Raw genomic sequence first — 57,671 nt, 5'->3', positions numbered from 1 at the left:
CGGTCCTTGTCAAACGTTAAGTTCTCATCTGTTAATGCTTTATAATAGATTTTATCAATTGCATCACTCGAATTAGAAATTAACTCTCTCAAAAAGATTTCCTTTTGTGTATAAATGGAATGAATCATCATGTCCAATAATCTTTTCGATTCAGCCTGAAACTGTTTGGTTTCCATCAAAATTGCTCCTTCCAAGGGGGATATTGTCGATTATATCATTATTTTAGCACTCTATCATCAGGAGTGCTAACACATTAATTTAATAACATATTTAATTGATTTCGTCAACTTCTAAACACAGCGAAAAGGAACCCTATCCGGATTCCTTCATCACGTAAAATATTCAATTTTTGCCTCAGGAAAATAGGTGTTAATAAAGCTTCCCAGTGTATCCTTGATATCCTCTTGCTCTTCATTGGTATAAACATACTTGCCAATCCCATACCGGCCCCATTTCCATTTTCGTTTGGATTCATCGAGTTCCAATTTTGTCATCGGATAATTTTTTTGGATGACATTCTTAGCCGGTTTTGTAAAACGATGCTGAATCATTTCAAAGGTTAAATCCTTTTTTGCCTTGTCCGGAAGCTCTCCTTCAAGTTTTTCAAGCATTTCCTTATAGCCTTCTTTCCATCCCTCATGCAGATAGATCGGGGCAATGATGAAACCCAGTGGATAATCCGCCCCTGCTATCTTTTTCGCAGCCTCTATTCTTTCGGGCAGCCTTGAGGTTCCTGGCTCAAAATTTTTAATGATGTAGTCATCATTTATACTAAAGCGGAAGCGGGTCCGTCCGTTATGCTTAGCATCGAGCAAATGATCCACATGGGCAAATTTGGTCACAAAACGAAGTTTTCCATATTCAGATTCTCCAAAAAATTCAATTGCTTTTTTCAAGGTATGTGTTAAATGATCTACTCCAACGATATCAGAGGTACAAGATGCTTCAAATCTAGTGGGTTCGGGTGCCCGTTCCTTCATATAATTTTCCGCTGCCTCAAAAATGTCCTCCAAGTTTACATAAGTACGGATATACGGTTTACTTCCCATCGTTGTTTGCAGATAACAATAATGGCAATGACCCATACACCCGGTTACAAATGGAATCGCGTATTCGGCAGAAGGTTTCGATGTATCAAACTTTAAGGTTTTACGAACACCGACTACTAGAGTCGATTTGGCCATGCGGTACCTTTGAAAATCGTTGTCCCCGGGTAAATTTCTAATTTGATTATGTGATGTGGTTTGTCTAATTTCGATTCCCATACCCTCAAATTTTTCCATTAATTGTTTCCCAAGCGGATATTCAAGTGCTCCAGGTTCCACGTAGACGAGTTGGGGAACAAAAGGCTTAACCATAATAATTCTCCGTTTCTTCCGAGAATCCAAAGGCTTCACGGTAAGCTGTTTCCGCCTCGTCTGCGGTTTGATAAGCGGCCACTTCATCGGTTAAAGGATAATAGGTTTCATATAGAAAAAGCGATAGCTCCTCAGGTGATTCGGGATTTTGAACAACAGCGGCTTCTTGGACATTGGCCACATCCTGTGCGTGCGGGTTTCGGATAATAACATAAACAATTTGTCCAGGTTGAAATGATCCTGAAGCAGACATCTACTCAAATCCTTCCGTTACAATATATTTTATGAGTCTTTATTGATAGAGTTTGCTTTCCACTGTTGAAAAATGCTTTAGGTTAATTGGAAAATCTATAAAGATTACTTCATAATCTAATTCCATGTCTCATAAAATGGACAAGAAAAGCAGTTATGGGGGGATTTAAAAGTGGCAGCAATCAAATTGTATATTAAAATTAATTTCCAACAACGATGAAGAAAAAAATCCTTATCTTATTTTGTTTACTAATTGGAGCCACTATTCAGGGAATGTCTATGTCCCTGTTTTTATTTCCACACTCCATCCCCTCCGGCGGTGCGGCAGGCCTAGCTATTTTGATGAATCACTGGTTTCATTTATCGCTTGGTTTTTCCTTATGGCTTGCTAATATTGTCTTTTTACTATTTGCTTTAAACTATTTCGGTTATACTTGGACATTACGCACCATTCTAGCTGTTGCAACCACTTCAACAACCGTCGGAATCCTGACCACTAAATTTTTACTTCCCCATATCAATATTGTTTTTGATCTGGCAGCAGGAAGTATTTTTTTTGGAATTGGTGTTGGACTACTTATCCGGGCAGGGGCATCAAGCGGAGGAATGGTAATCCCGGCCTTAATGATTGCCAACTACAAGAAATGGAGTCCGGGAAAAGTGATGATGGGGATAAACCTGGTGATTTTTATCTTAACTGCGCTGGTGATTGATTATAAAATCGTCATTTACGCAATTATTTGTCAATTTTTATCGACGAATATTATCGACTATATTTATACGTTAAAGTTGCAAAAAATAAATATTTTTACGGCAAATTGGAGAAAAAAATAAGAAAAACCCTGATTAAAGGATCTTCCTCTCTTTTAAAACATATAGAATTTTGTTTACTGATTCCTCAATCGTATAGCGATCCGTTTCAATTAAGATTTCTGGACGATCGGGACTTTCAAACGGTGACGATATTCCAGTAAAATCAGGAATTTCACCGTTTCGTGCCTTTTTATACAATCCTTTAGGATCCCGATTCTCACAGACTTGGATTGGACATTTTAAAAAAATTTCGATAAATTCCCCGTTCTCAAACATGCTGCGGACAAGCTCCCGATCACAGCGAAAGGGAGAAATAAATGCAGAGGAAACGATATGACCGCTATCTACAAAAAGCTTCGAGACTTCCCCGACTCTGCGAATATTTTCTTTCCGATCCTCTTCACGAAAGCTTAAATCCCGATTCAACCCGTGACGGACATTGTCCCCATCCAATACATAACTTTTAATCCCATGTTGAAACAAGGCATAATCGACCGCATTTGCCAATGTTGATTTTCCTGCACCTGATAATCCGGTAAACCAAAGCACGCAACTTTTATGGCCATTCAACTGATGCCGATCTGATTTTGTTACAGCCGATTGATGCCAAATAATATTTCTCTTCATTCCCCTACACCCTTTATTTTTCTGTATAGACCTGTTTCATTCCTTGGATTAATATTTGTACAACTTCTGGCCGGCTAAACTCTTTTGGCGGCAGCTCCCCGTTTTTTAACATTCCTCTAACCATTGTTCCAGATAATATCACTCGGTGCTCCCGGTCATGAGGGCATGTTTTTTCAGATGCCATGTTTTCGCATTTTCTACAATAAAAACTATGTTCAAAAAAGAGGGGCTTGATTCCTAGTTCATCTTCTGTAAAATGGCTGAATATCTTTTGTGAATCATATGTTCCATAATAGTTACCTACCCCTGCATGGTCTCTGCCAACAATAAAGTGGGTACAGCCAAAATTTTTCCTGACGATGGCATGAAAAATCGCTTCCCTTGGACCAGCATAACGCATAGCTGCCGTGAAAACAGATAAAAAGACTCTGTCTTTCGGATAATAATTTTCAAGTAATACCTGATAGCTTTTCATCCGTATTACTCCCGGTATGTCATCTGACTTCGTTTCTCCTACTAACGGATTTAAGAAAAGACCATCAACGGTTTCTAGTGCGGATTTTTGAATATATTCATGGGCACGGTGAACCGGATTTCGTGTTTGAAACCCAACGACGGTTTTCCAGCCCAAATCTTCAAATGTTTGTCTTGTTTCAATCGGGTCTAGGTAATAATCTTCAAACTGAATTTTAATTGGTCTTTTTGTAAGTATGATCGGACCTCCAATATAGACTTCCGCTCGCTCAAGAAGTTTTTTAACCCCCGGATGAACATTCTCTGTTGTTCGGTAAACCTTGTCTGCCTCTCCTCTTTTATCGGGAAGATAGATTTCCTTTACTTCCATCACACCATAGACAGTACCTTGATGAATTAAATTAATGGTTTCACCAATATTCAATTCCATTGCTTTTAATCGGTCAATCGCAAGTGTGATCGGTAGTGACCAGGGCAGTCCGTTTGAGAGCCTCATATTTTGAACGACAGAGTCATAGTCGGCTTTCACCATAAAACCTTCGAGCGGACTGTAGGCTCCATTAGCAATTAACTCTAGATCACTTAATGCCATTTTATCTAGTTCAACAACATGATTGGATAAATCGATTGGAGTGTTCAGATTGATACGATTTACCAATTTACCGCCGTGCGGTATACTTACAACCACTTATTTTCCCTCCCTAGCTTTTTGACAGATATTTGCGCATATAGATGGTTTATTTGTGAATCATAACAGTTTATTTGTGAATCTTAACGATTTATTTGCGAATCACTGGTTTCGTATCCATCCCATACCCCTACGATGGATGTAGTCCGCATTCTGTTTTCGATGTCCCTGTCCAGCGCCCGGATCGTGAATCACTAGCGTCTGTTACAGGCAAAGTACATGGGAAACAGCCAATACTTGGATAACCTTGATCATGTAGAGGATTATATGGAAGGTTGTAAAGCTGGATATAGGTCAAAACATCTTCCCAAGTCCAATGGATGAGGGGGCAAATCTTGATGTTTTTAAACTTTTCATCCCTATTAATGTACTGAGTTTGGCTTCTTGTAGGAGACTGTTCTCTCCTTAGTCCAGAGATCCATGCTGTTACATCCTTTAACGATTCTTGTAAGGGGAGGACTTTTCTGATGTGGCAGCAAAGATTGGGATTGTCAGTCCAAAGCGCTTCTCCATGTTCTTTGGCTTGTTCTTTTAATGCTAGCTTTGGTTTCACCATATTAATATCCAAAGAAGGGTAGCGTTTTTTTATTTTATCATTTAATTCATAGGTTTCCCGAAAATGAAGTCCAGTATCTAGGAAAATAATTTTCGCTGTTTTATTCACCTTAGAAATTAAATCAATTAACACAATACCTTCCGCTCCAAAACTACAGGCATAAACGATTTCATCCCCATATTCTTGATAGGCCCATTTTAATACATCAAAATAATCTGGCTGAGTATCTAAAAATGCCTCTAGCCTCTTTTCATCCCAATTTTCATATGTTAGAATCTCAGTCATTTTTCACCCCTCCTTTTCATTATGAATAAAAGATAATGTTATACAGGAATTATTTTTTACAGTAATTTTATTCATTTCATCGATATGACCATGTTTAATATAGGAAAGTAGAGCACGAATCCAAGATCCATGACCAAACACTAAAATATTGTGTAAATCATGATATTTATCTAGAAAAAGAACAATCCTTTCTTCAAAACTTTTTAAACTTTCGCCTAAAATGAGTTCACTTGGTTTTTCAATCCATAGACGGTTATTGTGTTCCACCAATTTTTCCTTCGGTAAACCTTCAAATGGACCGAAATCTAGTTCATCGAGCAATCCTTCTACTTCAGGAACATATCCATAAAGCTGTGCAGTTTGATGTGTCCGTTTCAGCGTACTCGCCAAAACGAGGTCAAAGGGTGCAAATTTTTTTAAAAGCAAACGATTTTCAATAATACCTATTTGAAATTCCTCGGTTAGCTGCGAAATTTCAATATCATTTCTTCCCTGGAGCCATGTTTTTTTATTCCATTCCGTTGGCAAATGCCTGATTAGAGTAAGTTGCATTCAATGTCCTCCAAATAAAAGGTTTCACTCCTTAAGCCAAGGCGTTGTGCCTCGAGTATTAACACATCGATAATTTTTACATTTCCTAAGTTAACATTTGGTCCAATTTCCTTAATAAAATACATTTGATGCTTTGAAGAAGGTGCTTCAAAAATGATCTTGTTTGGATCGATATCTTGAAGTAATTCTTGAATTAAGTCAGTTTTTATTGTCCCACATTTTTCATAAATACCAGAGGTCCCTGAATCTCTTCCTTCCGTAATAACATATTTGCAGCCAGCATTTAGTAAAAGATTGATTTCTTCTCTCCATTCGGAAATTGGCATTTCCTTATCGGCATCCTTTGACCCCACCTCGGCAATTACATGAAATTCATCCTTCAATTCAGAGATGATTTGGAGGCGTTCTCGAAGCGGAATCTCTAAGGTACCATTCGATACCTCAATCCATTCAATCCCCAGATTGCGTAAATACGAAAGATATTCAGGAATTTTATTTTGAAAGTAACTTTTTTCAAATAATGTTCCACCGCAATAGGGCTTTACATTGTAATCCTGATAAAGCTGAACCTTCTTATTTATATTAGGCGTTACATAAGCTGAACCAATCCCCAATTTTGCGATATCGATAATATGACTGTAATCAGCTAAAATATTTTTTAATTCTCCCAGTGGGGTTCCAAAATCGACAACCGACGTCAAACCAAAGGTTCGATTACCGGATGTCCTTTTTGGCAAGGAAAGAAAATCCATAGGGAAAACGCCTCCTCTTTTTTTCTAGGATAGATTATTCACTAAATGGGTGAATGTGTAAATAATGGGCTGATTCCCTCGAAATATAGGCATTTGCCATCTGAATAAACATACGTCTCCTTTCAAACAATAAAAAAAGGCTTCAATCTAATAGTTAGGGGTGTACATCCATTGCCTAAAAAAAAAAATAAAGGCATGACAATATTTGCAATAGGTTCAATTCCGCTAATCTTGGTTTTGGGTAATTCGATGTTGATTCCAATTCTTCCAAAAATGAGGTCAGTTCTCGATATTTCACAATTTAAAGTTAGTTTAATTATTTCTGCTTTTTCGATTGCTGCGGCCATCTCTATTCCTGTTCTTGGCTATTTATCAGATCGGTTTTCGCGAAAAGCAATCATTATACCTGCACTTATTTTATATGGAAGTGGAGGGTTACTTGCGGGCGCAGCCGCAGCTTGGTTTTCAAATGCTTATCTCTGGATTATGGCGGGAAGAATCATGCAGGGAATCGGTGCAGCCGGAACTGCTCCAATTGCAATGGCCTTAACAGGGGATTTGTTTAAAGGCAGCGAACAAAGCAAAGTGCTTGGACTAGTAGAAGCCTCGAATGGTTTTGGAAAGGTCATTAGTCCAATCATAGGTTCTCTCTTAGCTCTTCTCTTTTGGTACGCAGCATTTTTTGCCTTTCCGGTTTTTTGTCTCATATCTGTCCTTTTGACCATATTTTTTATTAAAGAAAAGAAAAAGGAAAAAGAGCCTCCTTCTCTTGGCAAGTATGTAAAAGGGCTTATTTCTGTATTTAGGACAGAGGGACGCTGGCTGTTTGCTACCTATTTAACTGGAGCAGTTTGCTTATTTACCTTATTTGGAATTTTATTTTACATTTCTGATATTCTTGAAAAAGATCATCACATCGATGGTGTCTTAAAAGGAGGAATTCTCGCAATCCCACTTTTATTCATGACGATTACTTCTTACATAACAGGCAGTAAAATAGGAAAAAAAATGAAATTAATGAAAACGTTGATTATCTTAGGACTTTTGTTAATGACTTCTTCTTTCGCATCGCTGATTTTTTTTAAAAAACTAATTCCATTCTTTGCTGTTTTAGTGATCAGCAGTATTGGGACAGGACTAGTACTCCCTTGTATTAACAGCTTTATAACTGGGGCGGTTCCGTCTGACCGGAGAGGCTTTGTCACATCCTTATATGGTTCCGTCAGATTTTTAGGTGTTGCAATTGGCCCACCGATTTTTAGTACGTTAATGGCTTGGTCCCGTACAGGAATGTTTCTAATCACCGCCGGATTAACCTTAATCTGTGCATTTCTTTGCATGTTGTTAATTCATGTAGCAAAGAAAGAACCATCAAAAGAAAGCGACACATTGTTTGAAAAATTACAATTTACTTAAAGCGAAAGTGCCTTCCACAGCGCTGGAGCTAAACGATTAAAAAAGGGATGGGATTTAATTGCAAATTTATTTTTCACCTGAAGTAATTACACCCCAATTTCAAGTATTAAATGTGGTTGATTCCGCTAATAAAGCCGTTGGAAATGTGGCCTTTCTCTTTGACGAAAAAAAGCTCTATGTATATGGAATCTTGGAAGAAGAAGGAGTTGCCGCGGACTTTAAGGATTTAGTTACTCCTTATTTAAAAGGATTGGTAAAAGCAAAGCATGGCTTAGACATTTTCTCATGCCTGTATGTTGGTTGTAAAAAAATTAAGTTAAACGAGGAAGAACAAAAATAAACCTATTTACTTATGGGGCTTAACCTGGTTCATACTAGATTAAGCCCCTTTTTATTTTTAACAACAAAGGTTTGTAACAAGGCATTTATCCACTTCATAATTTAGGGATAAATAATAGATTTAAATAATTTGGAGTGTTTGCCTTATGAGTATCGGCATTATAGTGATGGGGCTTTTTATTGGCATTTTGGTCGGACTTACAGGGGTAGGCGGCGCTGCATTACTCACACCAATCCTGGTTTTATTAGGGATTAATCCAGCAATTGCAGTCGGAACGGACCTTGCCTATAATTCTATAACAAAATTCTTCGGATCTGTTCAACATTGGCGGCAAAAGACGATTAACTTTAGACTTGTGAAATACCTCGCAATTGGCAGTATTCCAAGTACAATCATTGCTGTAGGGACTCTTCATCTTTTCGATGCCTTTTTTCATAATCAAGAACTTGTTATTAAACATGCTTTGGGCTATGTGTTAATATTGGTTGCTTTGACCACCCTGATTAAAACCTTTATCAAGGAAAAATTCAATTGGAATCCCTTTCAAATAAAACCCTTGGAGGAAAAACGTGCTTTGACCATTACAATCGGAGCAATACTGGGTTTTATTGTCGGGCTAACTTCGATTGGGTCGGGCTCATTATTTGCCTTGGCGATGCTATATTTGTATAAAATGACTCCTTCTGAATTAGTTGGAACGGATATTGCTCACGCTTTTTTATTGGTCACTGCCGCTGGCCTAATGCATGCAGGGATTGGGAATGTTGATTATTCATTGATGGTTAATCTTTTGCTTGGTTCCATTCCAGGAGTCCTTTTAGGTAGCACCTTATCCTCAAAATTCCCTGCCAAACCATTACGGACGATCATGGCATTGATTATCTTATTTAGCGGATTTAAGTTGATTTAAAATACGGCTGCACCCAGCCATTTTTCCTTTAAACTTCAAAACATTTTTTTGACCTGTCCTTCTTTTGAAGAATACAACATATACTTTTTTAGATATATTTTTTCTTCGGGAGGCAAAAATGTTTATTTTTCTTGAAAAAGCCGTATTAGGAATGGCATTATTAAGAGTTCTTTCAGGCAGCATCGAAATATTTGCCGCCATTTTAATGATCAGATTTAACTCCGTTGAAAAAGCCTTAATGGTGAATAGTTCTCTTGCACTTGTGGGACCCATTATCTTAATTCTTACCACCACCATTGGCGTTTTAGGAATGGTTGGAAATATTTCGCTTTATAAAATTGCATGGATACTCCTAGGGGTTTGTTTTATTTTAATCGGAGCAATGAAAGGCTAAAACAGTACGCAAGATAATCCTGCGTACTTTTTTTACCCTTTTTTACTGCTGGAAGGATGTATCATAACCATTTCATACAGAACTGAAAAAAATTAATTAATGTAGTTCAACAAGTTCACTTCTTCTCGGACGATTTTTTCTGCCATGTAAGAAATAATATAAGAAGATACAAGCAAAAACAACAATCCCGACACTAAAATACAGCCCCCGGTAGCCAATTAAAGGAACGAAAAAGCCGAGGATGAATGGCCCAATCCCAACTCCGCCATCAACAAAAATGAAAAAGGTCGAAGTTGCCAGCCCCATCCGATTTTTTGGCGATACTTTGATGGAAATCGCTTGGGCACTTGACGAGAATGTTGCATATCCAAGACCGACTAAGGCACCAACAACTAATAGCATTATCCCTTGATGAACCTGGCTAAGCAGGATCAAAGCAACTGCGAAGAATAAAAAGGATGGATACATCACAAAGTTTTCACCTTTTTGATCAAACCATTTGCCGGTAAATGGTCTTGAAATCAGAGTGAAAACAGCGTAAACAATAAAGAAGAAACTTCCGACATCTACTAAATTGATTTCTTTTGCAAAGGAAGTTAAGAATGTAAGGATACTTGAGTACCCAAATCCCACCAATGCACCGATAATCGAAATCGGTATGGCTTTTACTTCAAAGAATTGATGAATCGAGAACCCCTTCATTTTTGCCAATTGTTCCTGCGATAGTTCGACTTTTGGAACATTTAAAAAGAATATCGCAACAAAACTCATGACTAGAAAAATAAGACAAACAATAAAATTCATATTAAAACTTGAATGCTGCATAAGGAACATCCCTAAGAAAGGCCCAATCGCTGCAGCAAGCGTTACACTTAATGCATAATAACCAGTGCCTTCGCCACGTCTTGCATTTGGGATAATTTTCGCAACGATCGTTCCCGTTGCTGTGGAAGCAACCCCCATTGCGGCGCCATTCAAGAAACGATTCACAAGAAGAAAAGTAAGACTGTTTACTGCAAAATATAATAATGTGGTAAGTAAGAATAAGATAAAGCCAATGTATAACATCTTTTTCCAGCCGACACGGTCGATTGATCTTCCGGAAAATAATCGTGCAATCAATGTGCCTACTACAAATATTCCAGAAGCAAGCCCTGCTTGACTTGGAGATGCATGAAATTTCTCTGAAGCGAATATGGTGATGGTTACCATTAATAAATAAAATGTAAAGTAAAGAAAAAAGTTTGCTGTTGAGACAATTAAAAAATCCTTTGTCCATAATTTTGGTTTATTCATCTTTTCTACCTTCTTTAAGAATGTTTTTCCTTAATTTTGGGAGTAATTGAAATGCGGCACTTTGTTCCTCTTTCGAAATCCCGCTCATGACACTGTACTCGAGCTCGGTTATTTTCTGTCTTATAATCTGGTAAAGGTCTTCCCCTAAATCTGTGAGTTGGATCACTTTCTCCCGCTTATCTTTTCCTGGGATGACTTTTATGATGAGCTTCTCCTCTAATCGTTTAACAGCCCTTGTGACCGTAGGCTTTTCCACATTATAATAATTGGAAATATCCACGAGCGTTGACTGCTGATTTTTGTATATATACCAAATAACTTGCCACAAGGAATACGATAGCTCAAATTCTCCAAGTGTCTCATTTAATTTGCTTATAAGAGGACGATATACTCTTAAATATTGTTGGAAAAAACCTTGCATTTTGAAAACACCACATTCCTCGCAAAATTAGTTACCTAAGGTAACTATTAAACACTATACTCTTTTAAAAAAAATTGTCAATCGCTGTGACATAAAAAAAGCACCAATACGGTGCCATTATTTAAAATTTGAATATTTTTTAATTGGACCTTTACTTTCCCCCGCTTGATGGTGATGATCCGAATCCATTTTCGAATTCTTGTCCTTCCATTGATCATAAGTCATACCGTAGGAATCTTCATCGTTTAAATATTTAATATAATCGTTCCCATAAGGATACAACATATAATCACCCCCTTGTTATCAATGTATGCGCTTTCATTTAAATGTGAACAAAAAAACGCCACTTCTTTTGTGACGTTTTAAGCTCATTTATTTTTCTGCCAATGCATTTCTCTTTATTGAACTGTTTAACATATTCCCTTTTCTATACGCCATACCCATAGCTGTTAATAGTAATAGTCCCGTTACAACAAATACAATTTGAACAGGAAAAATTCCACCAATAAAACCGCCAATCATTGGACCGACCATCCCGCCAATTTGATTGGCAGTTTGGTTTAATCCAAAGGCTCTTCCCCTGAAATCGTCTGGTGTTGATTTTACGACAAGCCCATTTAATGCTGGAAATACGGCACAGAAAAACACACCATAAACAAAACGAATGACTGAAAATCCCCAAATTTCTCCGAATAGGATTTGTGCCAATGTTCCAACTCCACCGCCCAGCAGTCCTATGACAAGCACTTTTTGGAAGCCAACCTTGTCCGCCCATCTTCCCCAATAGGGAGCAAACAGGGCACTGGCAATCCCCGGAAGGGAAAATACGATACCTGCTAGTAATGAAGCATCTTCAGAAGAGCTCCCTAATTTCACAATATATAATGGGAGAACCGGTTCAATCGTCATGACCGAACAGCTTGTTACAACGGTTAAGGTAAGAACCATCATTAACGTCCGATTGGTCCATGCCACCTTGAAATCATTTATAACGGATCCCTTCTCTTTACTAGGAGTAAGGTTTTCTTCTTTCACCCAGAAAATAATAAGAAATGAGGCAATAAAGACGAAGATTCCGGCACTAGCAAAAGCTAAGCGATTTCCGACGAGATGAGCAATTCCACCTCCAAGTAATGGTCCAAGAATCCCCCCTGAAGCCGTAGCGGTAGAGATTAAAGAAAGGGCATACCCAATTTTTTCATTTGGTGTATTGGTCCCAATTAATGCGATTGAGCCAGGAATAAAGCCACTCAATAATCCCTGCATTATTCTTAATGCTAAGATCTCATAAGGATTCGTTACGAAGGCCATTAATGTATAGATGACAAAAAGAACAAATCCGGCCCGAATAATCATTGGCTTTCTTCCGTACCGGTCTGCTACCCTCCCCCAGAAAGGAGAAGCGATTGCACCGGCAAAAAAGGCCGAACTAAAAAGCAGTCCTGACCACATTTCTGTATGTTGATGAACGCCAATTTGCAGTAGAAAAAGGGGCAAAAAAGGAATGACCATCGAAAAGCTTGCCGATGTAAAGAAACAGCCTATCCAAAGCACCCATAAATTCCGTTTCCACGTTTCCATTCTAATCGCACTCCCACTTTTTCCTTTGAATGACAAAGATGGAATCCACCTTACATCCGATCGGTTTGATATTGCCATCATAACACAGAGCGGTTTTATTTTCATTCCCGAAATATTAGGGTGTGAAAATTAAGGATAAAAGACTAGGATACATTCCCATAAATAGTTTTTTATAGACAATTATCCCTTTAAAAGGTGGATATTAACTATAAATAATATAGCAACTCCTGAAACCTTTTTATCTTGAATTCTTATTACATCTATTGTTAACTTTAATTATATTGATTATGGCTAATGTCTCATTAGATAGATTGTATAGGAGTGATTTTTATGAATTCGTCACAACCGAATATATTAGTATTTGACCCGAACCACGCTGAAGAATATGCGAACTGCGTACGTGGACATGGTTATAAAGCTGTGAAGGCAGCAGCAACTTACGAGGAAGCAGAAATGTTTTTACCCGGTACTGAGATTATCTTAGGCTGGAAGTTCCCTACCCAACTCCTTCGTACACCAAATGCCTTATCTGTCCGTTGGTTTCAGTCGATAGGCGCAGGTGTGAATGATTTAGTGGCCGATTCTTCCATCCCTGATGATATCCTCCTTACCAGAATTGTCGACCAGTTTGGCACATATATTTCTGAATATATTTTTGCCTATCTTCTACATATTGTTAAGGACATTCCGCGAATGAGACAAGCACAAACAGAACGGAATTGGGATTCCTTTATTTCTGACTCCCTTGCCAGAAAAACCATCGGAATAGCTGGACTGGGATCGATTGGAGCTGAAACCGTCCGTAAGGCTAAAGCATTTGACATGAGGGTTCACGGATTAAGTTTTAGCGGGAGGAATGCCGAAACTGTGGACCAACACTTTACTGCAAACCAATGGACGGATTTTGTTAAAGATCTTGATTACCTTGTCCTAACGCTTCCTTTAACAGAAAAAACCTACCATGTTATCAATCGTGAGATCCTTCTCGCGATGAAGCCTGATAGCTGTCTTGTAAATGTGGGCAGAGGTGCACTGATCGCTGAAAATGATTTACAATCTGTTCTTGAGGAAGGGCACCTGAAAGCAGCAATTCTTGACGTTTTTGAAACAGAGCCACTGCCAAAGGATCATCGTTTTTATTCAATGCCAAATGTCTATATCACTTCGCATTTGTCTGGACCTAGCACTATTGAAGGTGTGACTCAATTTTTTGTTGATAATGTAATAAAATATTTAAATGGACAAACTTTACACGGAATAGTGGATCGAAAACGCGGATATTAAAAAGGGTCTCCCCCATAAGATTGGGGCAGACCCTTTGTTTAATTCAAAAATTTAAATGCGGCATGAACAAAGATGTTAACCGCCATTTCCAATGATTCTTCATCGATCGTAAAACGTGGATGGTGATGGGGATGAATAATTCCTTTTTCAGCATTCCCTGCCCCTATATAGAAAAACGCTCCCGGCGCTTTTTGCTGGAAAGCGGAAAAATCTTCTCCGCCCATATCCGGTTTAATTGGCGCGAGAGCCTTATCCCCGAACAGCTCAAGAACAGTTTCCTCTATCCCCCTAGTAACAACTTCATCATTTACAACAGGGCGGTAGCCATAATTGTAAGAAAAATCATAGTCAGCACCGTGTGCCAGCGTAATCCCCTTTATGATTCGTTCCATTAGAGGCGGGATGGATTCGCGCAGTTTAGCATCAAAGCTGCGGACCGTCCCGCCGATTTCTACAGTATTCGGAATCACATTATGAGCGGTTCCCCCCATGATTTTTGTAACCGAAACAACAAGATTATCGAGTGGATCCGTGTTTCTAGAAACAATATGCTGCAGGTTGCCAACTACTTGTGTAGCAATTGCAATCGCATCAACAGTACAATGCGGCTCCGCAGCATGTCCACCGGCCCCTTTTATTGTAATATCAAAGGTATCCGGCGCAGCCTGCATCTTACCATAGACAATCCCAACCTTGCCTACTTCAATTGGGGACCAAAGATGGGTTCCTATTACGAGGTCAACACCATTCATTACCCCTGCTTCCACCATTTCCTCGGCGCCGCCCGGAAACATTTCTTCCCCATGCTGAAAGAGGAAACGAACCTCCCCTTGGATGCGGTCCTTCATACCCGAAAGTATCTTTGCAGTCCCAAGTAAAATCGCCGTGTGTCCATCATGCCCGCAGGCGTGCATCACCCCGGGAATACTAGATGCAAATTCAAATGTGTTTTCCTCTTGAATCGGCAAGGCATCCATATCAGCTCGGATTGCAAGGACCTTACCCGGCTGTGAACCGATGAGGCGAGCCATCACACTTGTCTTTGTCGGTCGGGAAAGCTCCAAGTTCCCAAAGGATTGGAGTGTTTCGTACACAAATTGTGCCGTTTTTTCTTCATGAAATGATAATTCAGGGTTTTGATGGAGATATCTCCTCCACCCGATTACCTCGTATTTTAGTTGGTTTACTTCATTTTTAAAGGTATTAAGCAGCATCTAATGGACCTCCGCATGATGGAAAATTAAATTGGTTAGAAAATTCACAACTATCACTTTCATTATACGTTAACACATGAGAAAACTAAATAGATTCGAGAAGTCAAAAAAACGGTCACCACATGAAGAATGGGTAACCGTTAATTCATCAAAAATCATACTAAATTTTTATTCAGGCTATTTTTCCGAAGTGCCTGTTTATCACGAATTCTGGTTAGTCGTTTCGTTTTTTGCTTTTCATACAAATAGTAGACTATGAAGTATGAGATAATCCCAAGAACAATACCAAAAATGGTCATTCCAATTAAAACATGGACTCCCCCGTGGAGGATACTGATAATGACACTAAAATCGCCATGCAGTAGTTTTTCAAATGAAAATGGTGTACTTTGTCCAATCTGAACCTTCAATGGAAAGACCGCTTTCCCGAGTTTTTTTGCAAAAGGTAACAGGATCACAGGCAGAAAGGTTAGTTTGCCAATAACATTTCCAATGATTGCAGCCGGAAAAGATCCTTTGGCCAGACGGACAATCGGGATAAATAATATATAGATAAGTGACGCAGATGATATCACCAACATTTCCAAACCAAAGCCAATCGCAAAACCTAATGACACTTTTTTGGCCCCGCCAGGAGAACGAAACAGTTTTAAAAAATTCAACCTAAACGCACGTCCGATTCGTTGAAAAAAATTATATTTCTTTTGCCTTATGTTCATATGAAAAACCTCCTTCGTTGCAGGCCAATTTGACAAAAATCACAAAAATAATAACTTTGTATTAATTATAATCAATTTTCGAGTCAGATTGTCATTATTTTTATATTTTTTAGACAGGAAATTTAATACTTCTTTGGGTTTCAACAACAATCGATCTTATTATTCTTGATAAAAAGTTTTTGGAGCACTATTTTTTGAAGAATTATATGAGATGGGAGCTATTTCGGTTGGGGAACGAATCCGCACTAAGATTGAATCTTAATACCGTTCTATTCATTGAACGGTCCTGATTCAAAGTGTTATAAGCGCTACTGCAAAAAAAGCATTAGATGTATTTTTAACAGGCGACCATAAAAACTCAGGAATTTTTATATGAAGCGTCTGGAGCAGAAGCCCTAATAAAAAAGCATAGATCACCGGATTTTTAAAAATTCTTTGATTGCTAAAAAAATTATATACATAATAAACTCCTATTTTAAAAATCAAAAAGCCCCTATGAAGGAGCTCTTTTGAGGAACTTTTAGAATGGTATAATCGTTAAAACGAGAGCAACTAAAATCATGACAACCGTTGAACCGCAAGCCCATTTTAAGAAGGATCGCTGCAGGTCTCCGAAATCCGCACCAACCATCCCAACTAGTAAATAAGTAGAAGGAACGAGTGGGCTTAAGAGATGGACTGGCAATCCTAATAATGAGGCTCGTCCAATCATCGCTGGGTCAATTCCAAAACCGCTTGCCGCTTTTGCCAACAAAGGCAATACTCCGTAGTAAAATGCATCATTTGACATAAAGAAGGTAAATGGCGCACTAATAATGGCTGTGATCAGCGCAAAGTGTGAACCAAGTGCATCAGGAATATGAGAAATCATGCTGTTTGCCATGGCATCAACCATTTTCGTCCCTGTAAGAATTCCTGTAAAAATACCAGCCGCAAAAACCATTGAAACTACAGATAATGCATTATCAGCATAGTGCATAATACGTTCTTTTTGTTCTTTCAAATTCGGATAATTGATTGTGATCGCAATGGCAAAACCAATCATAAACAAAACAGTTGTTGGAAGTACTTCTTGAATTAAAGCATATAAAAGAATAATCGTAAGAAGGTAGTTTACTAGAATTAATTTTGGACGTTTGAGGTATGCATCCTCAGTTGTAGCTGCCATCTGCGCCATTGTGCTATAATCAATGTCCAATACTCCTATCCGTTTACGCTCTTTTCTTCCAAGACAATATGCCATAAACAATACAAACAACACTCCGCCAATCATACTTGGAATGACTGGAGTAAATACATCTCCCATTTCAAGATGTAATGCCGTCATAACCCTGGCAGTAGGACCCCCCCATGGAAGCAGGTTCATAACTCCGGAAGCTGATACTGCAATCCCCGCTAAGACTAATGGTTTCATCCCAATTCGTTTGTACAATGGGAGCATTGCGGAAATGGTAATCATATAAGTGGTTGTTCCATCTCCATCAAGGGAGATTAATAGTGCAAGTACAGCTGTACCAATTGCTATTTTTACTGGGTCACCCTTCACTACTTTTAAGATTTTTTGAATAATTGGATCGAATACTCCTGCATCAATCATAATTCCGAAAAATAGAATGGCAAATAGAATCATAATTCCTGTTGGTGCCACACTCTTGATCCCTTCTAATGCCATAGGACCCATATCCTTTCCGAACCCGCCGATTAAAGCAAAGGCTACTGGAACGACCATGAGGGCAATCATAGCTGAAAGACGTCTTGTCATAATTAAAACCATGAAAATAATAATCATTAAAAATCCTAAAATTGCTAACATTGTCTTCACCCCTTTTGTTTGTAAATTAATAATAATCAAAATTTTATATGGTGAAAACGTTTCCAAAATAATGTTAATATCGTAAATTAAATTGCATTTTGTACATATTGTTCATGCGAGGAGAATTTTTCCAGTATTATTTTTTTAAAAAGGCTTTGATAAAACTGGATTGTTGATTTCCGCTCCAATCAACTTTGTTTAAAAATCATTATTTTTCTTTAACATTCCTAAAAAATGAAGGACTGCTTTTTTGCAATCCTTCTTACACGGGATAATATTTTCTTTCCGGTCTTCCTACAATTCCATAAACCACTTCCGCCTTCACTTCTTTGATAGCGGATAAATATTCTAAATAACGGCGAGCCGTGATCCGTGATGCACCGATTTCCTGTCCGACTTCTTCTGCAGATAGTCCTCCATTTTTGGAACGTATAACTGCTTTCACTTTTCCAAGCGTAATATCATCAATTCCTTTAGGCAATCCAGCACTTTTCCCTGTTCTTTCCTGTTTTCCTTTTCCAAATAAAAGGTCTACATAATTTTGATTCACCTCTTGTTTGGACATTAACAGGGTGTGTTTTTGAACATATTCCAAAATTACCTCATCAAATCGTTCCCGGTTAACCGGTTTGATTAAATAATTCTCTACTCCATAACTTAATGCTTTTTCAAGAAAAACTTTATCGGTTGCAGCTGTAATCATGATAACCCCCATCATAGGGAAACTCTCACGAATGACTGGCAGGAGTTCAGCCCCGAGCATGTCCGGCATGTACACGTCCAAAAGGAGTAAATCAGGCTGTTCTTTTTTTAGTATTTGCAAGGTTTGATCCCCGTTCAAGGCTTTACCAACCACTTCAATTTCCTTGAATTTCTGTAAAAATTTCTCGTGAATATCTGCAATTCGAAAATCGTCTTCCGTAATCACTACCTTGATCTTATTCAAGTTTTCTCCCCCTCTCGCTATCCTTAGGAAGATACACAGTAAAAACAGTTCCACTCCCTGGACTGCTTTGTACCTCAATCATTCCACCCATCTCTATTACAGCCTTTTCTGCATTTGATAGACCAAATCCTCTCGACTCGGTCCCTTCTTTCGTGGTATAACCCTTTTGAAAGAGAAGCGGTATTTCATTTTCATTGATTCCCTTACCATTATCTGAAATTTCAAAGATGATGTCACTACCAATATCCGTTGCGAAGAATTTAACGGTAGAAGATTCTAACCCATATACCGCCTCAAAGGCATTATCGATTAAATTTCCAAGGATGACAATGAGGTTGGAAAGTTTTATATGGTGCGGTAAGTTTTCCAAATAACTATCAGAAGCAATTTCAAACTGAATCTTCTTTTCCGATGCTTTTCCCAGCTTTCCTAAGAGTATAGCCTGGATTTTTGTATCTTTAATCTGGTTAAAAACAACAGAATTTTGAAATTGCAGTGCCTGTGTTTCCAATTGAATCATTTCGATCGCCTGTTGATGTTCGCCGAGCTGAAGCAGACCAAGCAGCACGTATAATTTATTGGTAAATTCATGTGTCTGCGCACGAAGGTCTTCAGAATAACTTTTAACCTCCGATATCGTGTTTAACATTTGCTCAATTTCAGTTTTATCCCGAAATGATGCAACTACGCCAGTTATTTCATATTGATTGAAAAGAGGTGTGCAGTTTACAATCACTGTTCGGTCCTTCCAGACCATTTCTTTATCAATTTGAGGTGTTCCTGTTTCTAAAACTTCATATAAATAGTCTGAAGGAAATAGTCCATCCACCTTCATGAGTCTTACTGAACCATGAATATTTAGGAGTTTTTTGGCCGGTTGATTCATCATCGTGATGAACCCCTTTTGATTGATGGCCAAAATCCCTTCTTTCACCGCATGCAATACTGCGTTTTTTTCTTTATAAAGCCAGGCAATTTCATAGGGTTCAAGCCCCATTGTATCCTTACGTATATTCCGCCCTAGTAAAATGCTGGCAATTAACGATAGGATGAGAGCGAAGAGTGCTACATACAGAACCTTCGTTACGTTATTCATAATTTGCTGATGGATATCCTCCAGTAAAAATCCTACAGAAACAATCCCAATGATTTCACCTTTTTGATTAAATATAGGTGACTTTCCTCTGATAGATGGCCCGAGCGTCCCCTTTGCCGTAGATACATAATATTCTCCCTTTTGAAGGGCTCTTTCGTTATCTCCGCCCCTCATTTTTTTCCCGAGCTTCGATTTTAGCGGGTGGGAATATCGGGTTCCCTCTTTATTTCCTATTACAACAAATTCAGCACCGGTCTCTTTGCGAATTTTTTCAGCTAGCGGCTCAATGGTTTGCGATGGATTTTTTGATTGAAAAGCCTCGATAATAGTCGGAATAAAGGATACCGTTTTTGAAATTTCCAGTGCCATTCTACCCCGGTTTTCTTCGATTTGTTTACTTTCCATGTAGCTGTAAAAAGCCGTCAGCAGCACGATTAATAATAATCCCAGTGACAGTACCAGCCCAAAGATTTTCGTCTGCAGAGATATTTTTATTGTGTTCAGGCAGGATCCCCCCATACAAAAATGCGAATTCTATTCTACATTATAGCGGTATTTTGGGGAGTTTTCCTTTTTGAAAAGTTATTTATACTTATTGTTGTTTCGTAGATTATGTTTTTTATGAACACAATTTCGTTATTTACTGAACATAAAAAGGGATAAATCATATAATAAATAATAGTACCGAGGAATGGAGGAAATTTGAATGCCTTCAGTCATTAATTTAGGAGTATTAAATGTTAACACTCCCCAACAAAACGCCAATGTATCAATCGGTGAATCCATTATTACAGGGATGGATTCCAACAGAAAATTTAATCAAGGTTTTGGTAGTACCTTTGGCTTTTTTAATGTCCTTACACTAAATGTTGCGAATAATTTGGATAACTTGGATGGAATTGATGGAGTAATCTTTGACCAAGATATTAAACCAAATTTTGGTGCAAATATATAAATTTCAAAAGAAAAAAACCTTTCATGAAAGGTTTTTTTCCGCTTTATCAGTTGGAGCTTTATCCATTTTATCACTAGGCTTCTTTTTATTTTGGTCCTCCTGCATAGTAGTTAACGAAGCGCTTGAATGAGATAAATTATTTCGGTCCCCGTGGATGTTTCCTAACCCTTGGCTATGTTTTTTATTGCTTTTAAAATCTTCAATAAAATTATTTCCGATACTAAAACATGACGCCTCACCAATACTCCCGATTTTGATGGTTCCAATATGAACAGATGGAGATAAAAAAGAGGAACCCATCGTTTAATCAGCCTCCCCCTTCTCTTTGGTGTTTGCCCAAAAATTTTCCACCACTATATTTTCCTTACCTGACAACGTTCCAATTACTTCAGTAACTGTCTGATCGCTTCGAAATTTTTTAATCATATTCTTTTCCCCTAAAAATACACCAGCAGAATTTTTCATATTTGCAATGGTTACATGGTCAAAACGAATATTCACCGCTATTCCCCTTTTTCCATTTTTATTAGCCTATTCCGTTCCTGAGCTAATGACACAAACCGCTATTAAAAAAGTGGGTATTTATCACCTAATCTTCATTCAGGTCATACAGTAGAGCAGAAATGAAAAAAATGTGGTGAGAAAATGTTAAAATCTTCACAATTTCAATTTACAGGAAATATTAATGTCCAAACCATGGAGCGGCAGGCAGGCATCTTTATCGCTGAAAAAAATACTGCGATTGGCTGGAATGCGCATGGGAAGGAAAATAAAGTGTTTGGTGATGTTAGCGGGGAATATAATTTTCTCTTGTATAATACCTCTATTTTGAATGATCCGGATTTTATTGATACGCCCATTGATGACCGGGATATCAATTTTTCATTTGAGACTCCTGGTAATGAAAATGAATCGAATATTAGCCTTGATTCTGTTAATGTGACAACGATGCTCAATAATTCCTCCCTATTTGTCGGGAAAGGTCAGATAAATGGAATCGATGCAAATCAAAAACAAAATGTATCACACGGTAATACGTATGGAAATATGAATCATATTACTAAAAATTTAAGTATTAATAATGATCCGGATATGATTGATGCAATTATCGATGATCAAGATATCAAAATCGCCAATACCAATTGGGAATAATTAGAGTTTATTTTGAAAACGATACCCTTTTGGAGTTTTCATTATTTTTTGTTCATCATCGGAAGCAGTTTCTACCATTACTTCCTTTTCGTTTTCTTTCTCTATTTTTTGAATTATGGATTTGGCTAATTCTTCTGAGCCGCTAATATTATTACCAATCAATAATTTCCCGCTTAATTCGTCAATTTCAATTTTCTCAAGCTGAAAATTAATGTTCTCTAAATGATCAATTTGTACATGTTCAAGGTGGATATTTCCACCTTGTTTTTCTTCCTTTAATGTTTCTTGTTGTTGTGTTTCAAGGAGTTCAATAATTCGATCTAGTTTTGTCAGAATATGTGGTAAATGAGGGGATGCCTGTTTTACTTCCTTTTTTTTTCTAAATGAAAAAAATTTAAACATCAACTCCCCCCCCCTACTGAAATGCCCTATGTTAAAACTTATGCGGTAGATAAAGGATTATTAGTAGTTGTTAATTCTGTTACATACTACGATTATACCGTGATAATTCAATTACCATTGCACCCATTCTTTCATTTTCAGGTACAATCACTCGCGTTACTCCTTCTTCTTTTAGCGCCTCCGCGGTCACCTTTCCGACCGCAACAGCAAGAGTATTAGACTGAAAAGCAGTCACAATCTCATCGACTAAGCCCTTCCCTTTTGCAAAATCAAAAAGGGAACGGACTTGATTTGCAGTTGTAAAACAGACAGCATCCAGTTTGTTTGCTAACAACTCATCACAGATTGTTGTAACGGTTTCTGTCTCAGGCGCAATATGTTTATAGGGAAGAAGTTTAGTGACGATTGCCCCCCTATCCTCCAGAAACTTGGTCAATGTGGGCGCTTGTTCGCCATGGAGCTGAACCATTACTTTTTTACCAGAGAAATCAAATCCTTCTAGTGATTGAATTAATCCCCGAGTTGTCCCATCCTGGTCTACGGCTATAGGGTTAACCCCAAGCTCTTTTAATGATGATAATGTTTTATAACCTCTAGAAGCCGCTTTTGCCTGACGAATAATCTGTAAAAACTCATTTTCAACATCCAATTTTTTAGCCAATTCATATAGAGTGTTTGTGCCCATTCCTGTTGTAAAAATCACCCAATCCGCTCCGTCGCGAACAAACCTTTGTAAATCCGGCTCCACTTCTTTTTCCGATAAAAGAACCGTCCCTTGTAATGGCCGTACAAGCGGGATACCGCCTTGTTTTTTAATAAGCGTGCTGATTTCTTCTGTTTTCCTTGATCCAGCTATTGCAATACGCTTCCCCAATAAATCTTTTTCCATCTATATATCCTCTTTTCAACTAGGTATTTAAAGAAATTATATCCACAAAGTCTGCTATTGACCAAGCAATAAATCCGAAGTATAATACAAACATAAGTTTAATTATTAAACAAATGTTTAAATCTTAAACCATCAATGGGAGGCACATACTTTGAAAAAGCGTAAAATTGGAATGGCCTTATCACTTGTACTGGCTACGGGTACCCTATTAGGTGCGTGTGGTAAAAGTAACGAGAACGAAACTGCGAAAGGAAAAAGTTTCTCTGTAGCAATGGTTACGGATATCGGTGGTGTCGATGATAAATCCTTTAACCAGTCTTCTTGGGAAGGTCTTGAAAACTTCGGTAAAAAAAATGGTCTGACAAAAGGTAAAGGTGGTTATGATTACCTTCAATCCCAATCAGATGCAGATTATACGACAAACCTAAATACACTTGTTCGTCAAGGGTTTGACCTCGTATACGGGATTGGTTTCTTAATGCCGAATGCCGTGGAAGAAATTGCCAAACAACAAAAAGATACCGAATTTGCCATCGTCGATGCTGAAGTTAAACAGCCAAACACTGCAAGTATTCTTTTTAAAGAGCAAGAAGCAGGATTCCTTGCTGGTATAGCTGCTGCTAATACTACAAAATCTAACCATATTGGATTTATTGGTGGGATGAAAATACCAGTAACCGAACGATTTGAAGCTGGTTACGTTGCTGGTGTTAAGGCTGCAAATCCAGCTGTAAAAATCGATGTTCAATATGCAGGTGCATTTGACAAAGCCGAAGTTGGCCAAGCGATCGCTGCTAAAATGTATTCTACTGGGGCTGATGTAATCTTTCACGCTGCAGGAGCAACTGGTGTTGGTCTGTTCAAGGAAGCCAATGATCTGAAGAAAAAAGACCCAAACAAACAAATTTGGGTAATTGGAGTGGACCGAGACCAGTCTGACATGGGACAGGAAGTTGTTCTTACATCTGCACTTAAACGTGTTGATGTAGCGGTACAAGACCTTTCTCAGAAGGCCAAAGATGGAAATTTCCCTGGCGGCAAGGTTGTATTATATGGTTTAGCCGAAGATGGTGTTGGTTTAGCACCGATTAATGCAAAAGCTCCTAACAAAGCAAAAATTGATGCAACTGTCAAAGAATGGGTTAAAAAGATTAAATCTGGTGAAGTAAAAGTTCCTGAAACTCTGAAAGAAGCAAATACCTTCAGTACAAAATAATCGTACTGTTTAGGAACGAGGTGAGTTTGGTGCCTGAAAAAATGAATGAGAAAGAACAATTAATTTTGGATTTAATTCGAAAAAACCCTTATGTTTCGCAGCAAGAGCTTGCTGAAACTTTGGGTTTGTCCAGGCCCTCCGTTGCTAATATGATCTCCGGATTAACCAAAAAAGGAAAGATTATAGGCAGGGCCTATATTTTAAGTGAATCACAAGAAGTGATTTGTATCGGTGGTGCAAATATTGACCGAAAATTTCATACGAAAGAGAAAGCTCAGTTAGGCACTTCTAATCCGATTTATGCTACTCAGAATGCAGGCGGGGTTGCTCGGAATATTGCTGAAAACCTTGGACGGCTTGGGATGGGAATCTCCCTTATTTCTGCAAGCGGAACCGATAAAGACTGGTCGTTTATTGAGGATGCATCCTCTTTATACATGAACCTGGAAACGGTTGTACAATTTCCTGAAAAATCTACTGGTTCTTACACGGCTGTCTTAGACCCGAACGGAGAATTAATTATCGCCTTAGCAGATATGGAAGTATACGAATCCATCACACCTGATTTACTACTTAAACAGGATGCTTTATTAAGCCGAGCAAAATGTATTGTAGTTGATTTAAACTGTCCGAAAGAATCGATTCAATTTCTGTGTCAATTTGCAAAAGGCCATAACATACCGATAGCGCTCATACCCGTTTCATCCCCAAAAATGAGCCGCTTACCAAATGATTTAACTGGAGTCACCTGGTTAATTACAAACCGGGATGAATCAGAAATGTATTTTCAAGCTGAAATCAAAAATATTGAAGATTGGAAGAAAGCATTAGAAAATTGGTTGGCACTTGGAATATCCAATGTGATTATTACCAATGGTAAAAAAGGATCGATGATCGGTAATAAAGAGGAAGGAATTTTTCATGTTCCTTCCTTTGAACTAAAGGAAATTATCGATGTTACAGGTGCAGGTGATGCATTCTCTTCTGCTGTCATTCATACATGGCTAGAAGGGAAATCATTACCGGAAATTGCAAAAGCCGGCAATGTGAATGCCGCCAAAACCCTGCAATCCCCTTATACTGTCCGTCAGGATTTATCTGCAGAACAACTACAAAAAGACATGGAGGAATTATCATGAAACAATATATTGAATTATCTGAAGAAGTTCGTACAGCTAAGGAACAAGGAAAACCAATCGTAGCATTAGAATCAACCATTATTTCACACGGTATGCCTTACCCGCAAAATGTTCAAACCGCGCGTGAAGTGGAACAAATTGTCCGTGATAACGGTGCCGTGCCGGCAACCATTGCAATCGTGGATGGAAAGATTAAAATCGGTCTATCCGATGAAGAGTTAGAAATGTTCGGTAAAAGCTCAGATGTAGCAAAAGCATCAAGACGTGATTTGGCCTATTTAATTGCCACAAAAAAACTAGGAGCAACAACTGTTGCTGCAACGATGATTTGTGCGGAGGCAGCGGGAATTAATATCTTTGTTACTGGTGGTATTGGCGGTGTTCACCGTGGTGCCGAAACAACTATGGATATCTCGGCTGACCTCGAAGAACTTGGACAAACAAACGTAGCCGTTATTTGCGCTGGTGCTAAATCTATTCTAGATTTGGGTCTTACAATGGAATATCTTGAAACAAAAGGTGTACCGGTGATTGGCTATCAAACAGATGTCCTTCCTGCCTTCTATACCCGTACAAGTGAATTCCCGCTGAATTTACGCTCAGATGATGTGGAAACCATTGCTTCTACGTTAAAAGTAAAATGGGATTTGAATCTTAAAGGCGGAGCTGTTATTGCCAACCCGATTCCTGAAGAATATGCAATGGATGAAGAAACGATTAATAGTGTAATCGAAACCGCATTAAAAGAAGCTGAAGAAAAACATATTTCCGGTAAAAATGTAACACCATTCATGCTTGGGAAAGTAAAAGAATTAACTGAAGGAAAAAGTTTAGATGCAAACATTGCTCTTGTGAAAAACAATGCTGTTGTCGGAGCTAAAATAGCAGTAAGTTTTAATACAATGAAATAATAGCTTTCGTTTAGCTTGTAGACAAATCTAGGTTCTAGATACGTCTACAAGCTTTTTATATTTTTTATCCCAAAGACTGTTCGAATACTTTTTCTAATTAGAGGGAAAATTTATTAAAGATTCGAATTCACCTAAGGTGATTGTTCGGGACTTTTTTTATTTTCCCCCTAAAAGGACGTGGTGAACATTCAACATAACTCAAATGATTTTTTTAACAAGGAAACGTTAAAGTGGTTGATAATATCTTCGTTAAAAGGAATCTCTCAGGTAATCTTGATTGAAAATGCAGTTTCTGGGTTTATTATTCTAGCTGCGATCACCATTGCATCCTATTCTTTAGGAATTATCGCTCTTTTATCCACTATTATTGGAACGGTAATAGGAAAACTTGGTGGGGCAGATCAAAAGATTATAGGTCAGGGATTGTATGGATATAACTCCGTCCTGACAGGAATGGCCCTTTTCTTGTTTTTAAGCGGAGATGACCGCTGGTTCATTGCTATAGCTGGTTCTGCGATCGCTGCGTTATTTACAGCTGCCATGATTCATATCATGAAGCCAACTGAAATTCCGATTCTAACCTTTCCATTTATTGTCCTAACCTGGTTTTGGCTCCTTACTACCTATCGACTAGTTTCCTTTAAAATAAGCCCTAATCTCACACCACAATCTTTATCCAATTGGACCTTAAATATAAAGGGAGAGACAAATTGGCTTGATGGCGCTGTAAACGGGATCGGGCAAATTTTTTTTCTTGATAATTCCTTTTCCGGAATCCTATTATTTATCGCGGTATTTTGGGCTGGATGGAAATTGGGTCTTTTTGCAATAATAGGAAACCTCGCCGCGCTAATCACATCATATTTTCTCGGAGGAGAACACCATTTGATTTTTATGGGGCTATACGGATACAATGCTATCTTAACCATTATCGCTGTTTCGATTGTTTTTAATGAGAATGGTCGGAAGGGATTACTATATGGAATTATCGCTGCTTGTTTAACCGTACCGATTACGGCAAGTATTGTCACATGGCTTTTGCCGTACGGTCTGCCTGCATTGACCATGCCTTTTGTATTTTGCACATGGCTATTCCTATGTGCAAGGAAAGTTCTTCCCTCATTTTAAAATCGAAGAAAGCATCCCGCAAAATGACGGGATGCTCTCCTTTATGATTCTGTATGTTCACACATTAAATCAAATACCTGTTGTTCTACGGAACTTAAATATTCTTCTTCCACCTTTTGTTTCGGATGTGGATGGTACCAGTGAATTTTGCCATCTTGAACCATCCCCTTATAATCATGTCCTTGGATATTCAATGAAAAATGAGGTTGTTCATGTGCCTGCCCCTCGAATAGATGATTCACCTCGAAATTTTCAAACATACCTGCATCTTCCTCCTTTTTTACAATTAAAGTTTCCCCCAGAAAAAGATCTTGTATCCTTGATTATATCCAAAGTTTAAATAAGCCATCATTCACACCTAAATTATACATGTAGTAAAATCCAAAAACGGTACTTAAAGCGCCTGTTGCCAAAATTAGTCTACTTCCTGCAACCATTTTTTTCATGCTTAAAACAAACGGAATCCCAATTACGGTTGTAAAAATTAACATTCCGATTACGGTTCCTAATCCAAATACTAAAATATACAGCGCCCCCTGCCATACAGAATGAACGGTACTCATGGTAAGGAGGACCATGGCAGCACTGCCGGCAAGTCCGTGCACAAATCCGATAAATAATGATTTAAAATAAGTAGGTTTTTTCACAAAATTATGTACTTCATCATGATGATGAGATTGTTTTCGATTTTTTCGAATTGATAACATTGCAGCGACCCCTAAATAAACAAGCATGATTCCAACTAAAAATTCCAATGTCAGTGACCATTTCTCCGGAATATCATTTTTCATGACAATGAGGATGATTCCTATAATAAAAAGTGTGGCTGTATGTCCAATTCCCCAAAAAACACCGGCCAGAGAGGCCTGCCAAAGCTTTTTACTTTGACTTGCAATCGTTGAAACAGCAATGACATGATCGGGTTCCAATGCATGCCTGATGCCTAAAATAAACCCTAACGTTAAAACAGAAAATAAAGTAACATCCATTTTGTTTCCTCCCCAACTACTTATTTCTCTATAAAAATCCGGCAACCCTTTCGAATTGCCGGATTAAACCCTTAGTATTTTCTAAGAAAACATGGTTTTTTATTAAACCATTCCTGACTGATGATTTGATGAAATTCCGAGAACATTTTTTCAATCACTTGAGTGGAATTTGCTAACACGCGAATGGTAAATCCCGGAACTGAAAGTGAGGATAGTCCAACTTTATAATCATTTGTATTCATTTCAATCACAGAATATAACTGATCGAGTAAAACACTATTCGATTGCTCTCCAATTACAATCATCGAACCCAGGTGAGAAAATCCCTCCATAAATCCAATTCCCCTTAAATTCTGTTGGCCTGGGTTTAATTTTATATGATCATATACAACTAATTCGTCATCCATGTAGATTTCATTTAATAATTGAATGGTTTCGTAACTAAATTGCTCTCCCTCTGGAGACCAACCTGGTGTAATGATATCTGAATAGAGAAGTGTAGCTGTTTTATCCATCCGAATCACGTTTTTTTGTTTGTATTTCGCATGTTGGTAAGCAATCAATGGATCTGGGATATATTCAAGGTAACTGCCTGCCTCAAGTAAAAACTCTGCTTCTTGGTATGCATGGTTTTTCGGGGTTTTATATACCTTGGTCGCCGACTGGGTTGTCATGGTTACGCGTGCATTTTTCTCAAGGGAGATTTTCATTTTATAACGATCCCCATCTAAATAACCGCCGCCAGGGTTCAATAAATAATAACAAGGCTGGCCTGATTCATCATGATAAATAGGGCGCATCACTTTAAACGCACCCTGGAAATATACATTTTTCGAAATCGTTTTTCCCCTTCTGTCTTCAGCATTTAAATGGAGAAGGCCTGTCCAAGCTTCCATCTCATGCCAATCCTTTTAATAATGCATTTTGCTTTAGCCAATCAATGACATTATCCAACCCAGAGTTATCTTTTAAATTGGTAAATGCAAATGGTTTGTCTCCACGAAACACCTTTGTATCAGACTCCATGACATCAAGACTTGCACCAACATGAGGGGCTAAATCCGTTTTATTAATAATAAATAAATCAGATTTAATCATCCCCTGACCGCCTTTTCTTGGAATTTTCTCTCCCTGTGCCACATCAATAATGTAGATGGAGAAATCAACCAATTCCGGGCTGAAGGTTGCAGCTAAATTATCGCCGCCGCTTTCAACAAAAATTAGCTCTACATCCGGGTGTTTTTCTTTTAATTCATTGATCGCTGCAAAATTCATTGAAGCATCTTCACGAATTGCCGTATGGGGACATCCTCCCGTCTCAACACCAATAATCCGATCAGCCGGAAGGACTCCATTTTGCATTAAAAATTTTGCATCCTCTTTTGTATAAATATCATTGGTGACAACTGCCATACTTATTTCATCCTTCAAATGGCGCGTCAATTTCTCAACTAGCATGGTCTTTCCAGCACCAACAGGGCCACCCACACCGATTTTAATTGGATCCATTTAACCTCTTCCTTTCTCTTATAAATTTATCAGCGCAAAATTGGATTTTATCTGCGACTTCGGGTTACTTATCTGCGAAAAAGCAACTTTTATCTGCGTTCCTAAGCGTTTTATTTGCTTTGCTAAGCATTTTATCTGCGTTCCGAAAAAATACACCAATCTATGACATAAAAATTCTTATATTCACTCGTTCGTGCCTCATTTGTGACAACTCAAGCCCAGGCGAGACGATTCCAAATTCTCCTTCATCCAACTGTTCAATCGTTTGGACGGCCTTGGCCAAATCGCTTTGAATATCACGAAGAATGATTTGCCCTGCCGTTTGCCCCAAAGGGATGCCGCGAACAGCATTTTGGACAATCCCTGAAACCACCGAATACAAATAAAATAATACAACCGTTGATTTTGAGACACCCGTATGTTGTGCAACCATTGTAAATACAATGGATGGGTGACCAAAAGATTGTTTTGCTTCAATCCTATTTCTGTAAAGCGATAAAATCGGTATCTCATATAGGGACTGAACAAGATTCAGCATTCGCTCCCCCATTCGCTGCGTGCCCTCCCTCGTTTCACGAGGTAAATTTTGCACGGCCAATAACCGATCAAGCTTCCAGATTTTCTGAACATCCTCTTTTTCCAATGCCTGAAAAACAAGATGGCTTGCCAGCCCATCTGAATAGATGAGCTGTTCATTGATATATACCCGAACCCACTCTAAAAATGTATCCGCATTATGGACAGTATTTTCTTGTATATAGCTTTCAAGCCCGTATGAATGACTAAAGGCACCGGTTGGAAAGTTTGAATCACATAGCTGAAATAGTGATAAAAACTTATGCTCCATGACTATGACCAATATGGCGAAATGCCTGCTTTACCTTTCTCTCTTCTCGTTTATAAGGAATCTCAAGCTCCTGTAAAAGTTCCTCTACAAGGTAATCATATTGAACCATCATTTCGTCATTTTCAAATTGCGCCGGAAGATGGCGATTGCCCAGTTGATGGGCGATTGTCCCCATTTCTTTTAAGCTGCGCGGGCTAATCACCAATAAATCATCCGCAACTACATCAACGACAATCATATTTTTCTCATCTATATATAAGACATCACCAGCACTTAGGTCACGCGGATCTTTTAAACGGATGCCAATTTCCCTGCCATGGTCGGTTATAACCCTTTGAATCCGTTTTACTAGGTGCGCACTTTCCAGGTAAACTTTTTCAATATGACGTCTGATAATCTCTTCCTTTTCCATTTCCTCAATATTGGTTTCTATTCTTTCAATTAACATGCTTTCACCTCAAAATAAGAAATATCGTTGTGCCATCGGTACCTTATCAACCGGATCACATGTAATAAGCTCGCCGTTAACTCTTACCTCATATGTTTGTGGATCAACTGACAACTCAGGTGTTTCCGAATTAAGTTTCATGTCTTTTTTCGTTAATTTCCGAATCCCTTTTACCGGAAGGATCATTTTTTCGAGACCGAGCTTTTCATGAACCTTGCCTTCATAGGCTGCCTGGGATACAAACGTAATCGAGCTTTTGGATAATGCTTTTCCAATCGAAGCATACATTGGACGGCTAATCACTGGCTGTGGCGTTGGGATTGATGCATTTGCATCGCCCATCATTCCATGAACAATAAATCCACTCTTTAGAACCAGTTCAGGTTTAACGCCAAAAAACGCCGGTGACCAAATCACCAGGTCTGCGATCTTTCCTACTTCAATGGAACCTACATAATCAGAAATTCCATGGGTAATCGCAGGATTAATCGTATATTTTGCAATATAACGTTTTGCACGGTTATTATCTGAAAGCTCACGATCACCTTCTAAAAAGCCTCTTTGTTTTTTCATTTTATCGGCAACCTGCCAAGTTCTGATAACAACTTCTCCGACACGCCCCATCGCCTGTGCATCTGAACTGGTCATACTAAAAATCCCCATATCTTGAAGTATATCTTCTGCAGCAATGGTTTCTTTTCGAATCCTTGAATCAGCAAAAGCTATATCCTCGGGTACAGACGGATTTAAATGGTGACAAACCATTAACATATCCAGATGTTCATCAATGGTGTTTACCGTATACGGCAGTGTTGGGTTAGTAGAGGAAGGGAGAACATTCATAAAACTTGCTGATTTGATTAAATCGGGTGCATGCCCTCCTCCAGCCCCTTCCGTATGATACATATGAATTACTCGATCTTTAATAGCAGCCATCGTATTTTCAACGAAACCGCCTTCATTCAAAGTGTCCGCGTGTAACGCAACTTGAACGTCGTATTTGTCTGCTACTCTTAATGCATGATCAATGGCTGAAGCAGTGGCGCCCCAGTCTTCATGAACTTTAAGCCCGATGACACCTGCCCGAACTTGCTCAGCTAATGGTTCCTCTGTTGCAGCCTGTCCCTTCCCAGTCAATCCTACATTAATCGGGAGCCCTTCGACCGCTTCAAGCATCCGATGAATATTCCACTCTCCAGGAGTGACCGTTGTCGCTCTTGAACCCGCAGAAGGACCCGTGCCCCCTCCAATTAAAGTGGTCAGGCCGGCCGTAAGGGCAACCTCTACTTGTGCCGGGTTGATAAAATGCACATGCGTGTCAATTCCCCCAGCTGTTACAATCATTCCTTCACCCGCAATGATCTCTGTGGATGCACCGATGACAATATCCACACCATCCATAACCAAAGGGTTCCCTGCTTTTCCAATTCCTGATATTTTTCCATCACGAATCGCAAGATCGGCCTTGTAAATGCCGGTATAGTCTAAAATCACCGCATTCGTAATCACCAGATCTGGAACACCATCCCCTCGGGTTACGAGAGGATGCTGACCCATTCCGTCGCGGATCACTTTTCCTCCCCCAAAAACTACTTCTTCACCATAGGTCGTATAATCCTTTTCAATTTGAATAATCAAATCTGTATCCGCCAGTCGAATCGAATCACCGGTAGTGGGTCCGTACATTTGCGCATACTGTTTACGAGGCATTTCAAAACTCATTTATCACACCTGCTTTCAACAGATCCATCGGTTTTATTATTAAAGCCATAAACTTTACGCTCTCCGGTAAAACTCACCAATTCTACTTCCTTTTCATCACCTGGTTCGAACCGAACCGCTGCACCGGCTGGAACATTTAAACGTTTTCCAAAGGCTTCCTCCCTATTAAATTTTAGGGATTCATTCACCTCATAAAAATGAAAGTGTGATCCTATTTGGACTGGCCGATCTCCGGTATTCGTTACTTTTATCCTGAAAAGATCTCTTCCCACATTGCAAATTATCGGTTCTTCTTTTAAAAACAACTGACCTGGTTCCATTTCCATTTGCTTATTCCTCCTGCTGATTCTTAGCGAATTGGATCATGTACGGTTACTAATTTTGTTCCATCGGGAAAAGTAGCTTCTACTTGAATATCGTCAATGATATCCGGAATTCCTTCCATCACATCTTCTCTTTTTAATATAGTAGCTCCATATTCCATTAATTCAGCCACTGTTCGACCGTCCCTTGCGCCTTCTAATACTTCATAGGTTATCAATGCTACAGCTTCAGGATAATTTAATTTCAATCCTCTTTCTCTTCTTCTTTTCGCAAGATCTGCTGCGACAACAATCATGAGTTTATCTATCTCACGAGGAACTAATAACATTCGAGCGGCCTCCTTTAAAAATTACGTTGTTTTATTTTTGTTAAAAATAACCACACTTCATAAAATTCTCCAATTCCTTTCCTTTTTAAACGGAAGTTACAATTTTTTATATTTCTAAAAAATGAAAAGAATCGTGACGTAGAAACAGTAAATTAAAAAAATAAAAAAACAGCCTAAGTGCTAAAATAGTACCAAGCTGCTTTTTTATTGATTATTTATTATAACTTAATAGACAAAATTCCTATGTTCCTAGAAATACTATATTAAAAAGCTATCGAGATTGTGTCCCGATAGCTTACCTTCACTCACCAATAATCATCACCGAAGAAACAACACTTGCTGCTTTTTTTTCATTTTGAAATAGGTCTGAGACAACGTAGGCAACCTTTCTTCCCAATCTTTCAACCCTTGCCTCAACCAGAACCTCTCCCTTAAAAATGGGTCTATGAAAGGTCGTATGTAAATCGATAGAAGTAAAGCTTTGTCCAACCGTTAACTTAGATGCAATCGCATAGGCCATCATAATATCTGCCGCTGATGAAACAAAACCGCCCATCGCCACTCCAAGTCCGTTCATAAACTGATCATCGACTTTCCAAATGCCCTGCGCGATTCCATAATTCGCAGAGGTTACTGCAATCTGCAAGGTTAGATCACACGGAGGAGGTGCAGCCCCATCCGTAACAACCTTCATAAGATCGAATTCTTTGTTTATATTTCCCATCCCCCAAACTCCTCTCAAGAACGTTTACATGGTAAAAAGACGCAGGCGCTCTTCCATAACTGCTTGTGCCTCACTCATCATCCCATCTAATAATTCCTGTACAGTTGGAATATCTTCAATAAGCCCAGCAATTTGTCCACTGTTCATGAATCCATTTTCACCGTCACCACGCAGGGCACCTTTCAAATGGAAATCCTCGGATGTCATCTGACGGTATTGTTCTTCTGACAAACCTTGACGTTCTAAATCAATAATTTGTTTTGCATAGCCTGATTTTAGTACTCTCCTGACCTGGCCAACCGAACGGCCCAAAATCACTGTTTCCTGATCATTTGCCTCAATTAATCTATTTTTATATGTAGAATGGAAAGGTGCATCCATTGTTGCAATTAAGCGTGTCCCCATCTGTACCCCTGACGCACCGAGCATTAATGCGGCAGCTAACCCATGTCCATCGCCAATCCCCCCTGCAGCTAAAACGGGTACAGAAACATGTTTGCAGATTTGTGGGATTAGCGTAAACGTGGTCAATTCTAGATTGGAATTAATTCCGGCTGCTTCAAATCCTTCCGCCACCAATACATCGGCCCCTGCCTCTTCTGCCTTTTGTGCATGTTTAACAGCCGCAACAATGACTATCACCTTTATGTTATGTTCATGCAAACGAGCAATATAGGGTGCAGGATTGCCGGCAGACAATGAAACAACAGGTATCTTGTGTTTAATGACAAGTTGAATCATTTCCTCCGTATAGGGACTAACATTGATAGGTATATTGATTGCAAAAGGCTGATCTGTCAGATCCTTCGTTTCCAGAATAATCGATTCAACCTGCGCAGGGTTCATCGTTCCGCATCCAATCGTCCCAAGACCTCCAGCATTCGATACAGCTGCTGTCAGTTGAGCATTACTGATATTCCCCATTCCTCCTTGGATAATTGGATATTTTATCGATAGCAATTCATTTACTGATTTCACACAAATTCTCCTCTCATTAAAAAGAAATTGCACGGTTCCATTTACAACAAAGCAGCTCTTCAAAAAAATGGTTGAAAAGCTGCTTTGTTTGTCACTGAATCATATACGGATGGTGTTTAGCATCATAGGAGTCGTCTTTTTTACATAAATCATTATTTTCCTTAAAAATACTTTCAAAAAAACGACTGGCCGGTTCCGCAAGAAGTTGATAATATTGGTTAAATAATGTTGCTGCAAGGTTTCCATTCCAATTTTCCGGCAATAGTTCTTTTGGAAGTCCTGGATCGATAAACAAAAATTTGCGATATTCATGGACAAGCTTAGTCCGTTCAACGAAACATTGGGCATCGGTCATTTCGCCGCGACTAATAATCTCTTGATTCGCAAAAAATTGCTTGCTGTACGTGATAATAAATTCTTCATATTTCTCAACCACATCTTCTAACGGCCAGCTTTTTTCAACTAGAGTTTTATTATCTCTTGGACCGATATATTCTGAAACGAAAAAGTCTACATATTCGCTGATATCATATTTTTCAATAAGGAGCTTCACTTCTTTTTCCAAGTTATTCGGAGAAATCCAGCAGGCATTTGAAAAGCTGCCAAAGCCGCTCCATAATAACTCTTGACGAAGTTCATCCCGAATCTGTCTCTTCTCTTCGGGAATGGTATACATGAGAACACGCCATTTTCCATCCCATTCACTCGGATGTAGCTTAAAAATACGATTTCCTGCTTCTTCAATTCGGTCTATACCCTGTTTTGTTAGAAAATAATAGCTGCGATTCTCGACCTTTTCAGATTGGATCCACCCTTGTTTCAACATACGGGAAACGGCTACCCGAACCGCCTGCTCATTATGACCGAATTCCTTTAGCAGTCCAATTAGACTGCCAATCCAAATTTTATTCCCATAGTGATGAATATAATCACCGTATATTGTAAAAATCATGGAGCGTGTATTTTCACCCATTCATTTCACCCCCCCCAATTCTTGTATCACATAATTTATACGAGCGTTATAATTTTTATATATTTTTCTCAAAAAAGCAAGCTATTTCCCTGAAAAACGAGGAGCTCTTTTTTCACTAAATGCATTTAAGGCTTCTACGCGATCTTCCGTCGGTATCGTTAGTTCGTATGCTTTTGCTTCAATTTCAAGCCCTGTTTGTAAATCGGTGTTAAGCCCTCTTGTAATCGCATATTTAGCCTGACGGATCGCAACTGGCCCATTTTTCCTTATGTTTGCAGCAAATTCCTCACAAGCATACATTAATTCGTTACGAGAAACTACCTCAAGGACTATACCCAATTCTAGTGCTTCTTTGGCAGACAATTTCTTTGCCGTAAAAATTAATTCTTTTGCCTTTGTTTCGCCAACTAATCGCGGCAATCGCTGGGTTCCCCCTGCTCCTGGGATAATCGCCCAGCTTGTTTCTGTCAATCCCAACGAAATTCCTTCTGCGGCAATGGCAAAGTCACAGGATAGCAGCCATTCGAAGCCACCTCCAAGTGCATAGCCATTAACAGCAGCGATTGTAGGCTGTGGGAGCAATGAAATACTGTTAAACACATCACGTATTGCTTTTACATTCCTTCTTACCTCTGTTTCGGATAAAGTTTTTCTTTCCTTTAAATCTGCGCCCGCACTAAAGGCTTTTTCTCCAGCACCGGTAAAAATAACCACGTGAACATCTGGATTTAGAGAAATAGAATTTACTACTTCTTGAAGCTCGGATAGTGTTGGATAGTTAAAACAATTTAAAACGTCAGGACGATTCACTGTTACATAGCCAATATGATCTTCTATTTTAAATATCACGTTTTCCATAATTAAATTTCTCTCCCTTATTAGACAAAATAGCCCTTACTAGTCAGACTATATAAGGGCTTAAAGATTTAATTTTCAATGTTTTCAATAATAGCGGCAATTCCCTGACCGACACCGATACACATGGTTGCAAGTCCATATTGAACCTTTTGCTTTTTCATTTCGTGGACTAGGGTGGTTAAAATCCGGGCACCACTTGCACCAAGGGGATGGCCAAAAGCAATGGCACCGCCATTAACATTTACTTTATCCGCATCAAGCTCCAATTGTCTCATGCATTCGATAGACTGGGAGGCAAAGGCTTCGTTTAATTCTACTAACCCGATCTCGTCGATTGATAAATTCGCTCTTGTGAGTGCTTTTCTTGAAGCATAGATAGGTCCTAATCCCATTACAGATGGTTCAAGACCCGCAACTGCACCCACCACATATTTTGCAAGCGGTTTTAATCCAAGTTCCTTCGCTTTTTCAGCACTCATTAATAATACGGCAGACGCCCCGTCATTTACACCGGATGCATTTCCTGCTGTGACCGTACCGCCTTCAAAAATCGGCCGAAGTTTTGATAACTTTTCCAAGGAGCTATCTGGGCGTGGATGCTCGTCCTTTGTTACCACTACCTCGTTCCCTTTCCGATCTTTAAAGGTGACGGGCACAATTTCATTCGTAAAACGTTCGTTTTCCATAGCGACTTTGGCTCGTTGCTGGCTTCGGAGTGCAAATTCATCTTGTTCTTCACGTGTGATCGAACAGCGCTGCGCTACATTTTCAGCTGTTTGAGGCATCGATTCTGCCCCGTACATTTCTTCTAATTTTTTATTTGTGAAGCGCCAGCCAATCGTCGTATCCTGAAGTTCCATGGAACCTCTTGGGTAATCAACTTCAGGCTTTCCCATGACATAAGGAGCACGTGTCATGCTCTCCGTACCGCCGGCAATATAGATATCTCCTTCACCCGCAGCGATTGATCTAGCTGCTAGAATTACGGCATCTAAACCTGAACCGCAAAGACGGTTAATCGTTGTGCCACCTACAGTAATCGGCAATCCAGCAAGAAGTGCTGACATTCTGGCAACATTTCGATTGTCTTCCCCTGCTTGATTGGCATTACCAAAAATGACATCTTCAATTTGTTCTGGAGGAAGATTAGGATTTCTTTCAAGAAGAGCCTTGATGACGATTGCGCCTAAATCATCAGGGCGGACACTTTTTAATGCACCTTTATATTTTCCGATCGGCGTTCTAACTGCATCAACAATTACAACTTCTTTCATTTTTTCACCAACTCTTCTTTTTTCGTATAATCATAAACACCTTTGCCCGTTTTGCGACCAAGTCTGCCTGCGGCTACATATTGTTCAAGTAATGGTGCTGGACGGTATTTTTCACCTAATTTTTCATGCAAGTATCTCAAGTTATTTAAACGGGCATCCAATCCAACAAGGTCAACTAATTCAAATGGGCCCATTGGATAGTTCAATCCAAGTTTGATAGCTTTATCAATGTCTTCAGGTGTTCCAAGTCCTTCTTGAAGCATATAAAAAGCTTCATTACCGACAAGACAGCTGATACGGCTTGTGACAAAACCAGGGAATTCATTGATTACAACCGTTTCTTTCCCCATTTGTTCCGCCACTTTTTTAATCGTTTCAGCGGTTTCATCACTCGTTTCAAGACCGCGGACGATTTCTACAAGCGGCATTTTGTGAACCGGATTAAAGAAGTGCATTGCAATCGTTTGATCCGCTCGTTTTCCATATGATGCAATTTCTGTTGGACTCATGGTAGAAGTATTGGTAGCAAATAAGCAATGTTCTGGTGCAAATTGCTCCATTGTTTCAAAAACTTGTTTTTTAATTACTGCTTTTTCAGGGACAGCCTCAATAATCAAGTCAGCAATAGAACATGCCTGCGGCAGATCACTCGCATAGGATAGATTCCCTTTCGCCAAATGTTCCTGTTCAGAAGAAATTTTTCCTCTTTCGCGTCCTTTTGCAATAATGGAATTTAATTCACCTTCGGCACTTTTAAGCGCATTTTCATTCACATCAACCAATGTAACGGAAAATCCACCAAGTGCAGATACATAGGCAATCCCTCTACCCATAACACCAGAACCAACAACAACGATGTTTTTCATCAAAAATCTCTCCTTTGTCTAATTAAAGAAGTACGAATGAGACGTGGAAGTCTCATTCGTACGTGTAGGACATTAAACACCTAATGGATTTATTGGACGACTTCCAAAGTAAGAAACAATGCTCTTTGTTTCGGTATAAAGGTCAAGTGTTTCAATGCAAAGCTCACGGCCGAAACCAGATTGCTTGTAACCGCCAAATGGGGTTCCAGGGAAGGCTGAGAATGGGCAGTTTATCATCACGATTCCTGCTTCAATTTGCTTCGCCACACGAGTTGCACGTGCACCGTCTTTTGACCACACGGCTGATCCTAATCCGAATTCCGTATCGTTTGCAAGTTTAATTGCTTCTTTTTCATCCTTAAATTTCATAACTACTACAACAGGTCCAAAGATTTCTTCCTTTACAACAGTCATGTCGTGGTTAACGTTTGCAATGACAGTCGGCTCATACCAGAATCCACCTTCATAACCCTCGACAACAGCAGGTTTTCCTCCAGCTAAGATTTCTGCTCCCTCTTCAATTGCAGATTTTACATACCCATCGATGACATCCAACTGACCTTGATCGATGATTGCTCCCATATGGGTTCCTTTATCAAATGGATTAGCAAGTACTAATTTCTTCGTTTTTTCAACAAACTTAGTGATGAATTCATCATAAATATCTTCATGTACATATAAACGTGAACGAGCTTCACAGGATTGACCTGAGTTGTAGAAAATTCCGAAAAGGGATCCATCAACGGCAGCATCAATATCCGCGTCTTCAAACACGATGTTAGGAGATTTACCGCCTAATTCAAGCGTAACACGTTTTAGGGTCTCTGATGCTTTTCCCATGATATCTTTTCCGATTGGGGTAGAACCAGTGAAAGCCACTTTATTTACTTTTGGATGTTCAACAAGGTAGTTACCAACCTCTGAGCCTGATCCCGGAATAATGTTAACAACACCAGCTGGTACGCCTGCTTCTAAGCAGATTTCACCTAAAATAATCGCAGTAAGAGGAGTTAAGCTAGCTGGTTTTACAATAACAGAACAACCAACTGCAATCGCCGGAGCGATTTTCCATGCTGCCATCATCAATGGATAGTTCCAAGGAATGATTTGCGCACATACGCCAACAGGCTCTTTTTCAGTAAAATTATGAAATTGGCCAGGCATATTATTAACGACACCGCGATGTCCGACAATAGCCCCTGCATAGAATTCAAAATCTTCAATCGCTTGTGATACTTGACCTTGAGCTGCAGCTAATGATTTCCCAGTATCTAAAATCTCTAATTCTACTATTTCATTAAAACGGGAACGCATAATAGCAGCAATTTTGTTCAACACTTGTGAACGGCGGTTAATTGGGTATTTGCGCCATTTTCCATGATCAAATGCTTCGCGGGCAGCCTGTACTGCTTTTTCTGTGTCATCTTTTGAAGCTTTTGCCACTTCAGCGAGAAGCTCACCAGTAGCAGGATTATAGGTTTTAATGGTTTGGCCAGTTGAGCTTTCTACTTTTTCACCATTAATAATTAGATGATAATAGTCTCTCTTTAATGAAACTGAATCGATAACTTGTTGTGTAGACATCTATAGGTCCTCCTCTTATTTGCCAATAAAGGTTGGTTTTCTTTTTTCCATAAAGGCTTGCACGCCTTCACGAGCATCTTTCGTTAGGCCGGCAATTCTTTGGCCTTGTGCTTCTTCTTCTAAGTAGTCAATAAAGGATTCTTCACCTGCAGCCTTGATCGTGCGTTTAATTAATCCGATTGCTTTTGTTGGCAAAGCTGCAATTCGATCTGCAAATTGCGTTACTTCAGCTTCCCAGTTATCGGAAGAAACCACCTTATTTGCTAGTCCCAATGCAAGCGCTTGATCCGCAGGGATTTTTTCACCTAAAATCGAAATTTCCAATGCTTTTGCTTCTCCTACTAATCTAGTAAGGAAGTAACTATTACCTGAATCTGGGATTAAACCAATGTGAATAAAAGCATTTAAGAAGCTTGCGCGTTCTGAAAGAATACGAAAATCGCAAGCTAATGCAAGGCTAAAACCTGCACCGGCAGCAATCCCGTTGACAGCAGCTATAATCGGTTTCTCACATTGATAAATTTGTTTGATCATCGGCCCGTATTTCTCCCTTAATACCTGCCCATGATCCATATCTTCATCTACTTCTGACAGGTCTTGACCGGAGCAAAAACCACGTCCTTCACCGGTAATCACGATGCAGCGGACCTCTTCAGCTGCAGAAGCTGTTTTAATAGCTTTCGTAATTTCTCTATTCATTTGAGCCACGAACGCATTTAATGTAGTTGGCCGATTTAACTTAATCCATGCCACACCGTTTTCAACAGAATACAAAATCGTTTCGTACATATGGTTATCTCCCTTTAAATTCCGGCTTCCGCTTTTCAATAAAAGCGTTCATGCCTTCTTTTTGATCTTCGGAAGCAAATAATAAATAGAAATTTTTCCTTTCATATTGCATTCCTTCATAAAGAGAATAATCAACCGCTTTATTGACCGCATCTTTAATGAAACGAATGGAAAGCGGTGCTTGGTTTGCGATTTGTCTCGCAGTTTTCATCGTTTCTTCCATTAATAATTCCGGATAGACAACTTGATTAATTAGTCCATGTTGAAGGGCACTTTCTGTTGTAATTCGAGTGCCATTCCATAACCATTCCAACGCTTTCGTTCTGCCGACAATTTTTGTTAAACGCTGGGTGCCACCAGCTCCCGGCATGACCCCAAGGTTCACTTCCGGGAATGAAAATTCCGTACCGCTGGCTGCAATTAATAAATCACAGCTCAGTGCCAACTCAAATCCCCCGCCAAAAACAAAGCCTTTTACCGCACCAATGATAGGCTTTTTGATTAAGGATAGACGGTCCCAATCTGCAAATTGATTTAACAGCTCCAGTCGAACTGGATCATCCCCTGCCATTTCATCAATATCTGCACCTGCTGAAAATGCCCGTCCTTTCCCCGTGATTACGATAACCCGAACTTCCTCATCCCCGTCGAAAGTTTCCATCGCATCAACAATTTCGTGGACCATCGTTCGATTCAATGCATTATATTGAGCCGGTCTGTTGAGCTCAATTAGTGCTACACCATCCTTTTGTGTAGCTTCAATAAATTCATACGCTTTCATTAATCGTCTTCCCCAATTACCAAAGTTACTAACTTACCGGCAAATTTCATTAAGTCTTTACCAGAAGCTTTACCTTCATCAGAACGTAAGCCGTTTTGTAAGTCTTCATGGCTGTCATAGCGCATTTCACACATTAGATAATATGGAGGCTCTCCTCCCATTGGTGATCCTGTAAACTTTGTTACTTTCATTTCACGAAGACCTGGAATTTTTTCTGTAATCGGTACATGTACATTATAATAGTGCTCATCAAATGCAGCCTTGTCTTCCGGTTGTTTATATAAAGCAATTAATTTTGCCATAATCGATTCTCCTCACATTCTCTTTATCTACATCAAAGTTGATATCGGTTTCATTGCTTCAAATGGGTTTTTACAATTTTTACAGTATAAAATACTTCTGCAAGCTGTCGGCCCAAAGATGTTATCCATGGTCACATAGGTAGAACCGCAGAACGGGCAATCAACATGCCACGATCCATCACTGTCCATTAAACGAGGTGGAGGTGCAATTCCGAATGCTTTAAGCCCATTTCTGCCTTTTTCAGATATTCGATCTGACGTCCATGGCGGATGATTGATAAATTCCACCTTAACCTTCTCTACATCCTCAACGGCCTTCACGGCATTTTCGATATTCTTTTGGATAATGCTAAGGGCCGGACATCCTAAAAAGGTAGGCAGGATTTTTATCTCAACCACTCCGTTTTCTGCCATTACTTCCTCTACCATACCCAGGTCAATAATACTCACTGTATCGATTTCAGGATCTTTAACATCATTTAATACATCTAATACCTGCTTTTCCAGTGATTTTATAGACATTTGCATGATTACACCTCTTTTCTATGTTTACATTACCATGATGCAGCTGTATCTAAACGATAAACCTCTGAAAGTGTCTCAATCGCTGAAACTAAATCTTCTGTATGTTCTAAATTACGGCCATTTCTTTCTGGGTTTGCCGGAATTTCAGGAAGACTTACCCCAACAGTTTGAAGCACTTGCTCCAGTTGTTGTTTCCAGCGGTGAATAAGTACATCGCTTTTTTCAATTAAACCTAGTTCAACAATTTTTTCTCCATCCTTGCCAAGTGAAAAGACATCCCCAAAATCACTCATGACTTGTTCAATTGCGATATTCATTCTTTGTTTCGCTTCGTCTGTTGAACTTAGAAGTTGGACGAACCATGTTTTCCAGTGAAGCAAATGATAGTACAATTCCATATTTACTTTAATGGCAACTTTAGCCAGTGGGTCATAAGAACTATTTTTCAATGAATCAATTTTCACTTTCTTTACAGCAGTGTAGAAATAATTCCGAACGACTGCGTAAGCCCAATCGTATTTCGGAACTTCCATGTAATAGCCCTCTCCATTCGGCCTCTCTACTAAAATACTATTTTTTCTTTCATTAGCAGGTCTTAGGTGGGCGAGTGCATCTGCGTTTCCAATACCGATTTCTTCTAATAATTGATAGAACATCGCAGCATGCCCCATACTGTCCTGACTGATAGAGGAAGAAGCAACATCCTCTTCAATATGGGGTGCTAGCCCAAGCCATTCTGATCCTCGATACGAATATAAGAAGTCATCGTCTGCAAGTTGAAATAATAAATCTACCACTGATTCCTTTAGTTCAGGAGTGATGGTTACATTTTGTTCTGTCATTTCTTGTCCCCTCCTGCCCATGAAAGAATTTCTTTTTCATCAAACATTTGTTGTTCATAATGACGCCATTTTTTCTTTAAGTAACCGTAGCCCTTCGTTGTACGGTAATCTTTATTATCTAATCGTTGTAAAGTAAGCTTTTCTTCCTTTGACATACCACGGATATCTTCACGGTTTACGACCCAAATATCTGCAACCGGGTCGCGTCGCATAAAGTTTTCTTGAGCCATTACCATCGCCATTTCAGCATTTGGAGCTAACAAGCTAAATTGGTGCTGAAAGGGTGAAGAAGGTGTCCGCTTACTGAAGACTTCGAATTCCTGATAAAATGTTTTCTTTTGATCCATTTTTTTCTTCCCCTTTCGTTAATTAATCGCTGCAGCTAAGGCATCGCGTACCCATGCGTTGTTTTCATAAGAAACTCTCCGCAAGTTCAAGCGTGCTTGTGAGCGCGGGCCATTGTTTTTAATAATTTGTTTGAATTTATTCCAATCAGGCTGTTGGTAAACCCAAAGCTGCTGCTCTTCGTCAAAATGAAGAGTTGGATCTGGAATCGTTAAACCTAATGATAAAATTCGCGGAATGTATTTTGTAAAGAAACTTTGGCGTAATTCTTCGTTTGTACTTGTGCGGATTCTATATTTAATAGTTACATCCTGTTTACTTGTACCAGTTGTCGTACTACTTGCCGGTCCAAAGAACATCAGAAGCGCTTCCCACCAGTCATTTAATGACTCCTGGATCATTTGTTTTTGTTCGTCTGTTCCTTCTGCAAGCGCCATGATAATCGCTTCCCCATGCTGTGCATGGAATACTTCCTCTGCGCAAATGCGGTGCAATGCTCTTGCATATGGACCGTAAGAAGCACCAAGCATGTTTGTTTGCGTGATAATCGCTGCACCATCAACAAGCCAGCCAATCATTCCAGCGTCAGCCCAAGTGTTTGTTGCCATATGGAAGACATTATGAAATTTTAAATCTCCATTAAATAGATCCTGCATTAAATCGCCGCGATCTTTTCCATAAGGCTTTAATAAGTCTTCTGCCACACGAAGGAGCAGTTGACCATGACCCATTTCATCTTGAACTTTGGCCATAATTCCCAATTTCCTTCTAAGCGATGGCGCTTTTGGCACCCATTCCTTTTCAGGCAGTGCGCCCATAATTTCACTGATTCCGTGCTGTGAAATTAATTTTATTAATGCAATCCGGTATTCTTCCGGCATCCAGTCATCTGCTTCAATTTTGTCGCCCGCTTCAATTCGAGCAATAAATTTTTCTAATTGTGCTTGTTCATTTAAATCTTTTTCAAGGATGCTCACGCTTATACCACCTCTCATTATATAACGTTTATTTAACGTTATTATATTTTATTGTTATATAAAAATCAAGAAAATTCTACTATTTTAATAGTGATTAACTTTCGAATTAACCTACGCTTGCACTCCCTGTATTTAAAGAAGATGCAAGCATAGATTAAGCGATTACAAAATAACTATATATCAACTTAATTGGTTACGGGAGTTCCATTCCGTTTATCTACAATCCTCTTCGCTTTCCCATCGGATCGAGGCAGGCTTCCAGGTTTATTAATAATCGTATCCATTGTGACTAAACAAGTTGATTTCATTTGATGCTGGATTGTACGTTTTATTGCTTGAATGGCTGCATGTCCTAAGTCTTCACCAACTTCTTGATAAAGATGCTTTTCAATTTCCACATGGAGTTCCACACTGTCCAAACTTCCCTTTTTAATCAAGTGAATTTGGTAATTTGGGAAAAGTCCTTCAATTTGTAAAAGTACACGTTCAATCTCGGAAGGGAATACATTAACACCGCGAATAATCAGCATGTCATCCGTCCGTCCTTTTAACCTGGACATACGCGTATGCGTTCTTCCACATTTACATTTTTCACGGGTAATTGAAGCAATGTCTCCTGTTCTGTAACGGATAATTGGCAGCGCTTCCTTAGTCAAACTGGTAAACACAAGCTCTCCGTCTTGACCATCTTCGACTGGTTCTAATGTTTCAGGATTTAAAACTTCCACTAAGAAATGATCATCCGCAATATGTAGACCATTTTGCGCTTCAAAACACTCAATTGCTACACCCGGCCCCATTACTTCACTTAAACCGTAAATATCAATTGCTTTAATATCCAACTTTTTCTCAAGTGTAGTGCGCATTTCTTCAGTCCATGGTTCAGCACCAAAAATGCCATATTCCAAGCTAGTGGCACGCGGATCTAATCCCATATGTTCCATTTGTTCTACAATATTTAAAATATAAGAAGGAGTTCCACATATTCCTCTTGGTTTAAAATCTTCAATAACAGTTATCTGTCTTTCAGTGTTCCCACCAGAAATAGGAACTACTGCCACTCCCAGCTCTTCGGCGCCATGGTGAAGGCCAAGCCCTCCTGTAAATAGTCCATACCCGTAAGCGTTGTGAAAAATATCTGACTTTCTTCCCCCAGCTGTTACGATGGCGCGTGCTACGATCGAAGCCCAATTACTAATATCATTTTTGGTATACCCTACGACTGTCGGTTTACCGCTTGTTCCTGATGAACCATGGATTCGATTTACTTCTTCCATCGGAACAGCAAACAATCCAAATGGATATTGATCACGTAAATCTTTTTTCTTCGTAAAAGGAAGCAATCTTACATCCTCTAATGATTGGATATCATCTGGTGTGATTCCTAATTCATCAAATTTTTCTTTATAAAAAGGTACATTTTCGTAAACCCTTTTTATGGTTTGTTTAAGTCGAAGGAATTGTAACGCTTTCATTTCCGAACGACTCATTGTTTCAACTTCCGGATTGTACATACTATAATCCCCCTTACTTTCATCTTCATCAAATTTTTAGATAACATAATTTATACGCTTATCAAAATTAATGTAACATAGTTATAGATTAATACCATATTAACACCGTGTCAATATTAATAACTGAAAATTTTAATTTTATGTGAAAATATATATTTCACCCTTTAAGTCGGTTAAAAACAGCAATTTTAGTAAAAAAAACCACCCTTTTCACTGAATATTATACCCTGTTTGTTCATTTTTAAATTGATACTACTCTATCAAAATGGTATATTTCAGTTATAACAATAAGCGTTTTAAAAACGTTTTATTTAATAATTAAATATAGGGAGGATTCTATGACTACTTATCTCGAAGAAAAAGCGATTCACGAAAAACATTATGAACAGATTGTAGACCTAATGAAAAATGAACCTTACGGCCAATTCCTTGGCATGAAACTGACAAAACTTGGACTCGGTACAGCAGCCGCTGAATTAACTCCGGATGAAAACATGTTAAATGCCCATGGAACTGTTCATGGAGGAGTTATTTTTTCTCTTGCCGATTATGTATTTGCAGCAGCTAGTAACTCATATGGAAAAACAGCTGTTGGTGTGACAACCAATGTAAATTTCATGTCTGCAGGGAAATTAGGAGAAACACTCACAGCAACTGCTGAGGAAATTAAGAAAAATCATAAACTCGGCTGGTATGCTATTCGTGTTTCTAGTGGCAAGGAGCTAATTGCAACAATGGAAGCAATGGTATATCGTAAAAGCCAGGCTTTTGTTGGAAATGAGGATTAGGGCATTATTGTGATTTGTTTGTGTCCGTTTCTTGGGGGGCTTACTAGATTTTGCCTTCATCGGCCTTATGATGATCTTTTTTTCGCGGGTCCTCGTTAGGTTTGGCCTTCATCCACTCTATGAAGGACATTTTTTCGCGAGTCCTCGCTAGTTTTGGTCTTCATCCACTTTATGAAGGACATTTTTTCGCGGGTCCTCGCTAGTTTTGGTCTTCATCCACTTTATGAAGGACATTTTTTCGCGGGTCCTCGCTAGTTTTGGTCTTCATCTACCTTATGAAGGCCTTTTCTTTGTAGGGCCTCTCTGATTTTGGTCTTCATCCACTCTATGAAGGTCTTTTTTTCAGTGTTCCTCGCTAGTTTTGGCCTTCAGAAAAAAGTTCCTCAACCAATTCCAAAGAAGGAACAGGGAATTCCCGGTTCCTTTGCTTTTCCTTAAAATTCATCATGTGAAGAAAATGGCACATGTAACCTGTTTTCTACTACCCGAAGCCGTTGGTTTACCCGTTGAAGTCGGCGCTGAAGCTGATCAATTTCTCGATCCTGCCGGTCATTTTGCCTTTCTAGTTGATTCAATCTGCGCTCTAGCTGCTGCCATTGCGGCAACTGCAACAACTGCGATAATTGAGGCATTTGTCGATCAGGGTCATAAGGATACTGTTGTACATATGGATTATAGTCGTACTGAACCTGCGGAATCGAGTAATTTCCATAAGGATACATTTAAGCATCGCTCCTTTATAGTTGAATATCCTATTAATATGTAACCAATTTTGATACGAAACGGCGAATGCCTAGAATAATAAAGCTCATTTCATCCATAAAGGAATGATTCTGGCAGTTAAATTGTTTAAAAAAATAAATAGGGACGAAATAAATCGCCCCTGTAATACATAAAAATAATTATTGTTCTATCTTATACAACTTTCTCTTCTTTAATCTTAGTATCCTGGTCTTCCAAGTTTTTAAATTTTAAAAATGAGATCGCAACTAACACTGCTAAAACAACGAGACTAGTAATAATACTGACGCGGTTTTGCACGTTAAACACAAATATCACGGATATAAAGCTTAAAATTACAACGGTAATCGCTGTGATATACGGGAAACCCCACAATTTAAAGCTCGGATTATTCGGATAGGTTTTGCGAAGTTTTAATTGTGCCAAACAAATACTGATCCACACTAATGATACGACAAATCCCGGAACCGCCATTAATAACATAAATACTTTATCCTGCGCAACATAAGCAATCATCGAACCGCCGATTAAAACCACGGCACTAAGCATTAAGCTGTATAATGGCACACCTTTTTTTGTTACATAAGAAAAGGCCTTCGGTGCTTCCCCTTCTACCGCTAAAGAATGCAGCATTCGCGTACATCCATAAATTCCTGAGTTCGCTGCAGATAATACTGCGGTAATTAAAATAAAGTTCATCAGATGCGCGGAACCCTGAAGACCAGTCATCGACAATACCTGGACAAATGGACTTGAGTGATCACTTATTTTATCCCAAGGAATTAAACCACAAATAACTAGTATAGGAAGTGTATAAAACAATATAATGCGCCAAATAAAACTCTTAATCACCTTGGGTAAAATACGATCCGCATCTTTTACTTCAGTAACCGTTAACCCGATCAGTTCTGAACCGCCATAAGAAAACATCACAATTAACAGCGCTGAAAAGATGGACATCCATCCCTTTGGAAAAAATCCGCCATGCTCCGTAAAATTTTGCAGATAGTTCGATTGATTACTTGGAATGAGTCCAAATAAAATACAGGCTCCCAAAATGATAAATACGATAATCATGGTAATTTTAATGCCGGCAAACCAAAATTCAAACTCCCCATAATTTTTCACATTCATCATGTTAATACCAATAACCAATGCAGCACAGCCTAAACTTAATTCCCAAAGTGGAACAGAGGGAAGCCAATATTGTAAGAAACTGCCGGCCACGACAATTTCAATGACACACACAGCCAGCCACATAAAACAATACATCCAGCCAATTACGAAAGAGGCCCGCTTACCAAAGGCTTTCCGAACAAAACCTTTCATATTTGTATTTGGATAGACGATTGCCATTTCTGCTATAGCTCCCATCACAACAAGCAGCAACAGACCTGCGAACACATAGGTAAAGATTACTCCCGGTCCTGCTATTGATACCGTTTCCGCGCTCCCTTTAAAAATCCCGGTCCCGATTGCTCCTCCCATTGCCATTAAACTAATATGGCGTGGCAATAACTTTTTTTGCAGTGATGCAGATTTCAAACATACTCCTCCTTCACTCGATCAAACGATTCAATCCATGCTATCTATCATACCACGTTATAGACGTTTCGTATTTTTAGATTTCTCGGTTTTTATGTTAATTCAATTGGCCATAGCTTTGGATTTTCAATTAATTGCTTAAAACGATTTGTAAAGGCCACGGCCGTAGCACCGTCAGCCACGCGGTGGTCAAACGCCATAGACATCGTCATGATGGAACGAATCGCAATTTCATCATTCTCCACGACAACCGGCATTTTTTTCGTTTTATGAAAGGCAATTAACCCCGTTTCCGGATAATTAATAATCGGTGTTGCCCCGATACTTCCCAATGGACCAACATTACTGATGGTAAAGGTTCCGCCTTTCAAATCCGCTGGTGTCAGCTGATTTTCTTGTGCTTTTTTTGTCAATTCTTTTAGTTTGTCATGAATTTGACGGACCGTTAATTGATCTACATGATGGATGACTGGGACAATTAAACCATCTTCCGTATCTGTAGCAATTCCAATGTTATATTCTTTTTCTAAACGAATCACTTCATTTTCTTCATCAAGTTTTGCATTGAATACAGGGAATTGTTTTAATGCTACGGCAATGGCTTTAATAAAGAAAGCAACTGCCGAAACATGAATCCCCATTTCTTTTAAATCCTTTCTATAACCAAGCAGGTCCGTTAAATCTGCCTCTTCAAAATGTGTCACATGTGGAATGGTATAGAGAGATTGGGTCATTTTCTTTGCTATCTGCTTCCTGCGGCCTCTAAAAGGAATCTCTTCACCTTTTGTTTCCTTTTCATTTCGGACTTCCCATCCACGATTCTCTATGATTGGCTCTGTTCTTTGTTCTTTCGGTTCTGCAGAAATCGCTTTCATTTCCTTGGAAGATTGAATCAAGTCGCGTTTTTTAACAAAATTGTATATATCTTCTACTGTGATTCGCCCGTTTATTCCTGTGCCTGAAATTTCGTTAATATCTACTTGAAACTCGCGAGCAATTTTTCTTGTGTATGGGGCCGCAATGATAAATTGTTTTTCTTCTTTTCCCTTAGCTTGCTTTATTGGCTGTGGTTGTGTTGTAGGTATATCCTTTTCTAGGGGTGCTGTTTCTTCCAGTTTCATTTCCATCAATTCTTCTGCTTCTTTTGTCTCCTCTGCTTCCAGCACAAGAAGTGTAGTACCAACAGATACAGTGGTTCCATAATTGACCACAATTTCTTTTACTTTTCCTGATGCAGGAGATGGAAGCTCAGCCACCATTTTATCTGTTTGTACCTCTACCAGAGGCTGATCAACTTTTACTGTATCGCCAACCTTGACAAAATAGTGAATAATCTCTCCCTCTGTCATTCCTTCCCCAATATCATGAAGTTTTACTTCAACCAATGTTTTCCCCTCCTAAAAATACATAACTTTTTCTATTCCGTTTACTACCCGCTTAGGTGTTGGTAAATAATGTTCCTCAAGCGCAAAAAGTGGAACTGGCACATCAAAACCTGTAACACGTTCAACCGGAGATTTCATATAGAGAAACGATGTATCGTTAATAATGGAAACAATATCATTCCCCACGCCGCCTGTTTGATGGGCTTCATGAACAATTACGGCACGGCCAGTTTTTTGAACAGACTCTGCAATTATGTCTTTATCAATAGGATAAAGGGTTCGCAAATCAATCACATCACAGGTGATCCCTTGTTTTTCTGCCTGTTCTACTGCTTTCATAGCTACCGGCACCATTGCTCCCCATGCGATAACCGTTACGTCTTTCCCCTCTTTAAGCTTTTTCCCTTTACCGATTTCAACGATATATTTGCCTTCTGGAACCTCTTCCCGCTCTGAACGGTAGATTCTCATCGACTCTAAAAATAAGACAGGATCCGGGTCTTCGATGGCAGCAATCAGCAGCCCCTTTGCATCGTATGCCGAGGAAGGACAAACAACTTTAATTCCAGGCATATGCGCAAACAATGCTTCCATACTGTCTGAATGCACCTCAGGAGCACGAATGCCTGCACCATAAGGCGCCCGAATTACCATCGGAACCGAATAGCGCCCCATAGTTCGCATCCGAATCCGTGATACATGTGTCATGATCTGCTCAAACGCAGGATAGATAAACCCTAGGAACTGCATTTCCACTACAGGTTTGAATCCATTGATTGCCATTCCGATAGAAGTACCAATAATGCCCGCTTCACTTAACGGCGTATCCATTACACGCTCTTCCCCGAATTCCTCCTGCAAGCCCTCAGTAGCGCGGAATACCCCTCCGTTTTTTCCAATATCTTCGCCAAGTAAAAGGACATTTTCATCCTCTTTTAACATTATGTACAATCCATCTGTAACCGCTTGAACAAGTGTCAGTTGATTCGTTTTTACGGCAGTTTGTTCTAACGGTCTCTCTAAAGTCATCACCATCACACGTCCCCTCCAATTAATTGAAGATATTGTTCTTTTTGTTTAGCAATCGTCCAAGTTGGCTTTTCAAACACATTATCAAATAAATCATTGATATTTGGTTTTGGAAAACTTTCCATATCTTTTACTGCTTGCTCTACTTCGCTTTCCGTATCCTCTTTAACCTTCAGCGCCCATTCATCATCCCAAAAACCGTTTACCTTCATAAAGCGCTCGACACGAAGAAGAGGATCGCGCTTTTCCCTAATGGTATCGCTTTCTGATTGATTGCGGTATTTCCTTGGATCGTCCGCAGTGGTATGGGCACCGTACCTCCATGTGATCGCTTCAATTAAAGTCGGTCCTCCTCCATTACGTGCACGTTCTATGTACTCTTTTGTCTGGAAATAGACAGCAAATATATCGTTTCCATCCACACGCACACCTGGCATATCGTAAGCAAGTGCTTTTTGGGCAATGGTTTTGGAATTCATTTGTTTTTCGATCGGAACAGAAATGGCAAATCCGTTATTTTGATTAAAGAAGATTACAGGTGCTTGAAATACACTGGCAAAGTTCAATCCTTCATGGAAATCACCCTCTGAAGTGGCTCCGTCTCCAAAATAAGCTATTGCTGCATTCTTCGTTCCCTTTCTTTTTTCTGCCATTGCCGCTCCCGCTGCATGTGGGATTTGGGTGGCAATGGGTACGGCAGGTGGGAAAATCTTGTTACCTTCTTCCGGTACACAACCTTCCACTCGACCGTTCCAATATAATAACGTACGAGCCATGCTAGCACCGAATGTTAAGGTAGCCCCGTGATCCCGGTAGGTAGGGAATACCCAGTCCTCTTTACCTAGCGCCAGAGCACTCCCAACTTGAGAAGCTTCCTGCCCTTCAAATGGGGCATATGTTCCAAGTCTCCCTTGACGCTGCAAACTGATGGCTTTTCGATCAAAAGTTCGGATGCGAACCATATGATAGTAGAATTGTTTGACAAGGTCTTCTGTTAATTGGTCTTTATACTGTTCATTTATTAATTGCCCACTTTCATCGACAATTTGAAAAATGGGAAATTCTTTTGACATTGACATCTAATCACCTCATTAGGAGAATTTTTATTTACAAATATCCCATTTAGGACGTTTTGTATGTGAGAAGAAGCTATTTTGCCTTTGTCGGTCTTCCATTCGTTTTTCACAGAACCGGTTTGCAGCTTGAATCGTTGTGATATTATCCAGCTCTGCTTGCTTGTAAACTTCCAATAATGACGTGTAAATGGAGCTTGTTTTGGCTAGGACACGCTCTTGATTGTAGCCGTAAAGTTCATCTGCTACTTGAATTAACCCACCGGAATTTACAATGTAGTCTGGAGCATATAAAATCCCTTTTCGTTTTAGTGCTTCTCCGTGATTTTCCAATAGAAGCTGATTGTTCGCCGATCCTACGACTGCCTTAACCTTTAACAAGTCTATCGTTTCATCATTTATAATTCCGCCGAAAGCACATGGAACAAATACATCCGCATCAACTGAATACACTTCGTCTCCAGTTACACGAACGGCATTGCCTCCTAATTGTTTTGCATGTTTTTGAATAGCCATGACTGCTTCTTCATTGATATCGCTTACATATAAATCGGCACCAGATTCTAGCAATTGCTCAGCTACTTTGTAACCCACCTTCCCAAGCCCTTGGATGATATATTTTTTATGAGAAAGATTATCTGTACCAAAAACGACTTTATTGGATGCTTTTAAACCGTAAATAACTCCAAGTGCAGTTGGAATAGATGAATCGCCGCCGCCTCCATATGCTTCTGGAATTCCTACGATGCAATTAGTCTCTTTTGCAGCATGGATAAAATCATCCATTGAAGTTCCCATATCTGTCCCTGTATAAAAACGGCCGTTTAAAGAATCAACAAACTGCCCAAAAGCCCTAAATAGTGCAGGGGTTTTATCCCTTGCTGGATCTCCTATGATAACTGCTTTTCCACCTCCAAAATCCACATCTGCGGCAGCGCATTTATAGGTCATCCCTTTAGATAAGCGAAGTACATCCTCCAATGCCTCATCCATCGTTCGATATGGCCGCATCCGGCAGCCTCCTAAAGCAGGGCCAAGGGTTGTATTATGGATAGCGATAATCGCTTTTAACCCTGTCGCCGGATCATTACAAAAAACAATTTGCTGATGCTCATGCATTTTATCAATTACTGTTTCGGTTGTTTCTAAAGATGGTTGGATTGTGTTCATTGTTTTACCCCCATTATCACGGTGATTATAGTAGAAATTGTTTCTAAAAAAAGAGAAAAATTAAAGTCTTTCTCAATGGTTAAAACTTTTCGATACATCCCCTCATATGACAACGTTTACATATTTTGAATCGATGTTATCAAAACTGAAGTTTTACTTATTTAATAATTACAAAGATTATGTTTCTATTAAATAATAAGGTATAATGTAATCGGAAAACATAACAAATCGCATAAGATTCAGATGGTTAGTTTTCTATTTGCATAAATTTTTTGATATTTATCTACATTTTGAAAGGAGAATATTCAATGGATCCATTAGACATTCGTCTTCTTGAACTTCTTCAAATGGATGGACGAATTACCTTAAGTGAATTATCGAAGAAATTATCTCTTAGCCGTCCTAGTATTACCGAGCGTTTAAAGCGACTGCAAGAGCGGGAAATTATTGAGGGATTCAGTGCACGGGTTTGTCCAAAAGCCGTCGGCAGAGATGTAATCGTTTTCATACAAGTCAGCGAAATGAAGATCCTTTCCTATTCAGATTTTGAAAATTTGCTTAGGGACGACCCTGATATCATTGAGTGTCACCGTTTAACCGGATCTGTCAGTTATTTACTTAAGGCTGCAGTGACAGGGATGGACCATCTGAGTAATCTAATTGATCGCCTAACTCCATACGGAAATGTGAATACTTCCATCGTTTTATCATCACCGGTCTCATTCCGATGCATTACCCCAAATTCCATTGCGCAGTCATAATGGAAATAATTTTTCCACAGAGTTTATGTATTTTGCTAGATTGTTAGAAATTTCAACACTTTCATTTTAAAATGGGGAGAATTGTATACCTTTATTCTCCCTTTTCATTCTTTTCTGCCTATTATTTTTTTGAAAACCCTTTCATAATTTACTTGAATTGTCAGAAAAAAACAAATATAATATGATTACTAATACATATATGTTGTTTTTTCATATAAAAAAGAGTGCTCCTTAAATGGAACACTCCCTAATCATTCATTTCATTATTTAGTTTGAACGTTCCGCAAGCCAGCCGCCGATAGTAGGATAAGTAATTTTCGTAGCTTGACTGCCAAATGTAATGGACGTATGACCAACAGGCAGATTCTTATATTCTTTATCCTTACTTGATATTTTTCCCATTAATGCCTCTACCATATGTGGTTGAGCAATAAGGTCACTCTTACCTGCCAGGTTTAGAACATTCGCTTTAATATTCTTTAGGTCGACTTTACGGCCGCGGACAACAAGTTCGCCATTAATCAGTCTGTTCTTCTGATAGAAGTCTCTAATCCACTGGCGATAGGCCTCACCAGGGAAAGGAATGCCATCGTTCAGCCATTTTTGCAGTAGCTTAAAGCTTTTTACAAATCTGTCATTATCTGAACGATCAACAAGACTAATAAAAGGTCCATAAATGTTTGCCATTGGCTTAATCATTTTGTTTCCAAAATCAATCATCTCAGGAGGAATTACTCCTAGAGTATCTACTACTTTATCAATATCGAAATATCGCTCATCAAGCATTGCACCGTAAAGACCAGAATCTGCAAAGTCAAACGGGCTGGTCATAAATACAAGGTTACGGATTGGCAATTCAGGATGCAAGGCCGCAAAAATAGATGTCATGGTACCGCCCATACAATATCCTAAGATGGAGACTTCATCCACTTTTGAAGTTCTCATGACCTTTTTAACAGCACGCGGTATATAATCCATAATGAAATCATCCAATTTCATATTGCGATCTTCATAACCAAATGTTCCCCAATCAATCATGTACACATCAAAACCTTGATTCACTAAATATTCAACTAAACTGCCGCCCTTGGTTAAATCCAAAATATACGGCTTATTGATAAGGGCATACACCATAAGAAGTGGAACTTTATGTTTTTTGGGATGATCAGAAATAAAACGATAAAGCTTTGTTTTATTCTTTGTCCAAATCACTTCCTTTGGCGTTGGACCCACTTCCGGTTCGGCCTCAGTTGTTAACACTTCAGTAGCCCTTTTAACACGGTTCATTACCTGCTTATATTCCTCGGGAACCATTTTGGCATACTCTTCCCATTCTTTTGTAACTAAAATGCTAATGATTGCTCACTCCTTACATCTTTTATTCTGTCTATAAAATATATCTTTAAATCAAACTTTTCATGACAATTACATGTAAAGTCCGCCGTTAATATTTAATTGTTGTCCAGTAATATAGGCACCGTCTTTACATAGGAATACTACACCTCGGCCAATTTCTTGAGGAGTCCCTAAACGTTTTTGTGGGATTTTAGACACAATTCCATCAAGAACTTTCTCAGGAATTGCTTGAACCATTTCAGTACCGATAAATCCTGGGCAAATTGCATTTACCGTTACATTTGATTTCGCTAATTCAAGAGCAAGTGATTTCGTGTAACCAATCAAACCTGCTTTAGCTGCTGCATAGTTGGTTTGACCGAATCCGCCAGCCTGGCCAATAATGGATGAAATATTAATAATGCGGCCACCATCTGATTCAAACAAGTGCTGAAGAGCAGGCGAAGTAGTATTGAAAACACTGTTTAAGTTCACATCGATGACTTTTCTCCAGTCTTCTTCGCTAAGCTTTTTAAACGTACTGTCACGTGTAATTCCTGCATTATTTACAAGAATATCTAACTTACCAAAGTGATCTACCGCTGTTTGAACTAGGCGCGCTGCATCATCGCTGTTGGAAACATCAGCTTGAACGGCAAAAGCTTCTCCGCCAAATTCCTGGATTTCTGCAACCATTTTTTCGGCTAATTCTGGACGGCTCACGTAGTTAAGAACGATTTTCACACCTTGTTTTGCTAATTCCAAT

67 protein-coding genes (2 of these 67 only partly in view) are annotated in these 57,671 nt (G+C 39.1%); 15 read left to right on the top strand and 52 right to left on the bottom strand.

Annotated features, from left to right (window positions below; translation table 11 throughout):
* The 3 genes from htpG to M028_RS0118075 form a co-directional block, all read right to left on the bottom strand.
* Positions 1-176, bottom strand: the beginning of a protein-coding gene (gene htpG, locus M028_RS0118085; RefSeq protein WP_026575117.1) for a molecular chaperone HtpG. The gene continues 1,705 nt to the left of window position 1, outside the view; 176 of the gene's 1,881 nt are visible here — the first part of the coding sequence; it begins with the start codon at positions 174-176; its stop codon lies off the left edge, out of view.
* 153 nt (positions 177-329) lie between these two features.
* Entirely contained in the window at positions 330-1,358 is a 1,029-nt protein-coding gene (gene splB, locus M028_RS0118080; protein WP_026575116.1) for a spore photoproduct lyase, read from the bottom strand.
* Positions 1,351-1,611 (bottom strand): transcriptional regulator SplA domain-containing protein, encoded by a 261-nt coding sequence (locus M028_RS0118075; RefSeq protein ID WP_026575115.1) that lies wholly within the window; start codon positions 1,609-1,611, stop codon positions 1,351-1,353. The genes splB and M028_RS0118075 overlap by 8 nt, the downstream gene beginning before the upstream one ends.
* Positions 1,612-1,826: 215 nt before the next feature.
* On the opposite strand from M028_RS0118075, the gene M028_RS0118070 reads away from it, so the two are divergent.
* A complete protein-coding gene (locus M028_RS0118070; RefSeq protein ID WP_026575114.1) occupies positions 1,827-2,444 on the top strand; it encodes a YitT family protein in 618 nt (205 codons plus the stop codon).
* Between the two features lie 12 nt (positions 2,445-2,456).
* Here the strand turns inward: M028_RS0118070 and cysC are convergent, their stop codons facing one another.
* The 5 genes from cysC to M028_RS0118045 form a co-directional block, all read right to left on the bottom strand.
* A complete protein-coding gene (gene cysC / locus M028_RS0118065) occupies positions 2,457-3,050 on the bottom strand; it encodes an adenylyl-sulfate kinase (RefSeq protein WP_026575113.1) in 594 nt (197 codons plus the stop codon).
* Positions 3,051-3,063: 13 nt separating this feature from the next.
* Positions 3,064-4,212, bottom strand: coding sequence for a sulfate adenylyltransferase (gene sat, locus M028_RS0118060; RefSeq protein WP_026575112.1), 1,149 nt, complete (start codon positions 4,210-4,212; stop codon positions 3,064-3,066).
* A gap of 130 nt (positions 4,213-4,342) precedes the next feature.
* The gene (locus M028_RS0118055) at positions 4,343-5,053 is read right to left on the bottom strand and encodes a phosphoadenylyl-sulfate reductase (RefSeq protein WP_026575111.1); all 711 of its coding nucleotides are present in this window, start codon (positions 5,051-5,053) and stop codon (positions 4,343-4,345) included.
* A gap of 3 nt (positions 5,054-5,056) precedes the next feature.
* Positions 5,057-5,605, bottom strand: coding sequence for a histidine phosphatase family protein (locus M028_RS0118050; protein WP_026575110.1), 549 nt, complete (start codon positions 5,603-5,605; stop codon positions 5,057-5,059).
* Positions 5,590-6,357 (bottom strand): phosphosulfolactate synthase, encoded by a 768-nt coding sequence (locus M028_RS0118045; RefSeq protein ID WP_026575109.1) that lies wholly within the window; start codon positions 6,355-6,357, stop codon positions 5,590-5,592. The genes M028_RS0118050 and M028_RS0118045 overlap by 16 nt, the downstream gene beginning before the upstream one ends.
* A gap of 195 nt (positions 6,358-6,552) precedes the next feature.
* On the opposite strand from M028_RS0118045, the gene M028_RS0118040 reads away from it, so the two are divergent.
* The 4 genes from M028_RS0118040 to M028_RS0118025 all read left to right on the top strand — a co-directional run bounded on the left by M028_RS0118040 (position 6,553) and on the right by M028_RS0118025 (position 9,417).
* Positions 6,553-7,773 carry an MFS transporter gene (locus M028_RS0118040; RefSeq protein ID WP_231510868.1) on the top strand — a complete coding sequence of 407 codons (1,221 nt, stop codon included), beginning with the start codon at positions 6,553-6,555 and terminating at the stop codon, positions 7,771-7,773.
* A 58-nt stretch (positions 7,774-7,831) separates the two neighbouring features.
* Complete coding sequence (locus M028_RS0118035) at positions 7,832-8,113, top strand: hypothetical protein (protein WP_026575107.1); 282 nt, start codon at positions 7,832-7,834, stop codon at positions 8,111-8,113.
* 145 nt (positions 8,114-8,258) lie between these two features.
* Positions 8,259-9,023: a sulfite exporter TauE/SafE family protein gene (locus M028_RS0118030; protein WP_026575106.1), complete on the top strand. Its 765-nt coding sequence runs from the start codon at positions 8,259-8,261 to the stop codon at positions 9,021-9,023.
* Positions 9,024-9,141: 118 nt separating this feature from the next.
* A complete protein-coding gene (locus tag M028_RS0118025) occupies positions 9,142-9,417 on the top strand; it encodes a YqhV family protein (RefSeq protein WP_026575105.1) in 276 nt (91 codons plus the stop codon).
* 96 nt (positions 9,418-9,513) lie between these two features.
* Here M028_RS0118025 and M028_RS0118020 read toward each other — a convergent pair whose 3' ends face one another.
* From M028_RS0118020 to M028_RS30365, 4 genes are all read right to left on the bottom strand, one after another.
* Positions 9,514-10,713, bottom strand: coding sequence for an MFS transporter (locus M028_RS0118020; protein ID WP_026575104.1), 1,200 nt, complete (start codon positions 10,711-10,713; stop codon positions 9,514-9,516).
* Positions 10,706-11,134: a MarR family winged helix-turn-helix transcriptional regulator gene (locus tag M028_RS0118015; protein WP_026575103.1), complete on the bottom strand. Its 429-nt coding sequence runs from the start codon at positions 11,132-11,134 to the stop codon at positions 10,706-10,708. The genes M028_RS0118020 and M028_RS0118015 overlap by 8 nt, the downstream gene beginning before the upstream one ends.
* 117 nt (positions 11,135-11,251) lie before the next feature.
* Entirely contained in the window at positions 11,252-11,419 is a 168-nt protein-coding gene (locus M028_RS32905; RefSeq protein ID WP_155925644.1) for a hypothetical protein, read from the bottom strand.
* An 87-nt stretch (positions 11,420-11,506) separates the two neighbouring features.
* Positions 11,507-12,715: an MFS transporter gene (locus tag M028_RS30365; protein ID WP_035424361.1), complete on the bottom strand. Its 1,209-nt coding sequence runs from the start codon at positions 12,713-12,715 to the stop codon at positions 11,507-11,509.
* 330 nt (positions 12,716-13,045) lie between these two features.
* Here M028_RS30365 and M028_RS0118000 point away from each other — a divergent pair, with 330 nt between their 5' ends.
* Positions 13,046-13,999, top strand: coding sequence for a D-2-hydroxyacid dehydrogenase (locus tag M028_RS0118000; protein ID WP_026575102.1), 954 nt, complete (start codon positions 13,046-13,048; stop codon positions 13,997-13,999).
* Between the two features lie 38 nt (positions 14,000-14,037).
* Here the strand turns inward: M028_RS0118000 and M028_RS0117995 are convergent, their stop codons facing one another.
* The 5 genes from M028_RS0117995 to M028_RS0117970 form a co-directional block, all read right to left on the bottom strand.
* Positions 14,038-15,213, bottom strand: a complete 1,176-nt coding sequence (locus M028_RS0117995) for a M20 family metallopeptidase (protein ID WP_026575101.1) — start codon at positions 15,211-15,213, stop codon at positions 14,038-14,040.
* Positions 15,214-15,368: 155 nt separating this feature from the next.
* Positions 15,369-15,932, bottom strand: a complete 564-nt coding sequence (locus tag M028_RS30360) for a DUF2062 domain-containing protein (protein ID WP_035424195.1) — start codon at positions 15,930-15,932, stop codon at positions 15,369-15,371.
* Between the two features lie 520 nt (positions 15,933-16,452).
* A complete protein-coding gene (locus M028_RS0117980) occupies positions 16,453-17,745 on the bottom strand; it encodes a CitMHS family transporter (protein WP_026575099.1) in 1,293 nt (430 codons plus the stop codon).
* A 262-nt stretch (positions 17,746-18,007) separates the two neighbouring features.
* Complete coding sequence (locus tag M028_RS0117975; protein ID WP_026575098.1) at positions 18,008-18,691, bottom strand: response regulator; 684 nt, start codon at positions 18,689-18,691, stop codon at positions 18,008-18,010.
* A complete protein-coding gene (locus M028_RS0117970) occupies positions 18,684-20,306 on the bottom strand; it encodes an ATP-binding protein (protein WP_035424194.1) in 1,623 nt (540 codons plus the stop codon). Before M028_RS0117970 ends, M028_RS0117975 begins: the two co-directional genes overlap by 8 nt.
* Before the next feature lie 187 nt (positions 20,307-20,493).
* Between M028_RS0117970 and M028_RS0117965 the strand changes: the two genes are divergently transcribed.
* Positions 20,494-20,742, top strand: coding sequence for a hypothetical protein (locus tag M028_RS0117965; RefSeq protein ID WP_026575096.1), 249 nt, complete (start codon positions 20,494-20,496; stop codon positions 20,740-20,742).
* Between the two features lie 21 nt (positions 20,743-20,763).
* Here M028_RS0117965 and M028_RS30355 read toward each other — a convergent pair whose 3' ends face one another.
* Entirely contained in the window at positions 20,764-21,042 is a 279-nt protein-coding gene (locus M028_RS30355) for a hypothetical protein (RefSeq protein ID WP_035424193.1), read from the bottom strand.
* A 3-nt stretch (positions 21,043-21,045) separates the two neighbouring features.
* Positions 21,046-21,243, bottom strand: a complete 198-nt coding sequence (locus M028_RS0117955; protein WP_026575095.1) for a hypothetical protein — start codon at positions 21,241-21,243, stop codon at positions 21,046-21,048.
* Between the two features lie 144 nt (positions 21,244-21,387).
* Here M028_RS0117955 and M028_RS30350 point away from each other — a divergent pair, with 144 nt between their 5' ends.
* Positions 21,388-21,894, top strand: coding sequence for a hypothetical protein (locus tag M028_RS30350; protein WP_035424192.1), 507 nt, complete (start codon positions 21,388-21,390; stop codon positions 21,892-21,894).
* On the opposite strand, the gene M028_RS0117945 is transcribed toward M028_RS30350, so the two are convergent.
* Together M028_RS0117945 and M028_RS0117940 are read right to left on the bottom strand one after the other, a co-directional pair.
* Positions 21,895-22,296 (bottom strand): hypothetical protein, encoded by a 402-nt coding sequence (locus M028_RS0117945; RefSeq protein WP_026575094.1) that lies wholly within the window; start codon positions 22,294-22,296, stop codon positions 21,895-21,897. It abuts the gene before it with no gap.
* 79 nt (positions 22,297-22,375) lie between these two features.
* Positions 22,376-23,185, bottom strand: a complete 810-nt coding sequence (locus tag M028_RS0117940) for a uroporphyrinogen-III synthase (protein ID WP_026575093.1) — start codon at positions 23,183-23,185, stop codon at positions 22,376-22,378.
* Between the two features lie 151 nt (positions 23,186-23,336).
* Between M028_RS0117940 and M028_RS0117935 the strand changes: the two genes are divergently transcribed.
* The 4 genes from M028_RS0117935 (at position 23,337) to M028_RS30345 (ending at position 27,579) form a co-directional block, all read left to right on the top strand.
* On the top strand, positions 23,337-24,401 hold the full coding sequence (locus M028_RS0117935) for a BMP family lipoprotein (RefSeq protein ID WP_026575092.1): 1,065 nt from the start codon (positions 23,337-23,339) through the stop codon (positions 24,399-24,401).
* Between the two features lie 41 nt (positions 24,402-24,442).
* Positions 24,443-25,540, top strand: a complete 1,098-nt coding sequence (locus M028_RS0117930) for a carbohydrate kinase (protein ID WP_026575091.1) — start codon at positions 24,443-24,445, stop codon at positions 25,538-25,540.
* The gene (locus tag M028_RS0117925; protein ID WP_026575090.1) at positions 25,537-26,451 is read left to right on the top strand and encodes a pseudouridine-5'-phosphate glycosidase; all 915 of its coding nucleotides are present in this window, start codon (positions 25,537-25,539) and stop codon (positions 26,449-26,451) included. The genes M028_RS0117930 and M028_RS0117925 overlap by 4 nt, the downstream gene beginning before the upstream one ends.
* A 180-nt stretch (positions 26,452-26,631) precedes the next feature.
* A complete protein-coding gene (locus M028_RS30345; protein WP_231510833.1) occupies positions 26,632-27,579 on the top strand; it encodes an urea transporter in 948 nt (315 codons plus the stop codon).
* A gap of 41 nt (positions 27,580-27,620) precedes the next feature.
* Here the strand turns inward: M028_RS30345 and M028_RS0117915 are convergent, their stop codons facing one another.
* The 24 genes from M028_RS0117915 to paaK all read right to left on the bottom strand — a co-directional run bounded on the left by M028_RS0117915 (position 27,621) and on the right by paaK (position 47,078).
* Entirely contained in the window at positions 27,621-27,839 is a 219-nt protein-coding gene (locus M028_RS0117915; RefSeq protein ID WP_026575089.1) for a DUF5342 family protein, read from the bottom strand.
* Between the two features lie 63 nt (positions 27,840-27,902).
* The gene (locus tag M028_RS0117910) at positions 27,903-28,568 is read right to left on the bottom strand and encodes a HoxN/HupN/NixA family nickel/cobalt transporter (protein ID WP_026575088.1); all 666 of its coding nucleotides are present in this window, start codon (positions 28,566-28,568) and stop codon (positions 27,903-27,905) included.
* 71 nt (positions 28,569-28,639) lie between these two features.
* Entirely contained in the window at positions 28,640-29,464 is an 825-nt protein-coding gene (locus tag M028_RS0117905) for an urease accessory protein UreD (protein ID WP_026575087.1), read from the bottom strand.
* Between the two features lies 1 nt (position 29,465).
* The gene (gene ureG, locus M028_RS0117900) at positions 29,466-30,077 is read right to left on the bottom strand and encodes an urease accessory protein UreG (protein ID WP_026575086.1); all 612 of its coding nucleotides are present in this window, start codon (positions 30,075-30,077) and stop codon (positions 29,466-29,468) included.
* A gap of 160 nt (positions 30,078-30,237) precedes the next feature.
* Positions 30,238-30,924: an urease accessory protein UreF gene (locus M028_RS0117895; RefSeq protein WP_026575085.1), complete on the bottom strand. Its 687-nt coding sequence runs from the start codon at positions 30,922-30,924 to the stop codon at positions 30,238-30,240.
* Positions 30,914-31,372, bottom strand: coding sequence for an urease accessory protein UreE (ureE, locus tag M028_RS0117890; protein WP_026575084.1), 459 nt, complete (start codon positions 31,370-31,372; stop codon positions 30,914-30,916). The genes M028_RS0117895 and ureE overlap by 11 nt, the downstream gene beginning before the upstream one ends.
* Before the next feature lie 9 nt (positions 31,373-31,381).
* The gene (ureC, locus tag M028_RS0117885) at positions 31,382-33,094 is read right to left on the bottom strand and encodes an urease subunit alpha (RefSeq protein WP_026575083.1); all 1,713 of its coding nucleotides are present in this window, start codon (positions 33,092-33,094) and stop codon (positions 31,382-31,384) included.
* The gene (gene ureB / locus M028_RS0117880; RefSeq protein WP_026575082.1) at positions 33,091-33,414 is read right to left on the bottom strand and encodes an urease subunit beta; all 324 of its coding nucleotides are present in this window, start codon (positions 33,412-33,414) and stop codon (positions 33,091-33,093) included. The genes ureC and ureB overlap by 4 nt, the downstream gene beginning before the upstream one ends.
* A 29-nt stretch (positions 33,415-33,443) precedes the next feature.
* Positions 33,444-33,746, bottom strand: a complete 303-nt coding sequence (locus M028_RS0117875) for an urease subunit gamma (protein ID WP_026575081.1) — start codon at positions 33,744-33,746, stop codon at positions 33,444-33,446.
* 301 nt (positions 33,747-34,047) lie between these two features.
* Positions 34,048-34,470: a PaaI family thioesterase gene (locus M028_RS0117870; protein ID WP_026575080.1), complete on the bottom strand. Its 423-nt coding sequence runs from the start codon at positions 34,468-34,470 to the stop codon at positions 34,048-34,050.
* Positions 34,471-34,494: 24 nt separating this feature from the next.
* Positions 34,495-35,448: an NAD(P)H-dependent flavin oxidoreductase gene (locus M028_RS0117865; protein WP_026575079.1), complete on the bottom strand. Its 954-nt coding sequence runs from the start codon at positions 35,446-35,448 to the stop codon at positions 34,495-34,497.
* A gap of 91 nt (positions 35,449-35,539) precedes the next feature.
* On the bottom strand, positions 35,540-36,421 hold the full coding sequence (gene paaX, locus M028_RS0117860; protein ID WP_026575078.1) for a phenylacetic acid degradation operon negative regulatory protein PaaX: 882 nt from the start codon (positions 36,419-36,421) through the stop codon (positions 35,540-35,542).
* A gap of 81 nt (positions 36,422-36,502) precedes the next feature.
* On the bottom strand, positions 36,503-37,279 hold the full coding sequence (locus M028_RS0117855) for an enoyl-CoA hydratase-related protein (protein WP_026575077.1): 777 nt from the start codon (positions 37,277-37,279) through the stop codon (positions 36,503-36,505).
* Between the two features lie 68 nt (positions 37,280-37,347).
* A complete protein-coding gene (locus M028_RS0117850; RefSeq protein WP_026575076.1) occupies positions 37,348-38,553 on the bottom strand; it encodes a thiolase family protein in 1,206 nt (401 codons plus the stop codon).
* Positions 38,550-39,422 (bottom strand): 3-hydroxyacyl-CoA dehydrogenase, encoded by an 873-nt coding sequence (locus M028_RS0117845; RefSeq protein ID WP_026575075.1) that lies wholly within the window; start codon positions 39,420-39,422, stop codon positions 38,550-38,552. The genes M028_RS0117850 and M028_RS0117845 overlap by 4 nt, the downstream gene beginning before the upstream one ends.
* Positions 39,423-39,491: 69 nt before the next feature.
* Complete coding sequence (locus tag M028_RS0117840) at positions 39,492-41,003, bottom strand: aldehyde dehydrogenase family protein (protein WP_026575074.1); 1,512 nt, start codon at positions 41,001-41,003, stop codon at positions 39,492-39,494.
* A 15-nt stretch (positions 41,004-41,018) separates the two neighbouring features.
* Positions 41,019-41,792 (bottom strand): enoyl-CoA hydratase-related protein, encoded by a 774-nt coding sequence (locus M028_RS0117835; protein WP_026575073.1) that lies wholly within the window; start codon positions 41,790-41,792, stop codon positions 41,019-41,021.
* Between the two features lie 4 nt (positions 41,793-41,796).
* Positions 41,797-42,573, bottom strand: a complete 777-nt coding sequence (locus tag M028_RS0117830) for an enoyl-CoA hydratase/isomerase family protein (RefSeq protein WP_026575072.1) — start codon at positions 42,571-42,573, stop codon at positions 41,797-41,799.
* Entirely contained in the window at positions 42,573-42,875 is a 303-nt protein-coding gene (locus tag M028_RS0117825; protein WP_026575071.1) for an EthD family reductase, read from the bottom strand. Before M028_RS0117825 ends, M028_RS0117830 begins: the two co-directional genes overlap by 1 nt.
* Before the next feature lie 27 nt (positions 42,876-42,902).
* The gene (paaD, locus tag M028_RS0117820) at positions 42,903-43,403 is read right to left on the bottom strand and encodes a 1,2-phenylacetyl-CoA epoxidase subunit PaaD (protein WP_026575070.1); all 501 of its coding nucleotides are present in this window, start codon (positions 43,401-43,403) and stop codon (positions 42,903-42,905) included.
* Between the two features lie 26 nt (positions 43,404-43,429).
* On the bottom strand, positions 43,430-44,242 hold the full coding sequence (paaC, locus tag M028_RS0117815; RefSeq protein ID WP_026575069.1) for a 1,2-phenylacetyl-CoA epoxidase subunit PaaC: 813 nt from the start codon (positions 44,240-44,242) through the stop codon (positions 43,430-43,432).
* Positions 44,239-44,589 (bottom strand): 1,2-phenylacetyl-CoA epoxidase subunit PaaB, encoded by a 351-nt coding sequence (paaB, locus tag M028_RS0117810; protein ID WP_026575068.1) that lies wholly within the window; start codon positions 44,587-44,589, stop codon positions 44,239-44,241. The genes paaC and paaB overlap by 4 nt, the downstream gene beginning before the upstream one ends.
* An 18-nt stretch (positions 44,590-44,607) precedes the next feature.
* Positions 44,608-45,564, bottom strand: coding sequence for a 1,2-phenylacetyl-CoA epoxidase subunit PaaA (paaA, locus tag M028_RS0117805; protein ID WP_442852789.1), 957 nt, complete (start codon positions 45,562-45,564; stop codon positions 44,608-44,610).
* Positions 45,565-45,749: 185 nt separating this feature from the next.
* A complete protein-coding gene (paaK, locus tag M028_RS0117800; RefSeq protein WP_026575066.1) occupies positions 45,750-47,078 on the bottom strand; it encodes a phenylacetate--CoA ligase PaaK in 1,329 nt (442 codons plus the stop codon).
* A 338-nt stretch (positions 47,079-47,416) separates the two neighbouring features.
* Between paaK and M028_RS0117795 the strand changes: the two genes are divergently transcribed.
* Together M028_RS0117795 and M028_RS32895 are read left to right on the top strand one after the other, a co-directional pair.
* Positions 47,417-47,866 (top strand): PaaI family thioesterase, encoded by a 450-nt coding sequence (locus M028_RS0117795; RefSeq protein WP_026575065.1) that lies wholly within the window; start codon positions 47,417-47,419, stop codon positions 47,864-47,866.
* Between the two features lie 457 nt (positions 47,867-48,323).
* Entirely contained in the window at positions 48,324-48,632 is a 309-nt protein-coding gene (locus tag M028_RS32895) for a hypothetical protein (protein ID WP_197031429.1), read from the top strand.
* A 149-nt stretch (positions 48,633-48,781) separates the two neighbouring features.
* Here M028_RS32895 and M028_RS30340 read toward each other — a convergent pair whose 3' ends face one another.
* The 5 genes from M028_RS30340 to M028_RS0117765 all read right to left on the bottom strand — a co-directional run bounded on the left by M028_RS30340 (position 48,782) and on the right by M028_RS0117765 (position 54,809).
* Positions 48,782-50,101 carry an amino acid permease gene (locus M028_RS30340; protein ID WP_051591172.1) on the bottom strand — a complete coding sequence of 440 codons (1,320 nt, stop codon included), beginning with the start codon at positions 50,099-50,101 and terminating at the stop codon, positions 48,782-48,784.
* 143 nt (positions 50,102-50,244) lie between these two features.
* Positions 50,245-51,537, bottom strand: a complete 1,293-nt coding sequence (locus tag M028_RS0117780) for a dihydrolipoamide acetyltransferase family protein (protein WP_026575063.1) — start codon at positions 51,535-51,537, stop codon at positions 50,245-50,247.
* Between the two features lie 12 nt (positions 51,538-51,549).
* Entirely contained in the window at positions 51,550-52,566 is a 1,017-nt protein-coding gene (locus M028_RS0117775) for an alpha-ketoacid dehydrogenase subunit beta (protein ID WP_051591171.1), read from the bottom strand.
* Between the two features lie 5 nt (positions 52,567-52,571).
* Positions 52,572-53,639 carry a pyruvate dehydrogenase (acetyl-transferring) E1 component subunit alpha gene (gene pdhA / locus M028_RS0117770; protein ID WP_026575061.1) on the bottom strand — a complete coding sequence of 356 codons (1,068 nt, stop codon included), beginning with the start codon at positions 53,637-53,639 and terminating at the stop codon, positions 52,572-52,574.
* Positions 53,640-53,669: 30 nt separating this feature from the next.
* Complete coding sequence (locus M028_RS0117765; RefSeq protein ID WP_026575060.1) at positions 53,670-54,809, bottom strand: Leu/Phe/Val dehydrogenase; 1,140 nt, start codon at positions 54,807-54,809, stop codon at positions 53,670-53,672.
* 308 nt (positions 54,810-55,117) lie between these two features.
* Here M028_RS0117765 and M028_RS0117760 point away from each other — a divergent pair, with 308 nt between their 5' ends.
* Positions 55,118-55,570, top strand: a complete 453-nt coding sequence (locus M028_RS0117760) for an Lrp/AsnC family transcriptional regulator (protein ID WP_026575059.1) — start codon at positions 55,118-55,120, stop codon at positions 55,568-55,570.
* A gap of 267 nt (positions 55,571-55,837) precedes the next feature.
* Here M028_RS0117760 and phaC read toward each other — a convergent pair whose 3' ends face one another.
* Positions 55,838-56,926: a class III poly(R)-hydroxyalkanoic acid synthase subunit PhaC gene (phaC, locus tag M028_RS0117755; protein WP_026575058.1), complete on the bottom strand. Its 1,089-nt coding sequence runs from the start codon at positions 56,924-56,926 to the stop codon at positions 55,838-55,840.
* 69 nt (positions 56,927-56,995) lie between these two features.
* Positions 56,996-57,671, bottom strand: the 3' portion of a protein-coding gene (gene phbB / locus M028_RS0117750; RefSeq protein ID WP_026575057.1) for an acetoacetyl-CoA reductase. It continues 68 nt past the right edge of the window; only the last 676 of its 744 coding nucleotides appear in the window; its start codon lies off the right edge, out of view; it ends in the stop codon at positions 56,996-56,998.

It is taken from the genome of Bacillus sp. UNC438CL73TsuS30 (assembly GCF_000482325.1).
Taxonomy (GTDB): Bacteria; Bacillota; Bacilli; order Bacillales; family Cytobacillaceae; genus Neobacillus.
The sequence above is the reverse complement of the archived record's forward strand: the minus strand, read 5'-3'. Positions and strand labels throughout refer to the sequence as shown.

Coding starts and splice junctions, on each gene's coding strand:
- splB (WP_026575116.1), bottom strand. CDS start 1,358: ATGGTTAAGCCTTTTGTTCCCCAACTCGTCTACGTGGAACCTGGAGCA.
- M028_RS0118075 (WP_026575115.1), bottom strand. CDS start 1,611: ATGTCTGCTTCAGGATCATTTCAACCTGGACAAATTGTTTATGTTATT.
- M028_RS0118070 (WP_026575114.1), top strand. CDS start 1,827: ATGAAGAAAAAAATCCTTATCTTATTTTGTTTACTAATTGGAGCCACT.
- cysC (WP_026575113.1), bottom strand. CDS start 3,050: ATGAAGAGAAATATTATTTGGCATCAATCGGCTGTAACAAAATCAGAT.
- M028_RS0118055 (WP_026575111.1), bottom strand. CDS start 5,053: ATGACTGAGATTCTAACATATGAAAATTGGGATGAAAAGAGGCTAGAG.
- M028_RS0118050 (WP_026575110.1), bottom strand. CDS start 5,605: ATGCAACTTACTCTAATCAGGCATTTGCCAACGGAATGGAATAAAAAA.
- M028_RS0118045 (WP_026575109.1), bottom strand. CDS start 6,357: ATGGATTTTCTTTCCTTGCCAAAAAGGACATCCGGTAATCGAACCTTT.
- M028_RS0118040 (WP_231510868.1), top strand. CDS start 6,553: ATGACAATATTTGCAATAGGTTCAATTCCGCTAATCTTGGTTTTGGGT.
- M028_RS0118030 (WP_026575106.1), top strand. CDS start 8,259: ATGAGTATCGGCATTATAGTGATGGGGCTTTTTATTGGCATTTTGGTC.
- M028_RS0118025 (WP_026575105.1), top strand. CDS start 9,142: ATGTTTATTTTTCTTGAAAAAGCCGTATTAGGAATGGCATTATTAAGA.
- M028_RS0118020 (WP_026575104.1), bottom strand. CDS start 10,713: ATGAATAAACCAAAATTATGGACAAAGGATTTTTTAATTGTCTCAACA.
- M028_RS0118015 (WP_026575103.1), bottom strand. CDS start 11,134: ATGCAAGGTTTTTTCCAACAATATTTAAGAGTATATCGTCCTCTTATA.
- M028_RS32905 (WP_155925644.1), bottom strand. CDS start 11,419: ATGTTGTATCCTTATGGGAACGATTATATTAAATATTTAAACGATGAA.
- M028_RS30365 (WP_035424361.1), bottom strand. CDS start 12,715: ATGGAAACGTGGAAACGGAATTTATGGGTGCTTTGGATAGGCTGTTTC.
- M028_RS0118000 (WP_026575102.1), top strand. CDS start 13,046: ATGAATTCGTCACAACCGAATATATTAGTATTTGACCCGAACCACGCT.
- M028_RS0117995 (WP_026575101.1), bottom strand. CDS start 15,213: ATGCTGCTTAATACCTTTAAAAATGAAGTAAACCAACTAAAATACGAG.
- M028_RS30360 (WP_035424195.1), bottom strand. CDS start 15,932: ATGAACATAAGGCAAAAGAAATATAATTTTTTTCAACGAATCGGACGT.
- M028_RS0117980 (WP_026575099.1), bottom strand. CDS start 17,745: ATGTTAGCAATTTTAGGATTTTTAATGATTATTATTTTCATGGTTTTA.
- M028_RS0117970 (WP_035424194.1), bottom strand. CDS start 20,306: ATGGGGGGATCCTGCCTGAACACAATAAAAATATCTCTGCAGACGAAA.
- M028_RS0117965 (WP_026575096.1), top strand. CDS start 20,494: ATGCCTTCAGTCATTAATTTAGGAGTATTAAATGTTAACACTCCCCAA.
- M028_RS30355 (WP_035424193.1), bottom strand. CDS start 21,042: ATGGGTTCCTCTTTTTTATCTCCATCTGTTCATATTGGAACCATCAAA.
- M028_RS30350 (WP_035424192.1), top strand. CDS start 21,388: ATGTTAAAATCTTCACAATTTCAATTTACAGGAAATATTAATGTCCAA.
- M028_RS0117945 (WP_026575094.1), bottom strand. CDS start 22,296: ATGTTTAAATTTTTTTCATTTAGAAAAAAAAAGGAAGTAAAACAGGCA.
- M028_RS0117940 (WP_026575093.1), bottom strand. CDS start 23,185: ATGGAAAAAGATTTATTGGGGAAGCGTATTGCAATAGCTGGATCAAGG.
- M028_RS0117930 (WP_026575091.1), top strand. CDS start 24,443: ATGAATGAGAAAGAACAATTAATTTTGGATTTAATTCGAAAAAACCCT.
- M028_RS0117925 (WP_026575090.1), top strand. CDS start 25,537: ATGAAACAATATATTGAATTATCTGAAGAAGTTCGTACAGCTAAGGAA.
- M028_RS0117915 (WP_026575089.1), bottom strand. CDS start 27,839: ATGTTTGAAAATTTCGAGGTGAATCATCTATTCGAGGGGCAGGCACAT.
- M028_RS0117910 (WP_026575088.1), bottom strand. CDS start 28,568: ATGGATGTTACTTTATTTTCTGTTTTAACGTTAGGGTTTATTTTAGGC.
- M028_RS0117905 (WP_026575087.1), bottom strand. CDS start 29,464: ATGGAAGCTTGGACAGGCCTTCTCCATTTAAATGCTGAAGACAGAAGG.
- ureG (WP_026575086.1), bottom strand. CDS start 30,077: ATGGATCCAATTAAAATCGGTGTGGGTGGCCCTGTTGGTGCTGGAAAG.
- M028_RS0117895 (WP_026575085.1), bottom strand. CDS start 30,924: ATGGAGCATAAGTTTTTATCACTATTTCAGCTATGTGATTCAAACTTT.
- ureE (WP_026575084.1), bottom strand. CDS start 31,372: ATGTTAATTGAAAGAATAGAAACCAATATTGAGGAAATGGAAAAGGAA.
- ureC (WP_026575083.1), bottom strand. CDS start 33,094: ATGAGTTTTGAAATGCCTCGTAAACAGTATGCGCAAATGTACGGACCC.
- ureB (WP_026575082.1), bottom strand. CDS start 33,414: ATGGAACCAGGTCAGTTGTTTTTAAAAGAAGAACCGATAATTTGCAAT.
- M028_RS0117875 (WP_026575081.1), bottom strand. CDS start 33,746: ATGTTATTAGTTCCTCGTGAGATAGATAAACTCATGATTGTTGTCGCA.
- M028_RS0117870 (WP_026575080.1), bottom strand. CDS start 34,470: ATGGGAAATATAAACAAAGAATTCGATCTTATGAAGGTTGTTACGGAT.
- paaX (WP_026575078.1), bottom strand. CDS start 36,421: ATGGGTGAAAATACACGCTCCATGATTTTTACAATATACGGTGATTAT.
- M028_RS0117855 (WP_026575077.1), bottom strand. CDS start 37,279: ATGGAAAACGTGATATTTAAAATAGAAGATCATATTGGCTATGTAACA.
- M028_RS0117850 (WP_026575076.1), bottom strand. CDS start 38,553: ATGAAAGAAGTTGTAATTGTTGATGCAGTTAGAACGCCGATCGGAAAA.
- M028_RS0117840 (WP_026575074.1), bottom strand. CDS start 41,003: ATGTCTACACAACAAGTTATCGATTCAGTTTCATTAAAGAGAGACTAT.
- M028_RS0117835 (WP_026575073.1), bottom strand. CDS start 41,792: ATGTACGAAACGATTTTGTATTCTGTTGAAAACGGTGTGGCATGGATT.
- M028_RS0117830 (WP_026575072.1), bottom strand. CDS start 42,573: ATGAAAGCGTATGAATTTATTGAAGCTACACAAAAGGATGGTGTAGCA.
- M028_RS0117825 (WP_026575071.1), bottom strand. CDS start 42,875: ATGGCAAAATTAATTGCTTTATATAAACAACCGGAAGACAAGGCTGCA.
- paaD (WP_026575070.1), bottom strand. CDS start 43,403: ATGCAAATGTCTATAAAATCACTGGAAAAGCAGGTATTAGATGTATTA.
- paaC (WP_026575069.1), bottom strand. CDS start 44,242: ATGACAGAACAAAATGTAACCATCACTCCTGAACTAAAGGAATCAGTG.
- paaB (WP_026575068.1), bottom strand. CDS start 44,589: ATGGATCAAAAGAAAACATTTTATCAGGAATTCGAAGTCTTCAGTAAG.
- paaK (WP_026575066.1), bottom strand. CDS start 47,078: ATGTACAATCCGGAAGTTGAAACAATGAGTCGTTCGGAAATGAAAGCG.
- M028_RS0117795 (WP_026575065.1), top strand. CDS start 47,417: ATGACTACTTATCTCGAAGAAAAAGCGATTCACGAAAAACATTATGAA.
- M028_RS32895 (WP_197031429.1), top strand. CDS start 48,324: ATGGCACATGTAACCTGTTTTCTACTACCCGAAGCCGTTGGTTTACCC.
- M028_RS30340 (WP_051591172.1), bottom strand. CDS start 50,101: ATGGCAATGGGAGGAGCAATCGGGACCGGGATTTTTAAAGGGAGCGCG.
- M028_RS0117775 (WP_051591171.1), bottom strand. CDS start 52,566: ATGACTTTAGAGAGACCGTTAGAACAAACTGCCGTAAAAACGAATCAA.
- pdhA (WP_026575061.1), bottom strand. CDS start 53,639: ATGTCAAAAGAATTTCCCATTTTTCAAATTGTCGATGAAAGTGGGCAA.
- M028_RS0117765 (WP_026575060.1), bottom strand. CDS start 54,809: ATGAACACAATCCAACCATCTTTAGAAACAACCGAAACAGTAATTGAT.
- M028_RS0117760 (WP_026575059.1), top strand. CDS start 55,118: ATGGATCCATTAGACATTCGTCTTCTTGAACTTCTTCAAATGGATGGA.